Raw genomic sequence first — 48,244 nt, 5'->3', positions numbered from 1 at the left:
CGGGAATAGCTCAGTTGGTAGAGCACGACCTTGCCAAGGTCGGGGTCGCGAGTTCGAGTCTCGTTTCCCGCTCCAAACATAGAGCTACAGATTATCAAAGGTCTGTAGCTCATCGAAAAAGGGTCCCATTCGGGACCCTTTTTTCGTTTCCGTCGGCAGTGGCCGCGTTTCGGTCCGTTGCTCCTCTGTAGTGCGGGATGACGCTGCTTTCCCCTTGTCCTGTACGCTGGCGCAGATCCTGTTCGGCGCCTGCATGCTCCTGACCGTGCGCTCAGTCTTTGTGAGTAGGCGTTTGGCACAGGGTTTGCGAAGGTCTGGGCCTGATTGACCATCGACAGAGTGGTGCACCTTTAAATGAGTATCTCCGTGGCGACAACTAAGGGTAATTGGCGGGCGGTCATCGCACTGACGTTGGCGGCCTTTGTGTTCAACACCACGGAGTTCGTCCCCGTCGGGCTATTGAGCTCGATCGGCAGCAGCTTCGACCTGTCGACGGCCCGGGTCGGTCTGATGCTCACTCTCTATGCCTGGATAGTGTCCCTGACTTCGCTGCCGGTCATGTTGCTGACGCGCAACGTCGAGCGACGCAAGCTGTTGCTCGTGCTGTTCGGGATGTTTATCGCCAGTCACATCCTGTCGGGGCTGGCCACGAGTTTCGGCATGCTGTTGCTGAGCCGGGTCGGTGTGGCCTTGTCCCATGCGCTGTTCTGGTCCATTACCGCGTCCCTGGCGGTGCGTCTGGCGCCACCGGGAAAACAGGTCCAGGCCCTGGGCTTGCTGGCCACCGGTACTTCCTTGGCGATGGTGCTGGGTATTCCCCTCGGCAGGTTGCTGGGCGAGGCCATGGGCTGGCGGACCACCTTTATCGTGATTGCTGGCCTGGCTACCGCGCTGGTGTTCTGGCTGGCCAGGAGCCTGCCGTTGTTGCCCAGTCAGAACTCGGGGTCTCTCAGAAGCCTGCCGGTGCTGTTCAAGCGGTCTGCGCTGATGGCGCTCTATGTGCTGACGGCCCTGGTGGTCACCGCGCAGTTCACGGCTTATAGCTACATCGAGCCTTTCATCAAGGTGGTGGCCGGCTTGAGTGGCGATGTGGTGACCCTCATCCTGCTGCTGTTCGGTGGCGCCGGTATCTTCGGCTCGCTGTTGTTCAGCAGGTTTCACCGCTACAGCCCGCAGCGCTTTCTGCTGGTGACGGTGGCGTTGCTCATTCTGTGCCTGGCATTGCTGTTGCCGTTGAGCGGTGAAGTCTCGTATCTGGGCGGGCTCAGCCTGATCTGGGGGATGGCGATCATGGGCTTCGGGCTGGCACTGCAGTCCAGGGTCCTGGTACTCGCTCCGGACGCTACCGATGTGGCAATGGCGCTGTTTTCGGGGATCTACAATATCGGCATCGGTGGCGGCGCGCTGCTTGGCAGCTGGGTAGGGGGCCAGCTCGGGTTCGCCTATATCGGCTTGGCCGGCGGCTTGCTGGCGACCTTGGCGTTGCTGCTCTACTGCGCATCCATCTACCGCCTGACCCGGCCCAGCGTTCCGGGCGCCGACGGGGCTGAGGTCGCGACAGAGAAGTAGAGCTCTGGAGCAGGTCGCCGAGAGGCGCCAGGAAAAAAGAGGGGGCAATGATTCGGCTGAATCATTGCCCCCTCTTTTCAATCGGACAACAAGCCCTGCCTCCCTATGACGGGGGGCAGAGCTTCAGCTCTCAGAACTGCAGGCCAACCTGCGGCACCTTGGTCGCTTCACCAAAGACGCTGTTGCTGGATTGCTGGTCCGAATTGAAGTTGATGCCGGCCAGGCCACCGTAGAACTGTCCGGAGGCGTGGGAACCATCGATCTTGCCGCCTGCCGATGACAGGCGCAGCGTACCGAAGTTCATCCCCGCCAGCCCGCCCAGGCGCGCGCCGTAACCGCCGCTGACGTTACTGGTGGTTTTGGAGTTGCTGATCTCCCCTTCATTCATCCCGGCCAAGCCACCCACACTGCTATAGCGACCGCCGTTGACCGAACCTTTGGCGGAGGAGTTGGCGACCTTGCCCTGCTGTCTGCCAACCAGGCCGCCGACCTGGCTATCGTCACTGCCGTTCACCGTGGCGGATGCCGAGGCGTTGGTGATGTCGCTGTCTTGGTTGTAACCGACCAGGCCACCAACCTGGCTATTGTTGCCGCTGCTCACCGTGCCGGATGCGGAGGCGTTGATGATACGGCCATCCTGGCTGTGGCCCACCAGGCCGCCGACCTGGCTATTGTCGCCGGCGGTCACCAGGACGGCTGCCGAGGCGTTGGTGATATCGGTATTTTTGCTGTAGCCGACCAGGCCACCGCTCTGGCTAGCGTTGCCGGCGGTCACTGTGGCAGATACTGATGAGTTGGTGATACTGCTAGCCAGGCTATAGCCGACGAGGCCACCGATAAGGGCGTCATTGCCGCCGGTAACGGACAGGGAGGTGGAGGACGCGTTGGCGATGGAGGACTTTTCGTTGTAGCCGATCAGCCCGCCGATATTGGCCTTGCTATCGCCTTTCACCGTGCCGGCCACCGTTACATTATCGATACGGCTGTTCTGGTTGTAGCCAATCAGGCCACCCACATTGCTACCGTACAGACCGGACACATTGCCTTTGGCCGAACTGTTGCTGATCGAGCCATTCTGGTTCGTGCCGATCAGGCCGCCGACATTGGCATTCCTGCCGCCTTTCACCGCGCCGGAGAACAACGCGTTATCGACGCGGCCGCCCTGGTTATGGCCAATCAGGCCGCCCACATTTCTGCTGTACAGGTCGGACACGTTGTTGCTGGCAGAGCTGTTGGCAATCGAACCACCCTGATTCTTGCCTACCAGGCCGCCGATCGCTTCCGTGCCATTGCCGGTTACGTCGCCGCTGGCGTGAGAGTTGGCCAGCGAACCCTGGTTGGAGCCGACCAGGCCACCGATCCGACCAGCCCGGCTACCCGAGACATTGGTGCTGGAGCGGGAGTTGCTGATGCTGCCATCGCCAGTATTTTCGCCGACCAGGCCGCCGATGTTCAGGTTGGCGCCGGCGAGGTCGATCGTGCCGGTGCTGGAGGCATTGGCGATGACTCCGCGGTTCGAACCCACCAGTCCACCCGCGCCTCTGGAGCCAGAATTCATCTGCCCCCTGAGGGCGATATTGGCATGGCTATTGGTGATTTTTGCCACGCCACCTGCGCTGGAGACGTTTTCGCCCACCAGGCCACCCATTGCAAAGGTGTACTGGTTGCCGATCACCAGGCCGCTGGCCGAGGAGTTGGCGATGTCGCCGTTCAGGTTGAGCGCGACCAGGCCACCCAGCGAGTTCAGATGAGAGGCTCCGGTCACCCGTACGTCCTTGGCCTTGACGTTGCGGATGCTACCCATGTTCACCGCGGCCAGGGTGCCGACCTGGGTGTTGTAGTAGGTGGAATAAGCACCACTGGCTGAAATGCGTTCGAGGTTCAGGTTGCTGATCTGTCCCAGATTGGTACCGAACAGCCCGACAAAGGCGGTGCTGCTATAGAGCGACAGGTCGCTGATGGTATTGCCCAGGCCATCGAGCTTGCCGGTGAAGGAGCGACCTTCGCCAAGCGTCCTGAAGCTGCCTTGGCCGGTGATCCGGTTACCCAGTACATAGCGGCCATTCATGTTGTTTTCGATATCGCGCAACTGCTTCAGGTTCTGCACCACCTGGTAGGACTCGCCGTTGGCGCTGAAGCGGGCATCCGCACCGGAGAGGGTGACGCTCTTGTCATCCTTGAGGCTGTGGCCGTTTTTGGAGTTCAGCTCCAGGCTCGCTCCCGTTCCGGTCAGCGCGACATCGTCATTCAGGCGAATGCCTCCCTGCGCGGCATTCAGGGCCAGGGCCGCGCCGTTGCCGGTGGCGCTCAATGCCGCGTTCACCTGGATGTCGCCGCGCTCGGCGGTCAGGCCGAGCTTGTTGCCGCTGTTCCAGGACAGCGCCTTGTTGACCGACAGATTGCCCTTGCTGTTCAGTTCGACATTGGTCCGGGCCAGGTTCTGGGCCAGGGTATCGGCGTGCAGGGTAGGGCCGGTATTGCCGCCACGCATGCCGTTCTCTGCCTTGGAAACACTCACCTCGTCCGTGCTGATCTTCCAGGTGCCGGTGGTGCCCTGGTCGGCGTGCGTATCCACTTGCGCAGCCAGTTGGACCTCGACCCGGGCGCCGCGGTTTTCCACCACGCCACCGTTGCCCTGGCCGCCCAGGGCGCTGGCGTCCTGGCGTCCGGCCACCTGGACGATGCCGTTGTCGCCACCGTCCAGGACAATCTTGCCGGCCTTGTTCTGCAAGGTCTTGGCCTCGATCACGCCCTGGTTGCTCACCACGTTTTTCAGCAGGCTGCTGGCGCTGCTGGCGGTCATCAACACCTGGCCGCCGTCGGCCTTGAGCAGGCCACCGTTCTGCACCAGGGCATCCACCGCGGCACCGTTCACCTGCAGGTTGAGCAGGCCGTTGCCGTCGAAGTTGACGCTGAAGTCCTTGCCCGCGCCCAGTGCGACACTGCCCATCTGCGCCTGGATTACCCCGCTGTTGCTGACCTGGGCACCTAGCAACGCGACGCTGCCGCCCTCGTTGGCGGTGATCTGGCCGGCGTTGCTCACGGCAGAGCTGGAGTTCCCGGTAAAGCGGTAAGTGCCGTCGAGGAAATCCTTGTCACTGATGTTCTGGGTGGAGGCCACCAGGCCGCCGACGTTGACCTGGGCGGACTTGCCGAAGACCACGCCATTGGGGTTGATCAGGAACACTTTGCCGTTGGCATTGATACGGCCCTGGATATCGCTGCCATTGGTGCCGAGTACCCGGTTGAGGGCGATCGATTGGCTACCGGGCTGGTGGAAGCTGACGCTTTCGTCGCCAGCGACGCTGAACTCGTTCCAGTTGGTGATCAGTTTGTTGCTTTGTTGGTCGATGGTCATGTGTTTGCCGTCGACCGTGGTATGGAGGCCGGCGTCGCCCGCGACTATCGCCGCTCCGTTCGGCAAGGCAAAGGCCGGAGCCTGGGCCAGCAGGCCCAGCAGCGAGAAGCCGGCGGCGATCACGACCTTGAGGCGACTGGATTTGCCTCGGCGCCGGGTTCCTTCGCTGGCGACGTTCCAGCAACCAGTGGCCTGGTTCCAGATCAGTGCATAGCTTTTGTTCATGGTGCGTCCTCTATATGAATACTCTGCTGATCCCCCCAGCAGAACGGGTACAACGGATGCGGGGCAGGCGCCAAGGCGATCACGCAAAGCCGGGGCGCCATTTCCTCCATGCGGGAGGGAAGTTGTTTGTCTCAAGCCGCGCTTGATTTCATGGGCTTCCAAGCAAGGGAGACCCATGAGTTTTTTTGTCAGATGAGACCTGCTACATAACGTCTAAAAAGTGGCTATTCGACTGTTTCGAATGACTATCTGATTTTGCGGGAGAGTTGATTGCGAGCCTGTACGCGCCAGCGTTGAGGGCTGGAGTTATTTGCATGTAAATGCCTGGTTGCTCAGAGGGGTCTATTAATTAACAAAAGGAAATAAAATAAAAAACCAGAACTTTCTTAACTGGTATACGGCACTTTCCTAGTTGAAGTAAGACAGCAAGCTATTGCGCTCGTCATATTGAAGTCCTTACAGCCTGATGCCCGATGGCGTGGCAGAATCAGAAGCGCGATTCCTTGGGGAGACCGCCGCTTTCTCCGCTTTGGGAGGTATCTAAAAATCAGCGGGCCAAGGCTTTAAGCCTGCCTGGCAGGCCTTCTCGATCGTCGAGCCTGGGCAGTTCGGGTTGCGGTGCTTTTGTTCTGTGAGAGGGGTTTCTAAGTTAAAACCAGGATGTAAGCCGACAGGGTTGATACTTCATTCATGTCGGAAAATATCAGATCCATGACGGCATGAAATTTTGAATGTCAGGGCTAATAGAAATACCTTCGATCTGGAGCTTATGGATCGAAAACACTTGTTTTTAGAAAACACTGATGCGCAGACAGGTATCCAGCAATATGGGCTCTGAGGATGATTGCTTATTCTGTTCGCTCTTTTCGGCTTTCGCATAGTGAGTGAGCATTTTGTTCCTTTTAGGAATCGTCCTACTGATTACGACGCCTATCTAATGTAGTTTTCCTGCCTCCTGACTTTCTCGAACGTCACGAATACCCACACGGTTTGCCTCGTCGAGTCCATCGATGTTTTTGCATGGCACGCAACAACGGGGTTCTGTTCTTCGACGCATACCGAGGTAGAGAATTTACCGTGAAGACTCCAGTCATCGCCGGATTGATTCTGGCCAGCTTCGCCCTGTTTTTGCCTGCTTGTTCCCAGGCTGGCATCAACCTGGAAAACACCCGTGTGGTGCTTGCGGCGCCGAGCAAGGAAGCGTCCCTGGTGATCAAGAACGGCGCGACCGAGGACTTGATGTTCCAGGCCTGGATCGAGTCGGCCGACAAGAGCGAGGATGTGCCTTTCGCCATCACCCCGGTGCTCAAGCGCCTGGCTGGCGAACAGCAGCAGGTGTTGCGCATCCTCTACAGCGGCAAGGGCCTACCGACCGACAAGGAGTCGGTGTACTGGCTGAACGTACGGGAGGTTCCGCAAAAGTCCCGGGAGGAAAATACCCTGCAAATCGCCGTGCAGCAGCGCCTCAAACTGTTCTACCGGCCGGCCGGGCTACCGGGAAAGGTCGCGGAGGCCCCCCAGCAACTGAAGTGGCGCCTGCTTGCCAAAGACGGCAAACCCTATCTGGAGGTGACCAACCCGTCGGCTTTCCACCTGTCTTTTGCCGCGATCACGTTGCGGATGGGAAACAAGAGTTTTACCGCGCCGATCGATATGGTCGCGCCGGCCGCGACTTCCCGGGTCGAGATGGCGGACCTGCCGAACGGCGTCCAGGCCCACGACCTCAAGGTTGAATTCGAAGTCATTGGCGATTACGGCGGAATCCTCAAATACGACAGCGCCATCTCCGACTGAGGCCTGGTGTCTTCTGGTAGAGACGAGAACTTTCTCGCTAACTTTCTTTGCTCATCATCGATTTGTACCCAGGTACTTAATGGGGCGCGGGAAGGAACTTTACATATGGGAAAACTGATCTTCATCTTGATGTTTTTATCCAGCCTATTTGCTCGGAATGCGCTTGCGGCGAATTGCTCATTGCCCAATGGTTCTCCGCTGATAAAGGACATCATTCTCCCTGCTCAAACCCTGATCAAGGCTGCCTCCATTGGGCAGGGGATTGCTAGACATCGGGTAACGAACCTCTGGAGTGGTGGGGGAATGGTTATATGCAGCGGCTTAGAGACCATTTCTATTACGGTGGATACTGCACTGACCCCATCGGCCACTTCCGAAGGTGTATGAGACGGGCATCAAAGGTGTTGGGGTCAAATTCTGTTTGGCGCTGTCGGAAGTTAATAACGACACTTGGTGTGTCCCATATTCTTGGACGCCCGATTGGGGGAGTCCAATTCTTCCCAAGTTTATGGATGTTGTATTTGTTCGCACCGGTCGCGGCGTGGCATCAGGAAATGCGCCGATGAAATTCGGCATAACCTGGGCAAGGGGGAATGTATCCGTTCAGATCCGATCACAAGGCACTACCGAACTGGTCAACGATGTGTTTTTCGCCGGATGCGAATCGGTAGGGGCGGCGGTCAATGTACCGATGGGTAAACAGACCATCGAAAATATTGCCAAGGGTAGCGTCAGAGAGGTGCCGTTCAACTTCGATGTCCGTTGTGATGGTTTGAAACCTAATACAAAGGTTCCGGTAAAAGTCTACTTCGAAGGTAGCTCCCAGGCCGATGGCATGCTCAAGCTTTCCAAGCTGGGCCAGGCGGGTGTCGCGCCGGGGGGGCATTTCCCTGGTCAATAACAAGGGCGTCAAGTTGCCGTTCGATATTGCCAGGTCCGTCGCCCTCGATTGGAATAGAGAGGTGGCGGGGGGCTCTATTTACCGGTTCTCCGGCAGCGCCAAATACGTTCCGACAGGTGGCGAGATAAAACCGGGCAAGGGCGATGCGACCATGAGCTTCGTTCTCAACTACAACTGATCGTCATCGGTGGCGGGCACATATTCTTCTGCTCGACGACCTGTTGCCTGCCCCGATCGGATGGCTATCGCGAGCCAGTTGCTGTCCAGCCTTCCCGAGTCCATCAGAGCACAAGGGCGCGCATAGTCGAGAAAGGCTTTCGCCGCTCGATGTCACAACCGCCGGCGCCCGGCTAGAATACCGACGGATCACTCTTGATCCATCCCCCATTGCCACAGATCAAAGCGGCACTCTCCATAAGAGGGTGACGCTGTTGCTCGTGGGACAACGGCCCATTTGCGCAGGTTGCCGGGGTTCGATTCACAGGAAGGTATTCCATGATTCCAGCGTGTTGTCGGATGGTCGCTCTCTGCCTGTTACTTGTTCTGTCACCCGCCCTGGTCGCACAGGAGCCCGATATTTCCCTCGTCTCAAGGGTGGCAGTGACCAGCCGGCCATGGCTGAGTGAAGTAGACCGGCAGTGGCTGGCAAGCAGAGGCCCACTCACGATCGGAGTGGCATTGCCCGACTATCCGCCGCTGGGCATGCTTGACGTCAATCGTTTCCAGGGCATCACCGCGGATTACCTCGCCCTGTTGTTCGAGATCCCCCCCAAGGTCCGTCAATTCCCTTCCAGGCAGGCGGCGCTGGACGCGCTGCACAATGGTGAGATTGACCTGGTCGGCGGTGGCTCCGCGATGGATGCCGAGAATAACGGTCTGCTACTGACCCAGGCCTATGAACCGAACCAACCGGTGCTGGTGACAGCCGAACGCCATCCTTACGACCCACAGGCACCCGGCACCCGGCTGGGGGTGTTTGCCGGCTACCGTGTCGAGGAAAAGGTCTCCGCGGTTTATCCGTACAGCCAGGTCCTGCCATTCGCCTCGCCGCTGCGCGCGCTCGAGGCGTTGAGCCTGGGAGAGGTCGATGGGGTGATCGATGATGCGGTATCGGCCCACTATCTGATCAACATCAACTACCTGCTGGACCTGCACATCGAAAACTTCGCGCCGGTGGAAAGCCGTGGTTTCGGCTTCCTGGTGCGCGCCTCCGATACTCGCCTGCATGCCGTGATCGAACGAGGCCTTCCGACCATTCGCTCACGGCATAGCGAAAGTATTCTGCGCAATTGGAGTGCGGGGAGCAGCCTGCGCCTGACTCAGCAGCGCGTGACGCTGACGCCCGCCGAGAACCGTTGGCTGACCGCCCATCCGGAAATCCCGGTGACTGTCCATGACTCTCTCGGCGCCTTGGGACAATTGGACAACAGTGGGCAGGTGCGGGGTATCGGCCCCGACTATCTCAAGTTGCTCAGCCAGCGCAGCGGCCTGACGTTCCGCCCTGTCCGCGCGCAGAATTATGCCGAGATGAACGCGCAGATAACCGAGGGCAAGACCCTGATGACCTCGGTTACGTCTGCCGACACCGACACCGAGGCCTATATGGATATCCTTCTTCCTTATCTGAGGAGCTCGGTGGTACTGATGGCCGGACCCAAGGCAGCCCGTACCCAGGGCAGTCCTTTTCATAGCCTGAATGACCTGCAAGGCAAGCGCCTGGCCAGCGTGCCGGGTTATTTCGTCAATCAGATCATCCAGCAGAACTATCCGGATATCCGCTTACAGATCTATCCCAACTTTCTGGAGGCCATGCGCAGTGTCGACGACGGGCGTAGCGACGCGTTCATCGGCAGTGACTACACCGGTCGTTTCCTGTCCGCCCAGCGTTTCAACAACCGCTTGCGCGTAATCGGCATTCTCGACGAGTTCTCCCGACCGGTCAGCCTTGGGGTGCTGAAGGGGCAGGAAGAACTGCGCAGCATCCTGGAGAAGGCCCAGGTGGCGATCACCCCAGAGGAAGTGGCGGACATCGTGGAGCAGTGGGAGCCGCGTATTTCTACCTTGGGCAGCCATTTCTGGCGGGATCATCGCAGCAATATCCTCCGGCTTGGCGGTGTCTTCGGCTTGCTGGTCCTGTTGTCGCTGATCTGGGGTTTCTACCTGACCCGGCAGGTGCGCAAGACCCGCCAGGCCGAAGGCGAGCTGGCGCTGGCGCGGGAGAAGGCCGAAGCGGCCAACGAGGCCAAGAGCATCTTTTTGTCCACCATGAGCCATGAGATCCGTACCCCGCTGAACGCCATTATCGGCCTGCAGGAAGTGGTGCAGCAGAAGGCCGAACGGGGCGAACTGGACCTGACGTCGCTGGCCGTCGCGCAGGAGGCGGCACAGGGGCTGCTGCTGTTGCTCGGCAATGTGCTCGACCTGAACCGGATCGAGTCCGGGATGATCGACTCGGCGCCCGAGGCGGTGCAGCTCAAGGCCCAGATCGAAGCGATCGCGCCCCTGGTGGTCGGCATGGCGCGACAGAAGCAGCTGGCGTTCGAGATGCGCTTCACCGGCGACATGGAACAATGGGTGCTGATCGACCCGCTGCATTTGAAACAGGTGCTGTTCAACCTGCTGAGCAATGCCATCAAGTTCACCGAGAGGGGCCGGGTGACGCTGCATGCCTCGGGCAGCCGGGAGGCAGAACATCTGCACCTGTTGCTGGAGGTCATCGACAGCGGTATCGGCATCTCGGAGCAGGACCAGGCCAGATTGTTCCAGCCATTCTCCCAGGTCAGTTCGGCTCAGGCCGGGCAAACCTTTGGCAGTGGGCTGGGGCTGAACATCACCCGGCGGCTGGTCGAACTCATGGGCGGCACTATCGTCCTGAGCAGCGAACCGGATATAGGCTCCTGCTTCAGCGTGACCCTGCAACTGCCTCTGGCCGAGGCGCCTGCCGAAGCCGCGGCAGAAGTACCGCAGGCGAGCACGGAGCCGCTTTCGCTGAATATCCTCGTTGCTGAGGACAATGCGTTCAGCCGGCTGACGCTGGAAGAGCAATTGCTGGTTCTGGGGCATCGCGTGACGCTGGTCGAGGATGGGCAGGCGGCGTGGGAAGCCTGGCTGGCCGCCGAGTACGATGTGTTGATCACCGACAGCCAGATGCCACGCCTGGGCGGCTATGACTTGACCGTGCGCATCCGCCAGATGGAGCGCGAGAAGGGGCGCCGGCGCTGCTGGATCCTGGGGGCGACCGCCAGTGCCGAGGACGCGGAAATCCAGCGCTGCCTGGCCGCCGGGATGGATGAGGTGGTGTTCAAGCCCCTGACCCAGCAGGTGCTGAGGCAGGCCCTGGAGAATACTCTACGAGCCCCTGCGCGGGCTTGAGCACGACGAACCGGTCACCAGGACAGATCCCATCCCGGATAATCGCGGTGCTGACTGAGCGGGCCGGACGCACTCAGCGCCGGCTTTCCCAGCATCGCGCTGGCCTGTATGGCCCCCGCCTGAGTATCTCCCCGCTTCAAGTTGATATGCCGTTGCGCCGTTCACCCAGGGCGGCCATGGCAAGATAAATCCTAGAGAAATTTAAGATTCGGCTGATTTACGTCTGACCTGGGCTCCACTCACTCTTTAGCGCATTCGAGCCGCGTTCCGCCCACCACCCTGCCTACAGTCCCCAACCACGCGTGGCATTCCTCTCACAGAGAGCAGCCGTGGACAGCGAAGCCGCTCCCCTGAAACCTTCCTGCTCGATGACGGACACGTCCGCACCAACCGCAGGCCGCTGACCAAGCCTTTTAAACATTCCTTCCATCGGAGATGACCATGACCATTCTCTATCGCGACATGAATCAAGCCCAGCTCGACGCGGCGTATAACAACACCGAGGCAGTGCCGGATTTCCCCGGTATCTACGCAGACTTGCAGGCGCGTAGCGCCAGTTTCTACGCCTCTGTGGCCGGCCGGCTCGATCTGCCTTACGGCACCGGCTCCAGGCAGCGTTATGACTGGTTGCCCTGTGGCAAAGCCGACGCCCCGACGTTCATCTTCATCCATGGCGGGTATTGGCAGAATTGCAGCAAGGAAGATTTCGCCTTCATCGCCGCCGGTCCCCTGGCTGCGGGGTTCAACGTCGTCCTGGCCGAATATACGCTCGCGCCGCAAGCCTCGATGACACAGATCGTCAGCGAAATTGGCAGCCTGCTCGAGCATCTCCACGCCGACGTTGATCACCTGGGTATTGCGGGGCACAAGGTGGTCCTGAGCGGGCACTCGGCAGGAGGCCACCTGGCGATCCAGTTCCGTTCGCACCCATGGGTGACCGATGTCCTGGCGATCAGCGCATTGGTCGACCTGGAACCCATAAGCCTGTCGTGGCTCAACCAGAAACTGAGTCTCTCGGACGCGGAGATCAATGCCTATAGCCCGCTGCACCATATCGGCAAGGGCGCCCATACATGGGTGGCGGTAGGTGCCGACGAACTGTCGGAACTGGTCCGCCAGTCTGATGAATACGCCAAGCAGGCGTTGGCCCGAGGAGAGTCTGTGCAGCTGATTCACGTGCCGGGCTGCACGCACTTTTCAGTCCTGGACGAAATGGCAAAACCGCAGGGAGTCTTGCTTCAGGCCTTGTCATCCGCCAACTGATCGTGGATCGGAACTGAGCAAGCCTGTGTCGAGCCGCCAGTTGCTGGCGGCTCGCTTGAGCAAGGCGTTGGGATGCGGCTTACATCGACAGGATCAGGCGCCCGGCGAACAGAATCAGGATCACTCCCATGGTTCGCTCGAACCAGTGGCCCATGCGCATGAACAGCAAGCGCACCCGCGGGCTGGAAAAGAACAGCGCGACGATCACGAACCACAGCGCGTTCACACAACACATCCATACACCGTAGAGCGCCTGCACCTTGAGGGGCGTGGTGGCGCTGATCACCGTGGTGAAAATCGCCAGGAAGAACAGCGTGGCCTTGGGGTTGGTGGCGTTGGTCAGGAAACCGGTCATGAAGGCCTTGGGCAAGGTCTGCTGCTGCACCTGATCGTTGTTCGTGTCGCTGCCCTCGATCGATGTCTTGGGTTTGCTGCGCAACAGGCTGACGCCGAGATAAAGAATGTAGGCGCCGCCCACCACCTTGGCCACGTTCAGCAGCCATGGCGTGGTATGCATCAGCGCACCGACCCCCAGCAGGGTGTACAGCACATGCACGGAAATCCCCGCGCCGATGCCGATGGCCGTGCACAGCCCAACCACCCGGCCAAAGCGCACGCTCTGGCGGATGGTCACGGCAAAGTCAGGCCCGGGAGCCACCACGGCGAGAAAGTGGATGGTCGCCAGGGCCAGGAATTCGCCTAGATAGTTGGAAAGCATTTCAACTCCAGAAGGTCAGGGGGGACGAGCTGCCGCGATAGCCGACAAAAAAGGAAAGGCTCAGGCGCGGGTTGGCCACCCCCGGGGTGACTGCGTGCATGCGCCTTGAGTTGAACATGATGAAATCCCCGGGCTCCGGGCGGATCTCCAGCGAGGGTGTGCCGAGCAGGGCGGGCTCGATGCCGTAGCTGTCGCCGCGCATGTCGTCGAACTGGTCCGGGGAAATATCGTGATTCCACATCTGCAGGGCGCCACCCGCGTCGGGCATGTTCAGGTAGAGATTGCAGGCGAACTGCGCCTCCAGGCTGTGGGCCTGGAAGCTGTCGGGGGCGTCCTTGGCGAAAATGTCGTGATGGGCAAGGAAGCACACCCCGGGTTTCACCACCCGCGACAGGCCAACGTACATCTTGCGCCCGTACAGGTTTTCCAGGTGGGCGCCGGCTGGCCAGGACTCGTCGAGCATGCAGCGCAGGGTGTCGACGGGAGACGCATAGGGCGCGCAACGCGTGCGCAGTTCGGCGATGTTGGCGGTGGCGCGTTCGAAATAGTCTTCGATCAGCAGCGGCTGGTTTTCCGCCTCATAAAACGCCATGCCGATCCGCCCGATGCTGGGGGCGTTGATGTAGCCCTCGAAGCCGGGAGCGAGAATCTTGTCACCCAGCTGGATCGCCTGGGTGTGCGGCAGGAAATTCTTGATGCGCAGGGCGAGCACTTGTTCCTGGGCCAGTTTCTTTATGCACGTCTCATCGAGACGCTCGACGTCAAGCATCATCTGCAGATCCCTCTATCCGATAATCGTCGAACCCGCGCACGCGGGTTTCCCCTGTGTCAGGCGATGCGTCGCGTGATGTGCAAGGCGACACCGCCGATGAATCAGTCCACGTGGTAGTGAACCGAAAGCATTCCTTTCTTCTGCGAGAGGGAGGCGATAGTGACGTTGCCCAATTCCTTCAGGCGCTTCACATGGGTCCCCCCGCAGCCATAGGCGGGAAGCTCGCCGAAACCGATTTCCCGCGAGCCTTCACGCAGCGAGACCAGGCGCGGCAGGTCGGCGGCAATCCAGTGATCGATGCCACTCTGCAGGCTGTCGATGTCGAGTTCCTGCGGGCTGTCCCCGGGCTTGAAGGACACGCGGCCCTCACCAGGCCAGTGATGGGCCTTGACCGGGACCCAGCCGCGGGTTTCGCCGAAATGACCGATCAGGTGCCCGGCCGAGTGCATGCGGGTATTGAACTGGCGGCGCTGTTCATCGACCTGGACCTGGACCATGCCCGGTTGCACCGGCTGGCTGACGTAATGAATGATTCGCTCGGGTTCCTGGACCACGCGCAACACCTGGCTTTCGCCGATCCAGCCGGTGTCGCAGGGTTGGCCGCCGCCTTGGGGATGAAAGATCGTGGCACGCAGGATCACCGCGAATTCGTTGTCCTGCGGGGTGCATTCGAGCACTTCAACGTTGGCCTTGAGTTCATCATTATGAAAAAAGAGGCGAAGCGTCATATTCCGTGCCCTTATTAAAATACCTTTTTTAATTATATGGCGCGGCGGAATTGCGTGATAATCCGTTCAAACCTCAAAGGACTGTTGTGCTGTGAGCATAAATCTCCCCCTTCCGCTGCTGGGCGAAATGGCGATTTTCGTCAAGGTCGTCGAGGTCGGCAGTTTCTCCGAAGCCGCCCGCCAGTTGGGTTCGTCACCGTCGGCGGTGAGTCGCAGCATTTCCCGTCTGGAGAAGGCGCTGGCGACTCGCTTGCTGCAACGCACCACGCGCAAGTTGCGCTTGAGCGAAGGGGGCGAGGAGGTGTTCAAGCGCTGCAGCGAGATGGTCAGCGCCGCCAAGTCGGTGATGGAAATCAGCGGTCAGTTCACCCACGAGGCCGAAGGGCTGGTGCGGGTCAGCGTGCCCAAGGCCGTGGGGCGTTTTGTCGTGCATCCGTACATGCCCGAGTTTCTGCGGCGTTACCCCAAGGTCGATGTCGAGTTGTTATTGGAAGATCGCAACATCGACCTGATCGACGACAACGTGGACCTGGCCATCCGCATCACCGATCGGCCGCCGGCGGGGCTGGTCGGGCGCCAGTTGCTGACCATCGATCATATGCTGTGCGCCACGCCGCAGTACCTGGCCGAGCACGGGACGCCCAGCCATCCCCACGATCTGCTCAACCACAGTTGCATTTACCTGGGTGAAACCCCCAGCGATGCGCGCTGGAAGTTCAAGAAGGGCAGCAAGTCGGTGACGGTTGGCGTGCGTGGGCGTTATGCGGCCAATCACACCGGGGTACGGCTGGGGGCGGTGCTGGAGCATATCGGCATCGGCAGCTTGCCGTACTTCACCGCGCGGCATGCCCTGGAGCAGGGCTTGCTGGTGCAGGTTCTACCGGACTGGACGTTTCTCGCTTCCTACCATGGCGGTGCCTGGCTGTTGCATTCGCCAACCCGTTACCTGCCGCCGAAGCTGCGGGTATTCATCGATTACCTGGTGGAGTGCCTGGCCAAGGAGCCGACCTTGAGCCGGCAGGGCAAGCAGGAGGCGAAAGGCTACGAACAGCCCGAAGGCGATGGCGCGGGTTGAGCCAGCCGCTCATGGGTAGAAAAAAGGCCCGCCGGTTCAACCGTGCGGGCCTTTGTAGTGTCCGGGCCGGACTCAGTGCTTGCTGTCCTGGGCGGAGAGCGCCAGCAGCTGCTTTTCCTGGTTCCAGTCGAACGGTTCATCATTCTGCTCGGCCTCGTAGCGACGCTCTTCGAGCGCCTGGTACAGGTCGATTTCCTCGTCGGGCATGTAATGCAGGCAATCCCCAGCGAAGAACCACAGCAGGTCGCGCGGTACCAGATGGGCGACCTGTGGATAACGCTGCATCACCTGGCACAGCAGATCCTGGCCCAGGTACTGGCTTTCGATCGGGTCGATCGGCAGCGAGGCGCGCAGTTCGTCGAAGCGTTCCAGGAACAAGGCATGGCTTTCTTCGGGAACCTGCTCGGCTTCACCCACTGCGACCAGGATACTGCGCAAATGGTCGAGCAGGACGAGATGATCGGCGACGACGTTGGACATGACATGAGTCCTCAACAGCAAAACGGGCGCGGGAGTATATAGCTCCCGCGCCCGGTTTCATAATCCGCCTGACGGTCCTGCGCCTTAGCGGATTTTCCCTTCGCTCAGGGTCAGCTCTTCCTTGGCGAAGTCATCGACATCGATGACTTTGCGGCGGGCGGCTTCAGCCTCGCGCAGGGTCTGGGCTTCGACTGGCTGCAACACGCCGGCCTCCAGCGCGGCGTCGATGGCATGTTCGCCGGCCACCGGTTTGACCTGGCCACTTTTCAGCGCCTCGTGCAGTTTTTTCTGCAGCGGGTGACTGGCGTTCAACAAGTCGAAGGCGTGTTGCAGGGCGCCGACCGGGTCCTGCGCCGATTGTGGGCGGTAGCAGCCGGCCAGCAGCTCTTCCAGGGTCGGGTCGCCCTTGGCCCGGCCGATGATCGCGGCGACCTCGGCGTCCAGCTGGTCGGACGGACCTTTGTGACGGCGGCCGAACGGAAATACCACCACCCGCAGCAGGCACCCCAGCACCCGGTTCGGGAAGTTCTCGAGCAGTTCGTCCAGGGCCCGTTCCGACTGGCCGAGGCTTTCTTCCATGGCCCAGGTGAACAGCGACCGCAGATGCTCAGGCGAATCCAGGTCGTGGTAGCGCTTGAGTGCGGCAGAAGCGAGGTACATATGGCTGAGCACATCGCCGAGGCGTGCCGACAGGCGTTCGCGACGCTTCAGATCGCCGCCCAGCAGCATCATGCTCAGGTCGGCCAGCATGGCGAAGGCCGCGGCCTGGCGGTTGAGGGCGCGGAAATAACCTTGGCTGAGCTTGTCCCCCGGCGCCTGTTCGAAGTGCCCCAGGCCCAGGTTCAGCACCAGGGTGCTGGCCGCGTTGCCCACGGCAAAACCGATGTGCTTGAGCAGCAGGCCGTCGAATTCGACCAGCGTCTGATCGTGGTCTTCGCGACCGGCCAGGGCCATTTCCTTGAGCACGAACGGATGGCAGCGAATGGCGCCCTGGCCGAAGATCATCAGATTGCGCGAGAGAATGTTCGCGCCTTCCACGGTGATGAAGATCGGCGCGCCTTGCCAACTGCGGCCCAGGTAGTTGTTCGGGCCCATGATGATGGCCTTGCCGCCGTGCACGTCCATCGCGTGGCCGATGCATTCGCGACCGCGTTCGGTCAGGTGGTACTTGAGAATCGCCGACAGCACCGAAGGCTTTTCCCCCAGGTCGACCGCATTGGCCGTGAGCATGCGCGCGCTGTCCATCAGCCAGGCGTTGCCGCCGATGCGGGCCAGGGCTTCCTGGATGCCTTCGAAGGCATTGAGCGGGACGTTGAACTGCTCACGCACCTGGGCATACTGGCCGGTCACCAGGCTGGTGAACTTGGCCGCGCCAGTGCCGACGGCCGGCAGGGAAATGGAGCGGCCGACCGACAGGCAGTTCATCAGCATCATCCAGCCCTTGCCGAGCATTTCCTGGCCGCCGATAAGGAAGTCCAGGGGAATGAACACGTCCTTGCCGGAGTTCGGACCGTTCATGAAGGCAGCGCCGAGCGGCAGGTGGCGACGGCCGATTTCCACGCCGGGGGTGTCGGTCGGAATCAGCGCCAGGCTGATCCCCAGGTCTTCATCGTCACCCAGCAGATGGTCCGGGTCGTAGGCCTTGAAGGCCAGGCCGAGGAGGGTGGCGACCGGGCCCAGGGTGATGTAGCGCTTTTCCCAGTTCAGGCGCAGGCCGAGGGTTTCCTCGCCTTGCCACTGGCCTTTGCAGATCACCCCGGTATCGGGCATGGCGCCGGCGTCGGAACCGGCCAGCGGGCCGGTGAGGGCGAAACAGGGGATATCGTCGCCACGGGCCAGCCGCGGCAGGTAGTGGTTACGCTGTTCGTCGGTGCCGTAATGCAGCAGCAGCTCGGCCGGGCCGAGGGAGTTGGGGACCATCACGGTGGACGCCAGGTCGCCGCTGCGGGTCGCCAGTTTCATCGCCACCTGTGAGTGGGCATAGGCGGAGAACCCCTTGCCACCGAACTCCTTGGGGATGATCAGGGCAAAGAAACCGTGTTGCTTGATGTGCTCCCAGGCGGCGGGCGGCAGGTCCATGGACTGGCCGATCTGCCAGTCGCTGACCATGGCGCACAGCTCTTCGGTGGGGCCGTCGATGAAGGCCTGTTCCTCTTCGCTCAGTTGCGCTTTCGGGTAGGCCAGCAGCTTGTCCCAGTCCGGACGGCCGCTGAACAGTTCACCGTCCCACCAGACCGTGCCGGCATCGATGGCGTCGCGTTCGGTTTGCGACATCGGTGGCAGGACTTTCTGGAACCAACTGAACAGCGGGGCGCTGAAGTACTTGCGGCGCAGGTCGGGCAGTAGCAAGGGCGCTGCCACCGCGGCCAGCAATACCCAGAAGATCAGCAGCAGCCAGCCCGGTGCACGGCTGAAGGCGCCCATGGCCAGCAGGTAGACGGCCACCACGCCCAGAGCGGGCAGGGGCGCAATGCGGCGGTGGGCCAGGTAGGCAATACCGACCAGCAGAACCAGTATCCACAACAACAGCATATTTAATCCTCCGTGAAACCAGGGGCAAAATCACCCACAGAGCTTAGTCGGCATCCGACAAAAGGGGTGACAGGGCAGTGCGCTTGCAGCGGTAAGAAGAAGCGGACGCAGTGCGTCAGGCATCGGGTCAGCAACGTGTCGATCTTGTCAGGCTCGAAGCGGCAGCCTCTGATATTTGGCCGAAACGTCGTTATCGCTGGGAGGAGGCCGTCGTTAGACTCGGGACTTCACTCGGAGATCATCCCCATGCACGAGTACCTGAGTCCCAGCCGCTTCATCGATAGTGACCACCCTGCGGTGGTGGAGTTCGCGGAAACTCATCGTGGCGCCAGCAGCGATCCGCTGGAGCAGGCGGTGAACCTCTATTACGCGGTGCGCGAGGCCGTGCGCTACAACCCCTACACCTTCAGTCGCGACCCCGAGACCCTGTGTGGCAGCCATGCCCTGGCTACCGGCGAAAGTTACTGCGTGCCCAAGGCCACCCTGCTTGCCGGCTGCGCGCGGCATTGCGGGATCGCCGCGCGGATCGGCCTGGCGGACGTGCGCAATCACTTGTCGACCCCGCGTTTGCTGGAGTTGCTGCGCAGTGATGTGTTTGCCATGCACGGCTATACCGAGCTGTACCTGCAAGGACGCTGGGTCAAGGCCACGCCGGCGTTCAACCGGAAACTCTGCGAGATGTACGATGTAGCGCCACTGGAATTCGATGGCCGTCATGACAGCGTGTTCCACCCGTTCAATCGCCAGGGCGAGCAGATGATGGAATACGTGCTGGACCACGGACAATTCGCCGACGTCCCCGAGACCTTCTTCTTCAAACACCTGGAGAAGTGTTATCCGCATCTGTTCGCCGAGCAGATGCCGTTGCTGCTGGGCGACATGCAGAGTGATTTGAGTCAGGTCTGATCCGGCGTAGACTGCCTCGGCATTCATCACTGAGGAGCGGTCATGCTGAAGATCTGGGGTCGGAAAAACTCGTCGAATGTCAGGAAAGCATTGTGGTGCGCCGAAGAGCTCGGGCTGACCTACGAGGCGGTGGATGCCGGTGGTGCCTTCGGTGTGGTGGATACCCCGGAATATCGGGCGATGAATCCCAATGGGCGGATTCCGCTGATCGAGGACGACGGCTTTGTGCTGTGGGAGTCCAACACCATCGTGCGTTATCTCGCTGCGCGCCATGCCGCCGGCACGGCCTGGTACCCGAGCGATGTACAGGCGCGGGCTTCGGCCGAGAAGTGGATGGACTGGACCACCTCGACCTTCGCCGAACCCTTCCGGCACCTGTTCTGGGGTGTGCTGCGCACGCCGGCACAGCAGCAGGACTGGGACAAGATCAATGCCGCGCTGAACAGCTGCGGCGAACTGCTGGCTGTGGTCGACCAGGCCCTGGCCGAACATCCCTACCTGTCCGGCGAGGAAATCGGCATCGGTGATATCCCTCTGGGCAGTTTCATTTATGCCTGGTTCGAAATGCCCATCGAGCGCCCGCAGTTGTCTAATCTGCAAGCCTGGTACGCCCGCCTGCAACAGCGTCCGGCCTACCGCAAGGCGGTGATGACTGCGTTGACTTAATACTGACTATCAATACGGGTGACTGTACTTGTGCGGCGTCGGCAAGCACCATTGGGTGTATCCGGCGCCGTTGCAATGCAGGCGGTCCGCCCTTACCTATAATGTTCTCCCTTCTTGGTGCGTAAATCCGATATGAGTTCCGCTCTGTCCATCCGGCAGCTAACCAAAACCTACGGCAACGGTTTCCAGGCCCTGAGTGGTATCGATCTGGATGTCGCCGAAGGTGACTTCTTCGCCTTGCTCGGCCCTAACGGTGCCGGCAAATCCACCACCATCGGCATCCTCTCGACCCTGGTCAACAAGACCAGCGGCACGGTGAATGTCTTCGGCCATGACCTGGATCGCGAGCCCGCCGCGCTCAAGCGCTGCATCGGCGTGGTGCCACAGGAATTCAACTTCAACCAGTTCGAGAAAACCTTCGATATCGTGGTGACCCAGGCCGGTTACTACGGTATCCCGACCAAGGTCGCCAAGGAGCGGGCCGAGCAGTACCTGACCCAGCTCGGCTTGTGGGACAAGCGCGATGTGCCGTCGCGCTCGCTGTCCGGCGGCATGAAGCGCCGCCTGATGATTGCCCGCGCCCTGGTGCACGAACCGCGCCTGTTGATCCTCGACGAACCGACTGCCGGCGTGGACATCGAGCTGCGCCGTTCGATGTGGACCTTCCTTACCGAGCTGAACCAGAAAGGCATCACCATCATCCTCACCACCCATTACCTGGAGGAGGCTGAGCAGCTGTGCCGCAATATCGGCATCATCGACCACGGCACCATCGTCGAGAACACCAGCATGCGCCAGCTGCTGAGCCAGCTGCATGTGGAAACCTTCCTGCTCGACCTGAAGACCGACCTGAAGGTGGCGCCGCAACTGATCGGTTATCCAAGCAAGCTGCTGGACAGCCACACCCTGGAAGTCCAGGTCGACAAAGCCGTGGGCATCACCGCGCTGTTCAGCCAGTTGGCCCAGCAGAACATCGAAGTGCTGAGCCTGCGTAACAAAACCAATCGCCTTGAGGAGCTGTTCGTGTCCCTGGTGGAGAAAAACCTGTCGAAGGTGGCGGTATGAGTTCCGAGCTACGGCCCAACCTTGTCGCGCTGAACACTATCGTCTATCGCGAAGTCCGGCGTTTTACCCGGATCTGGCCGCAGACCCTGCTGCCGCCGGCGATCACCATGGTTCTGTACTTCGTGATCTTCGGTAACCTGATCGGTCGGCAGATCGGCGACATGGGTGGTTTCACCTACATGGAGTACATCGTGCCGGGCCTGATCATGATGTCGGTGATCACCAACTCCTACGGCAACGTGGTCTCGAGTTTCTTCGGCAGCAAGTTCCAGCGCTCCATCGAGGAGTTGATGGTGTCGCCGGTGTCGCCGCACACCATCCTTATCGGCTACACCCTGGGCGGTGTCCTGCGGGGGTTGGCGGTGGGGGTGATCGTGACCCTGCTGTCGTTGTTCTTCACCCACCTGCAGGTGCATCACCTGGGCATCACCTTGCTGGTGGTGGTCCTCACCGCGACGATCTTTTCCCTGTTGGGCTTTATCAACGCGGTGTTCGCGCGCAACTTCGACGATATCTCGATCATCCCGACCTTCGTGCTGACCCCGCTGACCTACCTGGGCGGGGTGTTCTACTCCATCACCCTGCTGCCACCGTTCTGGCAGACGGTGTCGCTGGCCAACCCGGTGCTGCATATGGTCAACGCCTTCCGTTTCGGCATCCTCGGGGTTTCCGACATCCAGATCAGCGTGGCCATTACCTTCATGCTGGTGGCGACCGTGGTCCTGTACTTCGGTTGTGCCCGCCTGCTGGTCAGTGGTCGCGGCATGCGCCAGTAAGCCCGCGCAGAAACGACAACGGCCTCCCTCGGGAGGCCGTTTGCGTTTCTACAGTCGGCTCTGCTTGCGGCGGCGCCATTGCCGGCTGACCCACCAGCGCCAGTACAGCATGGTCAGGCAATAGGCGAGGGCGCCCAGCACCAGGCCAGCCACCAGCGAGCCCAGCAGGAAGGGTTGCCAGAGGGTCGAGAGTTCGCCGCTGATCCATTCCCAGGTCAGCTCGTCGGGCAGGGTCCGGGCGGGTACGTTCATCAACCAGGCACCGATCTGATAGGTGCAGAAGAACACCGGCGGCATGGTGATCGGATTGGTCAGCCAGACCAGGCTCACGGCAATCGGCATGTTGCCGCGCACGGAAATGGCCAGCACGGCTGCCAGCAGCATTTGCGCCGGGATCGGCATAAAGGCCGCGAACAGGCCGACCGCCATGGCGCGCGCCACGGAGTGCCGGTTGAGGTGCCAGAGGTTGGGGTCATGCAGCAACGTGCCAAGAAAGCGTAAGGACTTGTGTTCCCTGATGCTGGTCGGATCTGGCATGTAACGTTTGAATAGGCGCCGGGGCATAAGGCTTCTCGGTCAGTTCAAGCGGCAAGTATGCCCGGATTCTAGAAGGCGCCCATTCAGACTTTGTGACAAATGATAAAGCCGGCGCCCGGTCCGCTGAGCTAAGCCAAGGAGTGACAACACTCAAAAACTGCTCAAGGACGGGCTTATGCGCACAGGGATGCTGGCGTTGGCGGCGGGGCTTTTGTGCCTGCGCTTTTTGCCGGCGCTACCAGCGATCGGATGGCTGGCGGTGCTACCGGTAGTGGCCTTGATGCTGTTGCCGTTTCGCACCTATCCATTGGCCCTTTTTCTGTTGGGCCTGGCGTGGGCCTGCATCAGCGCGCAATCGGCGCTGGATGATCGTTTGGCGGAACCGCTCGACGGGCAGACTCGCTGGCTCGAAGGTCGAGTGGTGGGGCTGCCGCAGCAGGCCGAGGGGCTGGTGCGTTTCGAGCTGGAAGACGGGCGGGCGCGGCGCGGCCGGATCCCGCAACGCCTGCGCCTGGCCTGGTATGGCGGGCCGCCGGTGCACAGCGGCGAACGCTGGCGCCTGGCGGTGAAGCTCAAGCGACCTGCCGGCCTGGTCAATCTGCAAGCCTTCGATCATGAGGCCTGGTTGCTGGCCCAGCGCATCGGCGCCACGGGCACGGTCAAGGATGGGCAACTGCTGGTTGCCGCGGAGGGCGGCTGGCGCGCGCGCATTCGCCAGCGCTTGCTGCAAGTCGATGCCCACGGGCGCGCCGGCGGCCTGGCGGCCCTGGTACTGGGCGACGGCTCCGGGTTGAGCCAGGAAGACTGGCGTGTCTTGCAAGACACCGGGACCGTGCACCTGATGGTGATTTCCGGGCAGCACATCAGCTTGCTGGCCGCAGTGATGTACGCCCTGGTGGCGGGGCTGGCCCGCTACGGCCTGTGGCCCGGACGCTGGCCCTGGCTGCCCTGGGCCTGCGGGCTGGCATTCGCCTCGGCCCTGGGGTACGGGTTGCTGGCGGGGTTCGATGTGCCGGTGCGCCGTGCCTGTGTGATGGTGGCCCTGGTGCTGATCTGGCGCCTGCGCTTTCGCCACCTGGGTGCCTGGTGGCCGTTCTTGCTGGCATTGAATGCGGTGCTGTTGTTCGAGCCGCTGGCCAGCCTGCAGCCAGGCTTCTGGCTGTCCTTTACCGCGGTGGCGGTGCTGATCCTGATCTTTGGCGGGCGCCTGGGGGGCTGGCGCTGGTGGCAGTCCTGGACCCGTATTCAATGGTTGATCGCCATCGGCCTGTGCCCGGTGCTGCTGGCGCTGGGGTTGCCCATCAGTCTCAGCGGGCCGCTGGCCAATTTGCTGGCGGAACCCTGGATCAGCCTGCTGGTGCTGCCGCCGGCATTGCTCGGCACCTTGTTCCTGGCGGTGCCTTACCTGGGCGAAGGTTTGCTCTGGCTGGCCGGTGGCTTGCTGGACCTGCTGTTCCGCGGCCTGACCCTGCTGGCTGCCCAGTGGCCGGCGTGGGTAGCGCCGGCCATACCGCTCTGGGCCTGGAGCATCAGCGCGCTGGGAGCCTTGCTGCTGTTGCTGCCTGCGGGCGTGCCGCTGCGTCCCTTGGGCTGGCCGATGCTGCTGTTGGTGGTGTTCCCGCCGAAAAACACGCTGCCATATGGCGAGGCGGAAGTCTGGCAGCTGGATGTCGGGCAGGGCCTGGCGGTGCTGGTACGGACTCGCGAGCACGCGATGCTGTATGACGCCGGTCCGCGTTTTGGCGATTCCGACCTGGGCGCGCGGGTGGTGCTGCCGTCCTTGCGCAAGCTGGGCGTCGCGCGCCTCGACCTGATGCTGCTCAGCCACGCCGATGCCGATCATGCCGGTGGCGCCGACGCCATTCAGCGCGGCTTGCCGGTGGCCAGGCTGGTCAGCGGCGATCCCGAGGGTTTGCCGGCATATTTACCGGCAGAGCCTTGCGCCAGCGGCGAGCAGTGGCAATGGGACGGGGTGCGTTTTTCCCTGTGGCAATGGGCGGGTGCGCAGAACGGTAACCAGAAGTCCTGCGTGATGCAGGTCGAGGCCCAGGGCGAGCGTTTGCTGCTGACGGGGGATATCGATGCCCTGGCCGAACGCGCCTTGCTGGATACCCCGCTGGCCGTCGAGACCCACTGGTTGCAGGCGCCGCACCACGGCAGTCGCAGCTCGTCGTCCGCGGCCCTGCTCAAGGCCCTTGCACCTTCGGTGGTGCTGATCTCCCGTGGGCACGGCAATGGGTTTGGGCATCCGCACCCGCAGGTCGTCGAACGTTATCGCCAGCAAGGGAGCGCCATTTACGACAGTGCGGAGCAGGGAGCGCTGCGGCTGATGCTGGGCACTTACACCGAACCGACGAGCCTGCGGGCGCAGCGACGCTTTTGGCGCAAATGGCCACTATCTCCTTAAATAACCGAGAGTTATTAAAGCCTGAAGGCATGCGACATCAGGTTCTTCGGTGCATTCGGCCCCTATGTTAGAGTGGCGCACTTTTTCGAGGGGACTGTCACTGTGTGGGAATTGGTCAAATCCGGCGGCTGGATGATGTTGCCGATCATTCTGAGTTCCATTGTCGCGGTCGGCATCATTGCCGAGCGTCTGTGGACCCTGCGGGCCAGCCGCGTCACCCCGCCTCATCTGCTGGGCCAGGTGTGGCGCTGGATCAAGGACAAACAGCTGAACAAGGACAAGCTCAAGGAACTGCGCGCCCATTCGCCCCTGGGCGAGATCCTGGCTGCCGGTCTGGCCAACTCCAAGCATGGCCGCGAGGTCATGAAAGAGTGCATCGAGGAAGCCGCCGCCCGGGTCATCCACGAACTGGAGCGCTACCTCAATGCCCTCGGCACCATCGCCGCCATGGCCCCGCTGCTGGGCTTGCTGGGTACGGTGCTGGGCATGATCGATATTTTCAGCTCGTTCATGGGCTCGGGGATGACCACCAATGCCGCGGTGCTGGCCGGTGGTATTTCCAAGGCGTTGATCACCACCGCGTCCGGCCTGATGGTCGGTATTCCGGCAGTGTTCTTCCACCGTTTCCTGCAACGCCGGGTCGATGAGCTGGTGGTTGGCATGGAGCAGGAAGCCATCAAACTGGTCGAAGTGGTGCAGGGTGACCGCGACGTCGATCTGGCCGAGGGCAAAGCGTGAAATTCCGCCGCAAGCCACGGGAAACCATCGATATCAACCTCGCGTCGTTGATCGACGTGGTGTTTATCCTGCTGCTGTTTTTCGTCGTGACCACCACCTTTACCCGGGAAACCCAGTTGCGCGTCGAGTTGCCGGAGGCCGTCAGCGGCTCGCCGGCCGAAGACCAGCAGACCAAACAACTGGATATCGCCATCAGCGCCGACGGGGTGTTTTCGGTGAACAACCAGGTGCTGCCCAAGAGCGACCTGGCCAGCCTGATCGAAGCCTTGCAGAAGGAGTCGGCGGGCGACACCAACCTGCCGCTGTCCATCAGTGCCGACGGCAAGGCCCAGCACCAGGCCGTCATTACCGCGATGGACGCCGCCGGCAAGCTCGGTTTCAGCCATCTGCGCATGACCACCGTCGAGGCGGCGCCAGCACCCTGATGGCCATGTCCGATCGCTTGCTCGCTGCCTGGTACAACGGCCATCCCGCGCTGAAACTGCTGCAGCCCCTGGAGTGGCTCTATCGCCGGGTGGTGGTGCGCAAGCGCGAACGCTTCCTGGCCGGTGAGGGCAATGTTTACCAGCCGCCGGTGCCGCTGGTGGTGGTCGGCAATATCACCGTGGGCGGTACCGGCAAGACGCCGCTGATCCTGTGGTTGATCGAGCATTGCCAGCGCAGCGGGCTGCGGGTCGGCGTGGTCAGCCGTGGTTACGGCGCCAAGCCGCCGCAGTGGCCATGGCGGGTCGCCGCCGAGCAGAGCGCCGCAGTCGCCGGCGACGAGCCTTTACTGATCGTCCAGCGCAGCGGCGTGCCGCTGATGATCGACCCCGATCGCAGTCGCGCCGTGCGGGCCCTGCTGGCCGCAGAACCGCTGGACCTGATTCTCTCCGACGACGGCATGCAGCATTACCGCATGGCCCGCGACCTCGAACTGGTGCTGATCGACGCCGCGCGCGGGCTGGGCAATCGGCGTTGCCTGCCGGCCGGGCCGCTGCGCGAGCCGGTCGAGCGCCTGCAAAGCGTCGACGCAGTGCTCTACAACGGCGCCAGCGACGATCGCGAGGACGGCTTCGCCTTTCGCCTGGTGCCCACCGCCCTGGTCAATCTGCAAAGCGGCGAGCGCCGCGGGCTTGAGCACTTCGCGCCGGGGCAGGCATTGCATGCGGTAGCCGGTATCGGCAATCCGCAACGTTTCTTCACTACCCTTGAAACGCTACACTGGCAGCCTGTCCCGCATGCTTTCGCCGACCACGCCGAATACAGCGCGCAGGCGCTGAGTTTCACTCCGTCGTTACCGCTGGTCATGACTGAAAAGGATGCGGTGAAGTGCCGTGCCTTCGCGGCTCCCGACTGGTGGTACCTGGCGGTGGATGCTGTGCCATCCCCGGCCTTCGTGGCCTGGTTCGATACGCAGCTGATGCGCCTGTTGCCCGCTCGTCTTCTGCCTTAACGCTTCTATCCAGGGAATTCTCATGGACACCAAATTGCTCGATATCCTCGCTTGCCCGATCTGCAAGGGACCGCTCAAGCTCAGCGCCGACAAGACCGAGCTGATCAGCAAGGGCGCCGGCCTGGCCTATCCGATTCGTGATGGCATCCCGGTCATGCTGGAAAGCGAAGCCCGCACCCTCAGCACCGACGAGCGCCTGGATAAATGACCACAGCCTTTACCGTTGTCATTCCAGCCCGATTCGCCTCCACCCGCCTGCCGGGTAAACCGCTGCAGATGATCGCCGGCAAGCCGATGATCCAGCACGTCTGGGAACAGGCCTGCAAGAGCGCCGCCCAGCGTGTGGTGGTAGCGACTGACGACGCGCGAATCGTCGAAGCCTGCCAGGGCTTCGGCGCCGAAGCGGTGTTGACCCGCGAGGACCACAACTCCGGGACCGATCGCCTGGCGGAAGTCGCCAGCCAGCTGGGCCTGGCCGCGGACGCCATCGTGGTCAATGTCCAGGGCGACGAGCCGTTGATCCCGCCGGCGGTGATCGACCAGGTGGCCGCCAACCTGGCCGCCCACACCGAAGCGAGCATGGCCACCCTGGCCGAGCCGATCGAAGACGTCGAGACCCTGTTCAACCCGAACGTGGTCAAGGTGGTCAGCGACATCAATGGTCTGGCGCTGACCTTCAGCCGCGCCACCTTGCCGTGGGCGCGCGACGCCTTTGCGAAGAATCGCGACCTGCTACCGGAAGGCGTGCCTTATCGCCGCCATATCGGCATCTATGCCTACCGCGCCGGCTTCCTGCATGACTTCGTCAGCTGGGGGCCGTGCTGGCTGGAGAACACCGAGTCGCTGGAGCAGTTGCGGGCCTTGTGGCACGGCGTGCGTATCCATGTCGCCGATGCCCTGGAAGCGCCGCCTGGTGGTGTCGATACCGCCGAAGACCTTGAGCGCGTTCGTCGCCTGCTGGAGGCCTGATGCGGGTTTTGTTTGTCTGCCTGGGCAATATCTGCCGCTCGCCGACGGCGGAGGGCGTACTGCGCCACAAGTTACGTGAAGCGGGGCTGGCCGACCGGGTCGAAGTCGCGTCCGCGGGGACCGGCGAATGGCACATCGGCAAGGCGCCGGACAAGCGCAGCCAGCGCGCGGCGCTGTTGCGCGGCTACGACCTGTCGGCCCAGCGCGCGCAGCAAGTCAGCAGCGCGGACTTTGCTCGCTACGACCTGATCCTGGCCATGGACGAGAGCAACCTGCGCAACCTCAAGGCGCTGCAGCCGGCCCAGGGCAAGGCCGAGCTGGACCTGTTCCTGCGCCGCTACGAGGCGGCGGTGGACGAGGTACCGGATCCTTACTACGACGGTGAGCAAGGTTTCGAGCAGGTGCTGGACCTGATCGAGTACGCCAGCGACCGGCTGGTGATCGAGCTGAAGGGGCGGCTATGAGCTTGCATCTGCAGTCCCAGGTTTCCCTCAAGCCTTTCAACACCTTCGGCGTCGATGTGCGCGCGCAGCTGTTCGCCGAGGCCCACAGCGACGCCGACGTGCGTGAGGCGCTGGCCTGTTCGGCGCAGTATCGACTGCCGCTACTGGTGATTGGCGGCGGCAGCAACCTGCTGCTGACCGCGGATATTCCAGCGCTGGTCTTGCGCATGAGTACCCGCGGTATTCGTCTGCTGAGCGACGATGGCCAGCAGGTAGTAGTCGAAGCCGAAGCGGGTGAAACCTGGCATCCCTTCGTGCAGTGGACCTTGCAACAGGGCTTGTCCGGCCTGGAAAACCTCAGCCTGATTCCGGGGACTGTGGGCGCCGCACCGATGCAGAACATCGGTGCCTACGGAGTCGAGATCAAGGATGTGTTCGCCGGCCTCACCGCACTGGATCGGCAGAGCGGTGAGTTGCGCGATTTCAGCCTGGAAGAATGTCAGTTCGCCTACCGCGACAGCCTGTTCAAGCAAGAGGCCGGCCGCTGGCTGATTCTGCGGGTGCGTTTTGCCCTGGCCCGCAGCGAGCATCTGCATCTGGAATATGGCCCGGTGCGCCAGCGCTTGAGCGAGCAGGGCATCGAGCAGCCGACGGCCAGCGATGTCAGTCGCGCCATTTGCAGCATCCGCAGCGAAAAACTGCCGGACCCGGCGGTACTGGGCAATGCCGGCAGTTTCTTCAAGAACCCGGTGGTGTCCGCTGCGCTGGCGGCCGAGATCAGGCAGCGGCATGCGGGGCTGGTAGGTTATCCACAGGCGGACGGGCAGGTGAAGCTGGCCGCTGGCTGGTTGATCGAACAGGCGGGCTGGAAGGGCTTCCGCGATGGCGATGCCGGGGTGCATCGTTTGCAGTCGCTGGTGCTGGTCAACTATGGCGGTGCCACGGGCTTGCAGTTGTTAAGCCTGGCACGAAGGATCCAGCAGGATATTGCCGAGCGCTTCCATGTTCAGCTGGAGATGGAGCCCAATCTCTATTGAGCCTGTTGAGCTAAGCTCAAGACGCGCCAGCAAAGCCTTGCACGGGTTCACACCCTGCAAGGCTTTTTTGTTAATTGCGGCTTAACTTAGCCTGCTAACAATGCAACTATTTGTACCCCCAAAGGCCCGGTGAAGACTCCCCGTCTTCATAAGAGAGCCCATTAGCCTGAGTCGATCTGCTCCTGCAAGTCGTTGTACTCAACGGCAGATTGCTCGACCCCATAAACGGAAAATATGCGGGCGTGCCCATGATTACCCTGAAACTCAACGGTCAAGATCACCCACTGGATGTCACCGAGGACATGCCGCTGCTCTGGGCTATCCGCGACGTGGCGGGCTACAACGGCACCAAGTTCGGTTGCGGCATGGGCCTGTGCGGCGCATGCACCATCCATATCGACGGCTCCCCGGCGCGCAGTTGCATCACGCCGATCGGCTCGGTGGTCGGGCAGAATGTCAGCACCATCGACAACCTGCACAGCGACCCGGTCGGCAAAGTCGTGCAGCAGGCCTGGCTGGACAGCGCGGTGGCCCAGTGCGGCTACTGCCAGGGCGGGCAGATCATGTCGGCCACTGCCTTGCTCAAGGTCAACCCCAACCCCAGCGACGAACAGATCGAGGCCGCCATGGTTGGCAACATCTGCCGCTGTGGCACCTACAACCGGATCAAGACGGCGATCCGCCAGGCCTCCACCCACCTGAAGGAGGCCAAGGCATGAGCCAGCTGCCGAATGATTTTGCCCTGAGCAACCTCAGCCGCCGCGGTTTTCTCAAAGGCGTCGGAGCTACCGGCGCACTGGTACTGGCGGCCAGCTGGGGCTGGCAGGACGCTTTCGCCGAAGAGAAGAAGTTCGGTGCCGACGGCATGCCCAACGGTTGGGTCGATGACCCCAAGGTGTACGTGAGCATCGCCGCCGATGGCAGTGTGACCGTGCTCTGCAACCGTTCGGAAATGGGCCAGGGCGTGCGTACCAGCCTGAGCATGGTGGTCGCTGACGAACTGGAGGCCGACTGGGCCTTGGTGAAGGTCAGGCAGGCGCCGGGCGACGAGGCGCTGTTCGGTAACCAGGACACCGACGGTTCGCGCAGCATGCGCCATTGGTACGAGCCGATGCGGCGCTGCGGTGCGGCGGCGCGGACCATGCTCGAGCAGGCGGCGGCCGAGCAGTGGAAAGTCCCGCTGGCCGAGTGCCGGGCGCAGTTGCATAAAGTGGTCCACCAGCCGAGCGGCCGTGAACTGGGCTATGGTGCCCTGGCCGCCGCGGCGAGCGCCCTGGCGGTGCCGGCCCGCGACAGCCTGCGTCTGAAGCAACCCAGCGAATTCCGCTACATCGGCAAGGAGGGCACCCGCGCCATCGACGGTGCGGACATCGTCAATGGTCAGGCGGTCTACGGCGCCGACGTGCATTTCGACGGCATGCTCTTCGCGACGGTTGCGCGCCCACGGGTCTATGGCGGCAAGGTCAAATCCTTCGATGGCAGCGCGGCGCTGAAGGTGCCGGGCGTGATCAAGGTGGTGCAGATCGACAGTCGCCCGCTGCCTTCCGAGTTTCAGCCGCTGGGTGGTGTGGCGGTGATCGCCAGCAATACCTGGGCGGCGATCAAGGGCCGCGATGCGTTGAAGATCGAGTGGGACGATGGCGTCAACGCCGGCTACGACTCGATTGCCTACCGCAAGGAACTGGAAGCCGCGGCGCTCAAGCCCGGCAAGGTAGTACGCAGCACCGGCAATATCGACGACGCCATGGGCAGCGCCGACAGCAGCCTGGAGGCCTCCTACTACCTGCCGCACCTGGCGCAGGCGCCGATGGAACCGATGGTCGCCGTGGCGCGCTTCAAGGACGGCCAGTGCGAAGCCTGGGCTCCGAGCCAGGCGCCACAGGTGACCCGCGAACGTATTGCCGAGCGCCTGGGCATTCCCTTCGACAAGGTGACGGTCAACATCACCTTGCTCGGCGGTGGCTTCGGGCGTAAATCCAAGCCCGACTTCATTCTCGAGGCGGCGATTCTCGCCAAGGAAGTGCCGGGCAAGGCCGTGCGGGTGCAATGGACCCGCGAAGACGACATTCACAACTCCTACTTCCACACCGTGTCGGCGGAATACCTCAAGGCCAGCCTGAACAAGGACGGCATGCCGTCCGGCTGGCTGCACCGCACCGTGGCGCCGAGCATCACCGCGCTGTTCGCCCCGGGCATGAACCATGAGGCCGCCTTCGAACTGGGCATGGGCTTTACCAACCTGGCCTATGCGATTCCCAACGTGCGCCTGGAAAACCCCGAGGCCGCTGCGCATACCCGGGTTGGCTGGTATCGCTCGGTGTCGAACATCCCCCACGGTTTCGCCATCCAGAGCTTTGTCGACGAACTGGCCCATAAGGCGGGCCAGGACCCGTTGAAGTACCAGCTCAAACTGCTCGGGCCGGATCGCCGGATCGATCCACGGACCTTGAGCGAAGAGTGGAACTACGGTGAGTCGCCGGAGCGTTACCCGATCGACACCGCCCGTATGCGTGGCGTGCTGGAGACCGCGGCCAAGGCGGCGGGCTGGGGCCGCAGCCTGCCCAAGGGCCGCGGCCTGGGGCTGGCGGTGCATTACAGCTTCGTCACTTACGTGGCGGCGGTGATCGAGGTCGAGGTCAAGGATGATGGCACCTTGATCGTGCACAAGGCCGATATCGCCGTGGACTGCGGTCCGCAGATCAATCCCGAGCGTATCCGCTCGCAGTTCGAGGGCGCCTGTGTGATGGGCCTGGGCAATGCGGTGGTGGGCGAGATCAGCTTCAAGGACGGCAAGGTCCAGCAGGACAACTTCCATATGTATGAAGTAGCGCGCATGTCCCTGGCGCCGAAGGAAGTCGCCGTGCACCTGGTGACGCCACCAGGCGATGTGCCGCTGGGCGGTGTCGGTGAGCCGGGCGTGCCGCCGATCGCGCCGGCCCTGTGTAACGCGATCTTTGCCGCCACCGGCAAGCGCATTCGCAACCTGCCAGTGCGTTACCAACTGCAGGGCTGGCAACAGGCGGGCAAGGCCTGATGGACAGCGTTGATCTGAATGTCCTGCGCAGCGTGCTGGAATGGCGTCGCGCGGGGCAGCGCGTGACCTTGTACAGCGTGGTCCAGACCTGGGGTAGCGCGCCGCGGCCACCGGGGGCCATGCTGGCTTTGCGCGAAGACGGCATGGTGATCGGCTCGGTCTCGGGCGGTTGCATCGAGGACGACCTGATCGCCCGTTTGCACGATGGCCGCCTGCCTCTGGACGGGCCGCCGGTGCAACTGGTGACCTATGGCGTGAGCCGCGAGGAGGCCGCGCGTTTTGGCCTGCCGTGCGGCGGCACCTTGCGCCTGACCGAGGAGCGGGTTGGCGATCCGGGCTGGGTCGCGGAACTGCTGGCTCGTTGCGAGGCGCATGAAATCGTCGCCCGGGAGTTGAACCTGAGCAGCGGTGAAGTGCTGCTAAAGCCGGCCAGCAAGACCGACGTGCTGAGCTTCGATGACACCACCCTGCGGGCGATCTATGGCCCGCGCTGGCGGCTGTTGCTGATCGGCGCCGGGCAGTTGTCGCGGTATGTGGCAGAAATGGCGCGGCTGCTGGACTTCGAAGTACTGATCTGCGATCCGCGCAAGGAGTTTGTCTACGGCTGGGAAGAGCAGCACGGGCGTTTTGTGCCGGGAATGCCGGACGATGCGGTGCTGAATATCGAGACCGACGAGCGTACAGCCATTGTCGCGCTGACCCATGACCCCCGGCTGGATGACATGGCGCTGTTGACCGCGCTCAATTCCCGGGCGTTTTACGTCGGGGCGCTGGGCTCTCGGGTCAACAGTCAGAAGCGTCGGGAGAATCTGACCCAGCTGGGGCTGGAGCCGCAGGCCATCGAACGCCTGCACGGGCCCATCGGCCTGCATATCGGCAGCCATACACCGGCGGAGATTGCCCTGTCGGTGATGTCGGAGATCGTCGCCATCAAGAACGGCATCGACCTGTTGCAGAAAAAGCCGCCTCAAGTCACTGCGCAGGTGAGCGCGTGAGCGAGTCGCTGTGCGCGGTCATCCTGGCCGCGGGGCAGGGCAGCCGTTATCGGCAGGCGGCGGGGGGCGGGCAAGACAAGTTGCTGGCTCCATGCCTGGGACGAGACGCGGTGATCAGGCCGGTAGTCGAGCAGGTCCTGAGGAGTTTGCCCGAACTGCTGACCCGTAGAGTCCTGGTGACAACGCCGGACCGTACCGAGGTGATTGCCTTGGCTGAAGCCTATGGCTGCCAGGTGGTGCTTCTGGATTCGCCGGGCATGGGCGACAGCCTCGCGGCCGCCGTCGCAGCCTGTGCCGATGCCAGTGGCTGGCTGGTGGTGCTGGGGGACATGCCCTTTATCCTGCCGTCGAGTATCGAGAGCGTGCTGCAAGGGCTGAGCGAGCAAATGATCCGGGTGCCTGTTTATAAGGGGACCTATGGTCACCCGGTGGCTTTTGGCGCGGCCTTTGGGCAGGCGTTGCAGGGCCTGACCGGGGATCGAGGAGCCAGGCCGCTGTTTGCCGTGGGGCAGGTCGTCGAGGTGGAACTGACGGATGCAGGCGTGTTGTGGGATGTGGATACGCCGCAGGCGTTGGTTTTTAGCGGTTGAGATCGCTGGGCTCGCTTTCGCGGCGAAGATGTTGATCGAAGAATTGCAGGCATGAAAAAGCCCCGCCTGGGTGACCAGGCGGGGCTTTTTATCGGGCTAGGAATCAGACGAGGGGTTTAGGCTCGTGCTCTTCTTCCTGGGCCTTGGGCTTGTGCTCTACCACTTCTTCGACGGAGCGCGGGGCTTCGTCGGCGGCAGGCGCAGGTTGCTCGATGGCCAGTTCGGCAGCAGGAGCTACCTCGACCGCCTCGGCAACCACCGGCGCAGGCTCGGCGGCCACTACGGCTTCTACCGGAGCTTCAGCGGCAGCCAGTTCGGCTTCCTTCTGCAGACGCTCGGCTTCGCGCTTGCGACGACGCACTTCACGCGGGTCGTTTGGCGCGCGACCGGTGCTGGTCAGGGCGCTGGCCGGGGCGGCCTCGACAACCGGTGCAGCCACTTCGGCGGCAGGTGTCTCGACCGGCGCTGCCGGTGCGGCAGCCACAGGCTCGGCAACTACAGGTTCAGCAGCCACGACTGCTTCAGCCACAACTTCTGCGACTGGCGCAGGCGCTTCGGCAACGATCGCCTCGGCGGCACGCTCGAAGGTACGAGGCGCTTCCTGGGCTGGCTCTGCCGCTGGTGCTTCGGCGACTGGCGCTTCGACCACTGGCTCGGCAACGACTGCAGGTTGTTCTGCAACAATTGCAGGTTGCGCAGCCTGTTCTTCGTGCTGTTCTTCACGAACCTGGGCGACTTCAACAGCAGGTGCTGCTGGAATCTCTACCGCAGTGGTGGCCTCGACGACCGGTGCTTCGACAGTCGGTGCGGCTTCCTGGGTGGCAGCAGTGGCACGTTCGGCCTGCTCGTGAGCCTGGGCTTCGGCCGGGGCGCTGATCACGGTGCTGGCAACGGCAGCGGTTACCGCCAGGCCTGCGGCCAGATCGGCGCTGCTTGGCTCTTCGCTGTTTTCTTCCGAACCTTCGATCACATTGCCGTTGGCGTCACGCTGACGCTCACGACGGTTGCTGCGACGACGCTGGCCACGGGAGCGGCGGCGCGGACGATCGCCCTCGGCGTTCTCCTGACCGTCTTCCTGCAGTTGCTCTTCGTTCGGCAGCAGCTCTTCTTCAGCTACGGCAGCGGCCTGTTCGGCGCGAGGTTGGCGCTCTTCACGCGGTGGGCGCGGTTGACGCTCTTCGCGTGGCTGACGAGCCGGACGCTCTTCGGCGGCAGCGGCAGCGGCAGGAGCAGCGTCCAGCGGTTCGCGCAGTTCACGCACGCGTTCTTCGCGTTCGCCGCGTGGCTTGCGGTCTTCACGTGGTGGGCGTGGTTGACGCTCTTCCCGTGGCGGACGTGGCGCGCGCTCTTCGCGAGCGGTGGCCTGGACTTCCTCGCGAGCCTCGCGGACTTCGCGTGGCTGACGCTCTTCGCGGGCTTCGCGCGGTGCGCGCTCTTCACGAGGGGCGCGTTCTTCGCGTGGCTTGCGCTCTTCGTCGCGGCGACCGTTGCGATTGCGGCTCTGCTGACGACCGTTGCGGCGTTCTTCGTTGCGCGCAGGACGCTCGGTGGCCGGCTTTTCAACCACGACCGGAGCGGCTGGCTCTTCCTTGGTGGCGAACAGGCTGACCAGGGATTTCACCAGGCCTTTGAACAGGCTTGGCTCGGCAACGGCGGCCGGAGCGGCAACCGGGGCGGCGGCCACTTCGGTTGGAACCGGTGCGTTGGCGCGGGCTGGAGCGGTCTTGACGGCGGCTTCCTGGCGAACCAGGGTGCGGGTCGCGGCGGCTGGCTGGACTTCTTCGGCTTCGGCAGCGGCAGCGGCGATTTCGTAGCTGGACTGGTTGATGCCGGCTTCCGGGCTGTCATCACGCAGACGCTGGACTTCGAAGTGCGGCGTTTCGAGATGGTCGTTCGGCAGAATGACGATACGAGCACGGGTGCGCAGTTCGATCTTGGTGATCGAGTTGCGTTTTTCGTTGAGCAGGAAGGCCGCGACCGGAATCGGCACTTGGGCGCGAACTTCGGCGGTGCGGTCTTTCAGGGCTTCTTCTTCGATCAGGCGCAGGATCGCCAGCGACAGCGATTCGACGTCGCGGATGATGCCGGTGCCGTTGCAGCGTGGGCAGACGATGCCGCTGCTTTCGCCGAGGGATGGACGCAGGCGCTGGCGGGACATTTCCAGCAGGCCGAAGCGCGAGATACGACCGACCTGGACGCGAGCGCGGTCGGCTTCCAGGCATTCACGGACTTTCTCTTCCACGGCGCGCTGGTTCTTGGCCGGGGTCATGTCGATGAAGTCGATGACGATCAGGCCGCCGATGTCACGCAGGCGCAGCTGGCGAGCGATTTCTTCCGCTGCTTCCAGGTTGGTCTGCAGGGCGGTTTCCTCGATGTCGCTGCCTTTGGTGGCGCGCGCCGAGTTGATGTCGATGGACACCAGGGCTTCGGTCGGATCGATAACGATGGAGCCGCCGGAAGGCAGTTCGACGACGCGCTGGAAGGCGGTTTCGATCTGGCTTTCGATCTGGAAACGGTTGAACAGCGGAACGCTGTCTTCGTACAGCTTGATCTTGCTGGCGTACTGCGGCATCACCTGGCGGATGAAGGTCAGGGCTTCGTCCTGGGCTTCAACGCTGTCGATCAGCACTTCGCCGATGTCCTGGCGCAGGTAGTCGCGGATGGCGCGGATGATCACGTTGCTTTCCTGGTAGATCAGGAAAGGCGCTGCGCGGTCCAGCGAGGCTTCTTTGATGGCGGTCCAGAGTTGCAGCAGGTAGTCGAGGTCCCACTGCATTTCTTCGCTGCTGCGGCCCAGGCCGGCAGTGCGGACGATCAGGCCCATGTCGGCAGGGGCGACCAGGCCGTTCAAGGCTTCGCGCAGTTCGTTGCGCTCTTCGCCTTCGATGCGACGGGAGATGCCACCGGCACGCGGGTTGTTCGGCATCAGCACCAGGTAACGACCGGCCAGGCTGATGAAGGTGGTCAGGGCTGCGCCCTTGTTGCCACGTTCTTCTTTTTCGACCTGAACGATGACTTCCTGGCCTTCGCTCAGGACGTCCTTGATATTGACGCGGCCTTCGGGAGCTTTCTTGAAGTATTCGCGGGAGATTTCTTTGAGGGGCAGGAAGCCGTGGCGCTCAGAGCCGAAATCGACAAAGGCAGCCTCGAGGCTTGGTTCGATGCGAGTGATACGGCCTTTATAGATGTTGGCCTTCTTCTGCTCGCGTGCACCGGATTCGATGTCCAGGTCGTAGAGGCGTTGGCCATCTACCAGTGCAACACGCAACTCTTCGGGTTGAGTTGCGTTAATCAGCATTCTTTTCATGTAGTACCGTCGGTTTCCGGGCTGCCGGAAACGGCGTTCGGCACACACGACTTCTCACGGTCGGTGTCAGGTGCGTCAGGAGCGGTTGGCCGCTCCAGTGTCTAGCGAAATCCGACCAGTTGGGGCGAACTCGCGACTCACGCGTCCTGCTTGCTGGGGTGACAAAAGGCACCTCTTAAGCAAAAGCTCAATCAGGAGGAGGAATCAACCGGCGACTGTGGACGAGATGAAGCGTCTTGATAAAGCCTAATGCTACACAGTCCGACGGTTGTGCATCTCCACCCTACACGTATCCCTGATAATTCGGGTGCTGCCGCGCGCAGAATCCGCAGCGGGTTGGCATTTACCGTGAGCTCCGAAAGGGGAGCTCACGCATCATGGCTAATTTAGGCGGTGTTTCCGAAGCGCTCGCTCGGGTTCGTTCGTAGCTGACTGCACTTTGTGAACTGGCCGTGAATATTTGCTCGAAAGGCGAGTGGAAACTCTGCTTTTCGGCGTGCTTCAGGCCTCATGTCACCTGCGCTTGTTACAACTGCAAAACTCCACCGTTCGTAGCGAAAGCCCCGTAGGACGGCCTCGCATCCTGGTGAATTGCGTTGGTCAGGGCCGGCTGTTGGCCGTTGGTCCGCTGTCCAGGCCGCTTTTGGCGGCGTTCGCGACTATAGCAGTAATCATTAAGTGCTTCAATTCCATAAAAAATTGTTATCATTTGCGCCATGACGACTACTGCCCCCTCGACCCCAGGCGTTCAACTGCTTGAGGTCTCGCCGGAATATGCCGGCCAACGCATCGACAATTTCCTCCTCGCTCGGCTCAAAGGCGTGCCCAAGACCTTGATTTACCGCATTTTGCGCAAAGGCGAAGTGCGGGTGAACAAGGGCCGGATCAAGCCCGAATACAAGCTGCAGGCGGGCGATATCGTGCGCGTGCCGCCGGTGCGCGTGCCGGAGCGTGACGAACCCGTGCCCGTGGCGCAGGGTTTGTTGCAGCGCCTGGAGGCTTCGATTGTCTATGAAGACAAAGCCCTGATCGTGATCAACAAGCCCGCCGGCATCGCTGTGCATGGTGGCAGCGGTCTGAATTTCGGGGTGATCGAAGCCTTTCGTCAGTTGCGCCCGGACGCCAAGGAGTTGGAGCTGGTCCATCGCCTCGACCGCGATACTTCTGGCTTGCTGATGATCGCCAAGAAACGCAGCATGCTGCGTCATTTGCATGAAGCCTTGCGCGGCGATGGTGTCGACAAGCGCTACATGGCGCTGGTGCGCGGCAACTGGGCGACCTCGATCAAGCAGGTCCGTGCGCCGCTGCTCAAGAGCAACCTGCGTTCCGGCGAGCGCATGGTCGAAGTGAACGAAGAGGGTAAGGAGGCCTTGACCGTGTTCAAGGTGCTGCGCCGCTTCGGTGACTTTGCCACCATGGTCGAAGCCAAACCGGTGACCGGTCGTACTCACCAGATCCGTGTGCATACCCTGCATGCAGGGCATTGCATTGCCGGCGACAGCAAGTATGGCGATGACGATTTCACCAAGGAAATCCGTGACCTGGGCGGTAAGCGCCTGTTTCTGCATGCCTACATGCTGACCGTGCCGTTGCCCGATGGCGGCGAGCTGAAATTGCAGGCGCCGGTGGATGAAATGTGGGCCAAGACCGTGGAGCGCCTGAGTGCACCCTGATTACAAGCTGCTGATCTTTGATTGGGACGGCACCCTGGCAGACTCCATTGGTCGGATAGTCGAGGCCATGCATGTGGCCTCCGATCGCTCGGGGTTTGCCCGGTGCGACGATTTTGCGGTCAAGGGCATTATCGGCCTGGGATTGCCAGAGGCGATCCGCACGCTGTATCCGCACATCAGCGATGCCGAGCTGGTAGATTTTCGCCAGCATTATGCCGATCACTACATCGCTCTCGAGGCCGAGCCTTCTCCGTTGTTTGCCGGGGTGGTGCAGTCTCTCGAAGCTTTCCGGGGCGAGGGATATCATCTGGCGGTAGCGACCGGTAAGGCGCGGCGTGGCCTGGATCGGGTGTTGAAGGCGCATGGCTGGGAAGATTATTTCGACATCACCCGCGCTGCCGACGAAACCGCGAGCAAGCCTCATCCGCTGATGCTCGAGCAGATCCTGGCGCATTGCGAGGTGCGCCCCGAGCAGGCGTTGATGGTCGGGGATTCCTCTTTCGACCTGCTGATGGCGCGTAACGCGGGCATGGCATCGGTTGCGGTCGGTTATGGTGCGCAATCGCTGGAAGTCTTGCAGGCTTACGAGCCGCGCCTGTCTATCGATAGTTTTCCTCAATTGCATGCCTGGCTCGGCCAGCGGGGCAATTGAGTCTTTTGGGGTAAAAGCATGAGCGACGAATGGAAGGCGCCGAGTAAATCAGCTGCCGACAGTGCTGACGACAAGAGCTGGAAACTGCTGGAAAAGACCCTGCTGGCCGGTGTGCAAGAGCAGCGGCGTTCGCGGCGCTGGGGGATTTTCTTCAAGCTCCTGACCTTTGTTTATCTGCTTGTGGCCCTGGCGCTGTTTACGCCGTTGATGGATATGGAAAAAACCGCCACCCGCGGGGCCGGTTACACGGCGTTGATCGAGGTGGCGGGCGTGATCGCGGACAAGGAGTCAGCGAGCGCCGACAACATCGTGACCGGCTTGCGTGCGGCTTTCGAGGACTCGAAGGTCAAAGGCATTGTGCTGCGTATCAACAGTCCTGGCGGTAGCCCGGTGCAGTCGGGTTATGTCTATGACGAAATCCGTCGCCTGCGTGGCTTGCATCCGGATATCAAGGTGTATGCAGTGATTTCCGACCTGGGGGCTTCCGGCGCCTACTACATTGCCAGCGCTGCCGATCAGATTTATGCCGACAAGGCGAGCCTGGTCGGTTCCATTGGGGTTACGGCGGCCGGTTATGGTTTCGTCGGCACCATGGAGAAGCTGGGTGTGGAGCGTCGTACCTACACCTCGGGTGAGCACAAGTCGTTCCTGGATCCGTTCCAGCCGCAGAAGCCCGAGGAAACCCAGTTCTGGCAGGGGGTGCTGGATACCACTCATCGCCAGTTCATCGCCAGCGTCAAGCAGGGGCGTGGCGAGCGTCTCAAGGATAAGGATCATCCGGAGCTGTTCTCCGGCCTGGTCTGGTCCGGCGAGCAGGCGCTGCAACTGGGCTTGATCGATGGGCTGGGGAGTGCCAGCTCGGTTGCCCGGGATGTGGTCGGCGAGAAGGAGTTGGTGGATTTCACCGTGCAGGAGTCGCCTTTCGATCGCTTCTCGAAAAAGCTGGGTGCCAGTGTTGCCGAGCATCTGGCCATGTGGATGGGCTTTCAGGGGCCGACACTGCGTTGATTGCGCTGTTTTAAAAAAAAGCCGGCCCTATGGCCGGCTTTTTTAGTGTGGGTGGTCAGGGGATTTCCACGCTTTCGGCGAGCAGCATGTCTACCAGGCGGATCAGCGGCAGGCCGATCAGGCTGCTGGCGTCGCTGCCCTCGGTGCTGCGGAACAGGCTGATGCCCAGGCCCTCGGCCTTGAAGCTGCCGGCACAGTCATAAGGCTGTTCGGCGTGCAGGTAGCGTTCGATGCGGGCAGGGCTCAGCTCGCGCATATGCACGGTGAAGGGTATGCAGTCGACCTGGCAGTGGCCGCTCTTGCTGTTGAGCAGGGCCAGGCCGGTGAGAAAGGTCACGCTGGCGCCGCTGGCGGCGAGCAATTGCTCGCGCGCCTTTTCGAAAGTGTGGGGCTTGCCTATGATGCGCTCGCCGAGCACCGCGACCTGGTCCGAGCCAATGATCAAGTGTCCTGGGTGGGTGGCGGCCAGTGCTCGGGCTTTCTCTTCGGCGAGGCGCTTGACCAGGTCGCTGGCGGATTCCCCGGGGCGGTGGCTTTCGTCGATATCCGGTGAGCTGCAGGTGAATGGCAGGCGCAGGCGGGTGAGCAATTCGCGCCGGTAGGCCGAGCTTGAGGCAAGTAATAAAGGCAGCATGCGCATCTCCTGAGGCTGGCCGCGAATTCTAGCGGGGCTTGCAAGTGACGGACAGGGCTGAATTTCCTTTGACATGGCCGGGGGCATCCCTATAATGCTGCGCCTATGTTGAATGACCCGATTCCACCTCACGTTGACCCGCGCAAATTGGCTGACCGTGGCACCACCCTTCAAGGTGAACTGCTGCTGGCCGATTTGAAGAGACTCTGCGACCCGCTTTCCGACGATGTCGGTACGGTGCAGGCTAAATTCGTTTTTGAACGAGATGAACGTAAATCTGTGGTGATCCACAGCTTTATCGACACTGAAGTCAAAATGGTTTGCCAGCGTTGTCTTGAGCTGGTCACCCTGCCGATCCACAGCGAATGCAGTTACGCTGTGGTGAAGGAGGGTGCGAATACCCAGTCGTTGCCGAAAGGTTATGACGTGCTGGAACTGGGCGAAGATCCTTTGGATCTGCAGGCTTTGATCGAGGAGGAGCTTTTGCTCGCCTTGCCCATCGTGCCTGCTCATCATCCGGAAGAATGCCAGCAGCCGGCGGGTCTCGATGAGCCCGAACCGAGCGAGGACGAGGTAACGCGGTCCAACCCGTTCAGTGTATTGGCGCAGTTAAAGCGTGACCCAAACGTTTAGGAGTTAATCAATTATGGCTGTTCAGCAGAACAAAAAATCCCGCTCTGCCCGTGACATGCGTCGTTCGCACGACGCTCTCGAGGCTAGCACCCTGTCCGTAGAAAAGACCACTGGTGAAGTTCACCTGCGTCACCACGTATCGCCAGAAGGCGTATACCGTGGTCGTAAAGTGATCGACAAGGGCGCTGACGAGTAATCCTTGTCCGCTCAAGTCATCGCGATTGACGCAATGGGCGGGGACTTCGGTCCCCGCAGCATTGTTCAGGCCAGCCTTGCTTGCCTGTCTGCCACCCCCTCGCTGCACCTGGCCCTTGTCGGTCAACCTTTCCTTCTAGAAGAACTGATTTCCGGTCATTCGGCTGTGGATCGCGCGCGCCTGACGGTTGTGCCCGCCGCAGAAGTCATTGGCATGGATGAAAAACCTTCCCAGGCTCTGCGTGGCAAGCCGGACTCCTCCATGCGGGTGGCGTTGGAGCTGCTGCGTGATGGCAAGGCCCAGGCCTGTGTCAGCGCCGGCAATACCGGTGCGCTGATGGCGTTGTCGCGTTATGTGTTGAAAACCCTTCCGGGCATCGATCGTCCGGCGATGGTGGCGGCTATTCCAACCCAGCGCGGCTATTGCCAACTGCTGGATCTGGGGGCAAACGTCGATTGCAGCGCCGAGCACCTGTTCCAGTTCGCGGTCATGGGGTCGGTGGCGGCCGAGACGCTGGGGGTCGTTCGTCCGCGAGTGGCGTTGCTCAATATCGGTACTGAAGACATCAAGGGCAATCAGCAGGTCAAGCTGGCAGCTAGCCTGCTGCAGAATGCCCGGGGTTTGAATTACATCGGCTTTGTCGAGGGCGACGGGTTGTATCGCGGCGAGGCGGACGTGGTGGTGTGCGACGGTTTTGTCGGCAACATCCTGCTCAAGTCCAGCGAGGGGCTGGCGACCATGATTGCCGCGCGTATCGAATCCCTGTTCAAGCAAAGTGCGGTTTCCCGTGTGGTCGGTGCTCTGGCGCTGCCGCTGATGCGGCGTCTGCAGGCCGATCTGGCGCCGGCGCGACACAATGGCGCGAGTTTTCTCGGCTTGCAGGGAATAGTCGTGAAAAGCCACGGTTCGGCAGGGGTTCAGGGTTTCCAGAGTGCGATTCAACGGGCGTTGATCGAGATCCAGGAAAACCTCCCGGAGCGCCTGCATGGGCGGCTCGAAGATCTGTTGCTTTAGGCGTTTGCACTCGGAAATGCTTAAATGTGACCGCTCAGTTCAATTGGCCATCCAACTGTCAGTTTCTTGCGTCCACCACGGTGGGGCGTCAATTCTCCGACGACAAGATCATTAGGGGCTTGTTACATGTCTGCATCCCTCGCATTCGTCTTTCCTGGACAGGGCTCGCAGTCCCTCGGCATGTTGGCCGAGTTGGGCGCGCAGTACCCGTTGATCCTCGAAACCTTCAAAGAAGCTTCCGATGCTCTGGGCTACGATCTCTGGGCCTTGACCCAAGAGGGTCCCGAGGAGCTGCTCAATCAAACCGACAAGACCCAGCCGGCCATTCTGACTGCCTCTATCGCCCTGTGGCGTCTGTGGCTGGCGGAAGGCGGGGCGCGTCCGGCGTTCGTTGCCGGCCATAGCCTGGGTGAATACAGCGCGCTGGTTGCCGCTGGCAGCCTGACTCTGGGCGAAGCCGTGAAGCTGGTAGAGCGTCGCGGTCAGTTGATGCAAGAAGCCGTTCCTGCAGGGCAGGGCGGCATGGCGGCGATTCTCGGCCTGGAAGATGCCGATGTGCTGGCCGCTTGTGCCGAAGCCGCACAAGGCGAAGTGGTCAGCGCGGTCAATTTCAACTCCCCGGGCCAGGTGGTGATCGCCGGCGCCAAGGCCGCTGTCGAGCGCGCCATCGAGGGTTGCAAGGCACGTGGCGCCAAGCGCGCCATGCCATTGCCCGTCAGCGTGCCATCACACTGCGAGCTGATGCGTCCGGCTGCCGAGCGTTTCGCCGAGTCGATTGCCGCCATCAACTGGCAGGCGCCACAGATTCCGTTGGTGCAGAACGTCAGCGCCGATGTGGCGCCGGATCTCGAAACCCTCAAGCGCGACCTGCTGGAGCAGTTGTACAAGCCGGTGCGTTGGGTGGAGTCGGTGCAGACCCTGGCCGCCAAGGGCGCCACCCAGTTGGTCGAGTGCGGTCCGGGCAAGGTCCTGGCGGGTCTCAACAAGCGCTGCGCCGAAGGCGTATCGACCTCTAACCTGAACACCCCAGATGCCTTCGCTGCCGCTTGCGCAGCGGTGGTCTGAATTAGGAGAAGCCTGCATGAGTCTGCAAGGTAAAGTTGCATTGGTTACCGGCGCCAGCCGCGGTATTGGCCAGGCCATCGCGCTTGAGCTGGGTCGCCTGGGCGCGATCGTTGTGGGTACCGCAACTTCCGCTTCGGGGGCCGAGGGTATTGCTGCCACCTTGAAGGAAAACGGCATTCAGGGCGCAGGCCTTGAACTCAATGTCACCAGCGACGAGTCCGTTGCTGCCGTACTGGCCAGCATTCAGGAGCAGTTCGGCGCACCGGCGATCCTGGTGAACAACGCCGGTATTACCCGTGACAACCTGATGATGCGCATGAAAGACGACGAGTGGTACGACGTGATCGATACCAACCTGAACAGTCTGTATCGCCTGTCCAAGGGCGTTCTGCGCGGCATGACCAAGGCTCGCTGGGGTCGAATCATCAGTATTGGTTCGGTGGTGGGTGCCATGGGCAACGCTGGCCAAGTAAACTACGCCACCGCCAAGGCGGGCCTGGAAGGTTTCAGTCGTGCTCTGGCGCGTGAGGTTGGCTCGCGGTCGATTACCGTGAACTCGGTGACTCCGGGTTTCATCGATACCGACATGACCCGCGACTTGCCTGAAGCGCAGCGTGAAGCGCTGCAAACACAAATTCCGCTGGGTCGTCTGGGGCAGGCTCAAGAGATCGCGCAAGTGGTCGCTTTTCTTGCATCCGACGGTGCGGCATACGTGACCGGGGCTACAATCCCGGTGAACGGCGGGATGTACATGTGAGTTAAATGTGACGGATTGCTTCAAAAAAATGTCATACGAGCTGTCTAAAATCCGTTATAAAGCTGCAATCAATTTATAGGCAGGTGGCCAAAGGGTTTGAGGAGTGAAGCTTTCAGTTGAAAAGCTGAAAAGCCTTTCTATACACTTACCCACTGGCCAGCTGCCTGAATTTGTCCATTAGGAGTGAAAACAAGGTATGAGCACCATCGAAGAGCGCGTCAAGAAAATCGTTGCTGAGCAACTGGGCGTTAAAGAAGAAGAAGTTGTTAACACCGCTTCCTTCGTTGAAGACCTGGGTGCCGACTCCCTTGACACCGTTGAGCTGGTGATGGCTCTGGAAGAGGAATTCGAGACCGAAATCCCTGACGAAGAAGCTGAAAAGATCACTACCGTTCAAGCAGCTATCGACTACGTTACCAGCCACCAGGCTTAATCGTATTTAGTCGTCTTTTGCTGTCATGGAAAAACCGCACTGCCGTTACGGCGTGCGGTTTTTTCTTTAGGCCTGATGCAAAGTGTCGTCATTAGAAAAAAGGAGAGTGCTGTGTCGCGTAGACGCGTCGTAGTCACCGGTATGGGTATGTTGTCGCCACTGGGTACGGATGTTCCGAGCAGTTGGCAGGGCATTCTGGCTGGCCGCAGTGGCATTGGTCTGATCGAACACACCGACCTTTCTGCCTATTCCACCCGTTTTGGCGGCTCGGTAAAGGGCTTCAATGTCGAGGAATACCTGTCGGTCAAAGAGGCCCGCAAGCTCGACCTGTTCATTCAATACGGCTTGGCGGCCGGTTTTCAGGCAGTGCGTAATGCCGGCCTGGAAGTGACCGATGCCAACCGCGAGCGAATCGGCGTTGCCATGGGGTCGGGTATTGGCGGTTTGACCAATATCGAAGAAACCAGCCGCACGCTGCATGATTCCGGCCCGCGTCGAATTTCTCCGTTCTTCGTGCCTGGCTCGATCATCAATATGATTTCCGGATTCCTGTCCATCCATCTGGGTGCCCAGGGGCCGAACTACGCCATTTCCACGGCCTGTACCACAGGTACCCACTGCATTGGCATGGCGGCCCGCAATATTGCCTTCGGCGAAGCCGACGTGATGATCGCCGGTGGCGCTGAAATGGCCGCCTGCGGTCTGGGCATGGGCGGCTTTGGCGCATCCCGTGCGCTGTCGACCCGCAATGACGAGCCAACCCGTGCCAGCCGTCCTTGGGACAAGGGCCGTGATGGCTTCGTGCTGTCCGACGGTGCCGGCGCGCTGGTGCTCGAAGAGCTGGAGCATGCCAAGGCCCGTGGCGCGACCATCTATGCAGAACTGATCGGTTTTGGCATGAGCGGCGACGCTTACCACATGACTTCGCCACCCGCCGATGGCGCCGGTGCGGCGCGTTGCATCGCCAATGCGCTGCGTGATGCCAAGCTGAACGTCGAGCAGGTGCAGTACATCAACGCCCACGGTACCTCGACCCCTGCCGGTGACCTGGCGGAAGCCGAGGCGATCAAGAGCGTGTTCGGCGATCACGCCTACAAGCTGGCGATCAGCTCCACCAAGTCCATGACCGGCCATCTGCTGGGTGCCGCGGGTGCCATTGAGGCCATCTTCAGCGTGCTGGCGATCAACAGCCAGGCAGCGCCACCGACCATCAACCTCGATGAGCCGGATGAAGGTTGCGACCTGGATTTCGTGCCACACACCGCACGCAACATGGACATCGACGTGGTGCTGTCCAACTCCTTCGGGTTCGGCGGTACCAACGGCTCCCTGGTGTTCCGCCGGTTCGCCGGCTGATGGACAGCTGGGTCGACGGTCAGCCGGCTGACGTTCTGTCGCTCAAGGACCGCGGCCTGGCTTATGGCGATGGCCTGTTCGAGACCATCGCGGTAAGGGCAGGCCAGCCCTTGTTGCTGGAGCGACACCTGCTGCGCCTGGCCGAGGGCTGTTCGCGCCTGGCCATCGCTGCCGATCAGGCGTTGATCCGCAGCGAGCTCACCGCCTACGCCTCGCTGCTGGGGGAGGGCGTGCTCAAGCTGATCCTCACCCGGGGTGACAGCCAGCGCGGTTATGCCGCCGACCCGCGAGCGCAGCCGCGGCGAATCCTCCAGGGCAATGCGCCGGCCGCTTATCCGGCGACGCATGCCGAGCAGGGGGTTCGACTGTTCCCTTGCACCACCCGCCTGTCCGAGCAGCCCTTGCTCGCCGGCCTCAAACACCTCAACCGACTGGAGCAGGTTCTTGCCCGTTCCGAGTGGCAGGACAGCGAGCATGCCGAAGGCTTGATGCTCGACGTTTCCGGGCGGGTGATCGAGGGCGTGTTCAGCAATCTGTTCCTGGCGCGCGACGGTGCCTTATTCACGGCCGATCTGAGCCGTTGCGGGGTCGCCGGAGTGATGCGCGCTGAAATATTGTTTCAGGCCGCGTCGTTGGCTATTCCCACGGAAATCGCCGACATCAGTCTCGAACAGTTGCAACAGGCCGACGAAGTCTTTGTCTGCAACAGTGTCTATGGCATTTGGCCGGTGCTTGCCTGTGGCGCGCTGCGCTGGTCGGCCGGACCGCTCACCCGTAAACTGCAACGCATTGCCCGCACGCTACTGGATGCCTGATTTGTGAGACGTAAACTATTGCTTCTGCTGGAGACCGGACTGGTTCTGGCAGGTCTGGCGCTGGGCGCCTCGGCCTGGAAGTTGAACTCGGCGCTGGAGCAGCCTCTCAACCTGACCCAAGAGCAATTGCTCGACGTGCCGGCTGGCTCGACGCCAGGCGGTACCTTCAACCGTATGGAAGCCAATGGCGTTCTCAAGGACGCGTTCTGGCTGCGCCTGTACTGGCGCTTCAACATGGAAGGACAGCCACTGCACAGCGGCGAATACCGCATGACCCCAGGGATGACCGCGCATGGCCTGATCGGGGTCTGGCAGC

General features: G+C 61.8%; 44 protein-coding genes (1 of these 44 cut by a window edge). 35 read left to right on the top strand and 9 right to left on the bottom strand.

Annotation, left to right across the window (positions count from 1 at the left end; all coding sequences use genetic code 11):
- Positions 1 to 354 precede the first annotated feature (354 nt).
- On the top strand, positions 355 to 1,569 hold the full coding sequence (locus AC07PQ_RS23990) for a sugar transporter (protein WP_493185312.1): 1,215 nt from the start codon (positions 355 to 357) through the stop codon (positions 1,567 to 1,569).
- 130 nt (positions 1,570 to 1,699) lie between these two features.
- Here the strand turns inward: AC07PQ_RS23990 and AC07PQ_RS23985 are convergent, their stop codons facing one another.
- On the bottom strand, positions 1,700 to 5,152 hold the full coding sequence (locus AC07PQ_RS23985; RefSeq protein WP_493185311.1) for a GLUG motif-containing protein: 3,453 nt from the start codon (positions 5,150 to 5,152) through the stop codon (positions 1,700 to 1,702).
- A gap of 1,077 nt (positions 5,153 to 6,229) precedes the next feature.
- Between AC07PQ_RS23985 and AC07PQ_RS23980 the strand changes: the two genes are divergently transcribed.
- The 5 genes from AC07PQ_RS23980 (at position 6,230) to AC07PQ_RS23960 (ending at position 12,482) form a co-directional block, all read left to right on the top strand.
- On the top strand, positions 6,230 to 6,946 hold the full coding sequence (locus AC07PQ_RS23980; protein WP_493185310.1) for a fimbrial biogenesis chaperone: 717 nt from the start codon (positions 6,230 to 6,232) through the stop codon (positions 6,944 to 6,946).
- Positions 6,947 to 7,051: 105 nt separating this feature from the next.
- Positions 7,052 to 7,333, top strand: a complete 282-nt coding sequence (locus AC07PQ_RS23975) for a hypothetical protein (RefSeq protein ID WP_037035993.1) — start codon at positions 7,052 to 7,054, stop codon at positions 7,331 to 7,333.
- Between the two features lie 175 nt (positions 7,334 to 7,508).
- The gene (locus tag AC07PQ_RS23970; RefSeq protein WP_007931626.1) at positions 7,509 to 7,847 is read left to right on the top strand and encodes a hypothetical protein; all 339 of its coding nucleotides are present in this window, start codon (positions 7,509 to 7,511) and stop codon (positions 7,845 to 7,847) included.
- Positions 7,848 to 8,342: 495 nt separating this feature from the next.
- Positions 8,343 to 11,219, top strand: a complete 2,877-nt coding sequence (locus tag AC07PQ_RS23965) for an ATP-binding protein (RefSeq protein ID WP_493185309.1) — start codon at positions 8,343 to 8,345, stop codon at positions 11,217 to 11,219.
- 441 nt (positions 11,220 to 11,660) lie between these two features.
- Positions 11,661 to 12,482: an alpha/beta hydrolase gene (locus AC07PQ_RS23960; protein ID WP_493185308.1), complete on the top strand. Its 822-nt coding sequence runs from the start codon at positions 11,661 to 11,663 to the stop codon at positions 12,480 to 12,482.
- Between the two features lie 79 nt (positions 12,483 to 12,561).
- Here the strand turns inward: AC07PQ_RS23960 and AC07PQ_RS23955 are convergent, their stop codons facing one another.
- The 3 genes from AC07PQ_RS23955 to AC07PQ_RS23945 all read right to left on the bottom strand — a co-directional run bounded on the left by AC07PQ_RS23955 (position 12,562) and on the right by AC07PQ_RS23945 (position 14,700).
- Complete coding sequence (locus AC07PQ_RS23955) at positions 12,562 to 13,200, bottom strand: LysE family translocator (protein WP_493185307.1); 639 nt, start codon at positions 13,198 to 13,200, stop codon at positions 12,562 to 12,564.
- A gap of 1 nt (position 13,201) precedes the next feature.
- Entirely contained in the window at positions 13,202 to 13,972 is a 771-nt protein-coding gene (locus AC07PQ_RS23950) for a 2OG-Fe(II) oxygenase (RefSeq protein WP_007931636.1), read from the bottom strand.
- Between the two features lie 101 nt (positions 13,973 to 14,073).
- On the bottom strand, positions 14,074 to 14,700 hold the full coding sequence (locus AC07PQ_RS23945; RefSeq protein ID WP_493185306.1) for an alanyl-tRNA editing protein: 627 nt from the start codon (positions 14,698 to 14,700) through the stop codon (positions 14,074 to 14,076).
- 91 nt (positions 14,701 to 14,791) lie between these two features.
- Between AC07PQ_RS23945 and AC07PQ_RS23940 the strand changes: the two genes are divergently transcribed.
- Entirely contained in the window at positions 14,792 to 15,775 is a 984-nt protein-coding gene (locus tag AC07PQ_RS23940) for a LysR family transcriptional regulator (protein ID WP_009042832.1), read from the top strand.
- Between the two features lie 72 nt (positions 15,776 to 15,847).
- Here the strand turns inward: AC07PQ_RS23940 and AC07PQ_RS23935 are convergent, their stop codons facing one another.
- Positions 15,848 to 16,255 (bottom strand): PA2817 family protein, encoded by a 408-nt coding sequence (locus tag AC07PQ_RS23935; protein WP_007931642.1) that lies wholly within the window; start codon positions 16,253 to 16,255, stop codon positions 15,848 to 15,850.
- Positions 16,256 to 16,339: 84 nt separating this feature from the next.
- A complete protein-coding gene (locus AC07PQ_RS23930; RefSeq protein ID WP_493185305.1) occupies positions 16,340 to 18,787 on the bottom strand; it encodes an acyl-CoA dehydrogenase in 2,448 nt (815 codons plus the stop codon).
- 246 nt (positions 18,788 to 19,033) lie between these two features.
- Between AC07PQ_RS23930 and AC07PQ_RS23925 the strand changes: the two genes are divergently transcribed.
- From AC07PQ_RS23925 to AC07PQ_RS23910, 4 genes are all read left to right on the top strand, one after another.
- The gene (locus AC07PQ_RS23925) at positions 19,034 to 19,693 is read left to right on the top strand and encodes a transglutaminase-like domain-containing protein (protein WP_274305982.1); all 660 of its coding nucleotides are present in this window, start codon (positions 19,034 to 19,036) and stop codon (positions 19,691 to 19,693) included.
- A gap of 42 nt (positions 19,694 to 19,735) precedes the next feature.
- On the top strand, positions 19,736 to 20,359 hold the full coding sequence (locus AC07PQ_RS23920; RefSeq protein ID WP_009042835.1) for a glutathione S-transferase family protein: 624 nt from the start codon (positions 19,736 to 19,738) through the stop codon (positions 20,357 to 20,359).
- A gap of 132 nt (positions 20,360 to 20,491) precedes the next feature.
- Entirely contained in the window at positions 20,492 to 21,424 is a 933-nt protein-coding gene (locus AC07PQ_RS23915) for an ABC transporter ATP-binding protein (RefSeq protein ID WP_007931649.1), read from the top strand.
- Complete coding sequence (locus AC07PQ_RS23910; protein WP_007931651.1) at positions 21,421 to 22,200, top strand: ABC transporter permease; 780 nt, start codon at positions 21,421 to 21,423, stop codon at positions 22,198 to 22,200. The genes AC07PQ_RS23915 and AC07PQ_RS23910 overlap by 4 nt, the downstream gene beginning before the upstream one ends.
- A 48-nt stretch (positions 22,201 to 22,248) precedes the next feature.
- Here AC07PQ_RS23910 and AC07PQ_RS23905 read toward each other — a convergent pair whose 3' ends face one another.
- Positions 22,249 to 22,764, bottom strand: coding sequence for a DUF2062 domain-containing protein (locus tag AC07PQ_RS23905; protein WP_007931653.1), 516 nt, complete (start codon positions 22,762 to 22,764; stop codon positions 22,249 to 22,251).
- Between the two features lie 148 nt (positions 22,765 to 22,912).
- Between AC07PQ_RS23905 and AC07PQ_RS23900 the strand changes: the two genes are divergently transcribed.
- The 12 genes from AC07PQ_RS23900 (at position 22,913) to AC07PQ_RS23845 (ending at position 34,385) form a co-directional block, all read left to right on the top strand.
- Positions 22,913 to 25,144, top strand: coding sequence for a DNA internalization-related competence protein ComEC/Rec2 (locus AC07PQ_RS23900; protein WP_493185304.1), 2,232 nt, complete (start codon positions 22,913 to 22,915; stop codon positions 25,142 to 25,144).
- A 102-nt stretch (positions 25,145 to 25,246) separates the two neighbouring features.
- Entirely contained in the window at positions 25,247 to 25,882 is a 636-nt protein-coding gene (locus AC07PQ_RS23895) for a MotA/TolQ/ExbB proton channel family protein (protein ID WP_173679740.1), read from the top strand.
- Positions 25,879 to 26,307, top strand: a complete 429-nt coding sequence (locus AC07PQ_RS23890; protein ID WP_007931660.1) for an ExbD/TolR family protein — start codon at positions 25,879 to 25,881, stop codon at positions 26,305 to 26,307. Before AC07PQ_RS23895 ends, AC07PQ_RS23890 begins: the two co-directional genes overlap by 4 nt.
- Positions 26,307 to 27,317: a tetraacyldisaccharide 4'-kinase gene (gene lpxK / locus AC07PQ_RS23885; RefSeq protein ID WP_101337221.1), complete on the top strand. Its 1,011-nt coding sequence runs from the start codon at positions 26,307 to 26,309 to the stop codon at positions 27,315 to 27,317. The genes AC07PQ_RS23890 and lpxK overlap by 1 nt, the downstream gene beginning before the upstream one ends.
- Positions 27,318 to 27,339: 22 nt before the next feature.
- The gene (locus tag AC07PQ_RS23880) at positions 27,340 to 27,525 is read left to right on the top strand and encodes a Trm112 family protein (RefSeq protein ID WP_007931663.1); all 186 of its coding nucleotides are present in this window, start codon (positions 27,340 to 27,342) and stop codon (positions 27,523 to 27,525) included.
- Positions 27,522 to 28,286 carry a 3-deoxy-manno-octulosonate cytidylyltransferase gene (gene kdsB, locus AC07PQ_RS23875; protein ID WP_007931665.1) on the top strand — a complete coding sequence of 255 codons (765 nt, stop codon included), beginning with the start codon at positions 27,522 to 27,524 and terminating at the stop codon, positions 28,284 to 28,286. Before AC07PQ_RS23880 ends, kdsB begins: the two co-directional genes overlap by 4 nt.
- Positions 28,286 to 28,750 (top strand): low molecular weight protein-tyrosine-phosphatase, encoded by a 465-nt coding sequence (locus tag AC07PQ_RS23870; protein ID WP_007931667.1) that lies wholly within the window; start codon positions 28,286 to 28,288, stop codon positions 28,748 to 28,750. The genes kdsB and AC07PQ_RS23870 overlap by 1 nt, the downstream gene beginning before the upstream one ends.
- Complete coding sequence (gene murB, locus AC07PQ_RS23865; RefSeq protein WP_493185303.1) at positions 28,747 to 29,766, top strand: UDP-N-acetylmuramate dehydrogenase; 1,020 nt, start codon at positions 28,747 to 28,749, stop codon at positions 29,764 to 29,766. Before AC07PQ_RS23870 ends, murB begins: the two co-directional genes overlap by 4 nt.
- Before the next feature lie 248 nt (positions 29,767 to 30,014).
- Positions 30,015 to 30,485 (top strand): (2Fe-2S)-binding protein, encoded by a 471-nt coding sequence (locus AC07PQ_RS23860; protein ID WP_007931672.1) that lies wholly within the window; start codon positions 30,015 to 30,017, stop codon positions 30,483 to 30,485.
- The gene (locus AC07PQ_RS23855) at positions 30,482 to 32,800 is read left to right on the top strand and encodes a xanthine dehydrogenase family protein molybdopterin-binding subunit (RefSeq protein ID WP_492571664.1); all 2,319 of its coding nucleotides are present in this window, start codon (positions 30,482 to 30,484) and stop codon (positions 32,798 to 32,800) included. Before AC07PQ_RS23860 ends, AC07PQ_RS23855 begins: the two co-directional genes overlap by 4 nt.
- Entirely contained in the window at positions 32,800 to 33,795 is a 996-nt protein-coding gene (locus AC07PQ_RS23850) for an XdhC family protein (RefSeq protein WP_007931676.1), read from the top strand. The genes AC07PQ_RS23855 and AC07PQ_RS23850 overlap by 1 nt, the downstream gene beginning before the upstream one ends.
- On the top strand, positions 33,792 to 34,385 hold the full coding sequence (locus AC07PQ_RS23845) for a nucleotidyltransferase family protein (protein ID WP_492571663.1): 594 nt from the start codon (positions 33,792 to 33,794) through the stop codon (positions 34,383 to 34,385). Before AC07PQ_RS23850 ends, AC07PQ_RS23845 begins: the two co-directional genes overlap by 4 nt.
- Before the next feature lie 103 nt (positions 34,386 to 34,488).
- Here AC07PQ_RS23845 and rne read toward each other — a convergent pair whose 3' ends face one another.
- Positions 34,489 to 37,692, bottom strand: a complete 3,204-nt coding sequence (gene rne / locus AC07PQ_RS23840; RefSeq protein WP_493185302.1) for a ribonuclease E — start codon at positions 37,690 to 37,692, stop codon at positions 34,489 to 34,491.
- Between the two features lie 716 nt (positions 37,693 to 38,408).
- Here rne and rluC point away from each other — a divergent pair.
- Genes rluC through sppA form a run of 3 tightly spaced genes read left to right on the top strand, consistent with a single transcriptional unit; the run spans position 38,409 to position 41,025 of the window.
- Positions 38,409 to 39,365 carry a 23S rRNA pseudouridine(955/2504/2580) synthase RluC gene (gene rluC, locus AC07PQ_RS23835; protein ID WP_007928042.1) on the top strand — a complete coding sequence of 319 codons (957 nt, stop codon included), beginning with the start codon at positions 38,409 to 38,411 and terminating at the stop codon, positions 39,363 to 39,365.
- Positions 39,355 to 40,017: an HAD-IA family hydrolase gene (locus tag AC07PQ_RS23830; RefSeq protein ID WP_007928046.1), complete on the top strand. Its 663-nt coding sequence runs from the start codon at positions 39,355 to 39,357 to the stop codon at positions 40,015 to 40,017. The genes rluC and AC07PQ_RS23830 overlap by 11 nt, the downstream gene beginning before the upstream one ends.
- 18 nt (positions 40,018 to 40,035) lie before the next feature.
- The gene (sppA, locus tag AC07PQ_RS23825) at positions 40,036 to 41,025 is read left to right on the top strand and encodes a signal peptide peptidase SppA (protein ID WP_007928048.1); all 990 of its coding nucleotides are present in this window, start codon (positions 40,036 to 40,038) and stop codon (positions 41,023 to 41,025) included.
- A 55-nt stretch (positions 41,026 to 41,080) separates the two neighbouring features.
- Here sppA and AC07PQ_RS23820 read toward each other — a convergent pair whose 3' ends face one another.
- Positions 41,081 to 41,659 carry a Maf family protein gene (locus AC07PQ_RS23820; RefSeq protein ID WP_493185301.1) on the bottom strand — a complete coding sequence of 193 codons (579 nt, stop codon included), beginning with the start codon at positions 41,657 to 41,659 and terminating at the stop codon, positions 41,081 to 41,083.
- A 105-nt stretch (positions 41,660 to 41,764) separates the two neighbouring features.
- Here AC07PQ_RS23820 and AC07PQ_RS23815 point away from each other — a divergent pair, with 105 nt between their 5' ends.
- The 9 genes from AC07PQ_RS23815 to mltG all read left to right on the top strand — a co-directional run.
- The gene (locus AC07PQ_RS23815; RefSeq protein WP_007928051.1) at positions 41,765 to 42,292 is read left to right on the top strand and encodes a YceD family protein; all 528 of its coding nucleotides are present in this window, start codon (positions 41,765 to 41,767) and stop codon (positions 42,290 to 42,292) included.
- Between the two features lie 13 nt (positions 42,293 to 42,305).
- The gene (rpmF, locus tag AC07PQ_RS23810) at positions 42,306 to 42,488 is read left to right on the top strand and encodes a 50S ribosomal protein L32 (protein WP_003179396.1); all 183 of its coding nucleotides are present in this window, start codon (positions 42,306 to 42,308) and stop codon (positions 42,486 to 42,488) included.
- Positions 42,489 to 42,491: 3 nt separating this feature from the next.
- Positions 42,492 to 43,502, top strand: coding sequence for a phosphate acyltransferase PlsX (plsX, locus tag AC07PQ_RS23805; protein WP_150049778.1), 1,011 nt, complete (start codon positions 42,492 to 42,494; stop codon positions 43,500 to 43,502).
- Between the two features lie 126 nt (positions 43,503 to 43,628).
- Entirely contained in the window at positions 43,629 to 44,567 is a 939-nt protein-coding gene (gene fabD / locus AC07PQ_RS23800; protein WP_492571659.1) for an ACP S-malonyltransferase, read from the top strand.
- A gap of 16 nt (positions 44,568 to 44,583) precedes the next feature.
- Positions 44,584 to 45,324 carry a 3-oxoacyl-ACP reductase FabG gene (fabG, locus tag AC07PQ_RS23795; protein ID WP_007928054.1) on the top strand — a complete coding sequence of 247 codons (741 nt, stop codon included), beginning with the start codon at positions 44,584 to 44,586 and terminating at the stop codon, positions 45,322 to 45,324.
- Between the two features lie 196 nt (positions 45,325 to 45,520).
- A complete protein-coding gene (acpP, locus tag AC07PQ_RS23790) occupies positions 45,521 to 45,757 on the top strand; it encodes an acyl carrier protein (protein ID WP_003175607.1) in 237 nt (78 codons plus the stop codon).
- A 111-nt stretch (positions 45,758 to 45,868) separates the two neighbouring features.
- Positions 45,869 to 47,113 carry a beta-ketoacyl-ACP synthase II gene (gene fabF / locus AC07PQ_RS23785; protein ID WP_007928055.1) on the top strand — a complete coding sequence of 415 codons (1,245 nt, stop codon included), beginning with the start codon at positions 45,869 to 45,871 and terminating at the stop codon, positions 47,111 to 47,113.
- Positions 47,113 to 47,928 carry an aminodeoxychorismate lyase gene (gene pabC, locus AC07PQ_RS23780; protein WP_493185300.1) on the top strand — a complete coding sequence of 272 codons (816 nt, stop codon included), beginning with the start codon at positions 47,113 to 47,115 and terminating at the stop codon, positions 47,926 to 47,928. Before fabF ends, pabC begins: the two co-directional genes overlap by 1 nt.
- 3 nt (positions 47,929 to 47,931) lie before the next feature.
- Positions 47,932 to 48,244, top strand: partial view of an endolytic transglycosylase MltG gene (gene mltG / locus AC07PQ_RS23775; protein WP_493185299.1) — the beginning only. It continues 908 nt past the right edge of the window; only the first 313 of its 1,221 coding nucleotides appear in the window; its start codon is at positions 47,932 to 47,934; its stop codon lies off the right edge, out of view.

This window comes from Pseudomonas sp. GW821-FHT09E12, from assembly GCF_059416085.1.
This window is presented reverse-complemented; position numbering and strand designations above follow the sequence as displayed.

Excerpts from the sequence above, each read along its gene's own strand:
- AC07PQ_RS23990 (WP_493185312.1), top strand. The coding sequence starts at position 355 with ATGAGTATCTCCGTGGCGACAACTAAGGGTAATTGGCGGGCGGTCATC.
- AC07PQ_RS23985 (WP_493185311.1), bottom strand. The coding sequence starts at position 5,152 with ATGAACAAAAGCTATGCACTGATCTGGAACCAGGCCACTGGTTGCTGG.
- AC07PQ_RS23975 (WP_037035993.1), top strand. The coding sequence starts at position 7,052 with ATGGGAAAACTGATCTTCATCTTGATGTTTTTATCCAGCCTATTTGCT.
- AC07PQ_RS23970 (WP_007931626.1), top strand. The coding sequence starts at position 7,509 with ATGAAATTCGGCATAACCTGGGCAAGGGGGAATGTATCCGTTCAGATC.
- AC07PQ_RS23965 (WP_493185309.1), top strand. The coding sequence starts at position 8,343 with ATGATTCCAGCGTGTTGTCGGATGGTCGCTCTCTGCCTGTTACTTGTT.
- AC07PQ_RS23960 (WP_493185308.1), top strand. The coding sequence starts at position 11,661 with ATGACCATTCTCTATCGCGACATGAATCAAGCCCAGCTCGACGCGGCG.
- AC07PQ_RS23955 (WP_493185307.1), bottom strand. The coding sequence starts at position 13,200 with ATGCTTTCCAACTATCTAGGCGAATTCCTGGCCCTGGCGACCATCCAC.
- AC07PQ_RS23950 (WP_007931636.1), bottom strand. The coding sequence starts at position 13,972 with ATGATGCTTGACGTCGAGCGTCTCGATGAGACGTGCATAAAGAAACTG.
- AC07PQ_RS23945 (WP_493185306.1), bottom strand. The coding sequence starts at position 14,700 with ATGACGCTTCGCCTCTTTTTTCATAATGATGAACTCAAGGCCAACGTT.
- AC07PQ_RS23935 (WP_007931642.1), bottom strand. The coding sequence starts at position 16,255 with ATGTCCAACGTCGTCGCCGATCATCTCGTCCTGCTCGACCATTTGCGC.
- AC07PQ_RS23930 (WP_493185305.1), bottom strand. The coding sequence starts at position 18,787 with ATGCTGTTGTTGTGGATACTGGTTCTGCTGGTCGGTATTGCCTACCTG.
- AC07PQ_RS23925 (WP_274305982.1), top strand. The coding sequence starts at position 19,034 with ATGCACGAGTACCTGAGTCCCAGCCGCTTCATCGATAGTGACCACCCT.
- AC07PQ_RS23920 (WP_009042835.1), top strand. The coding sequence starts at position 19,736 with ATGCTGAAGATCTGGGGTCGGAAAAACTCGTCGAATGTCAGGAAAGCA.
- AC07PQ_RS23915 (WP_007931649.1), top strand. The coding sequence starts at position 20,492 with ATGAGTTCCGCTCTGTCCATCCGGCAGCTAACCAAAACCTACGGCAAC.
- AC07PQ_RS23910 (WP_007931651.1), top strand. The coding sequence starts at position 21,421 with ATGAGTTCCGAGCTACGGCCCAACCTTGTCGCGCTGAACACTATCGTC.
- AC07PQ_RS23905 (WP_007931653.1), bottom strand. The coding sequence starts at position 22,764 with ATGCCCCGGCGCCTATTCAAACGTTACATGCCAGATCCGACCAGCATC.
- AC07PQ_RS23900 (WP_493185304.1), top strand. The coding sequence starts at position 22,913 with ATGCGCACAGGGATGCTGGCGTTGGCGGCGGGGCTTTTGTGCCTGCGC.
- lpxK (WP_101337221.1), top strand. The coding sequence starts at position 26,307 with ATGGCCATGTCCGATCGCTTGCTCGCTGCCTGGTACAACGGCCATCCC.
- AC07PQ_RS23880 (WP_007931663.1), top strand. The coding sequence starts at position 27,340 with ATGGACACCAAATTGCTCGATATCCTCGCTTGCCCGATCTGCAAGGGA.
- kdsB (WP_007931665.1), top strand. The coding sequence starts at position 27,522 with ATGACCACAGCCTTTACCGTTGTCATTCCAGCCCGATTCGCCTCCACC.
- AC07PQ_RS23870 (WP_007931667.1), top strand. The coding sequence starts at position 28,286 with ATGCGGGTTTTGTTTGTCTGCCTGGGCAATATCTGCCGCTCGCCGACG.
- murB (WP_493185303.1), top strand. The coding sequence starts at position 28,747 with ATGAGCTTGCATCTGCAGTCCCAGGTTTCCCTCAAGCCTTTCAACACC.
- AC07PQ_RS23860 (WP_007931672.1), top strand. The coding sequence starts at position 30,015 with ATGATTACCCTGAAACTCAACGGTCAAGATCACCCACTGGATGTCACC.
- AC07PQ_RS23855 (WP_492571664.1), top strand. The coding sequence starts at position 30,482 with ATGAGCCAGCTGCCGAATGATTTTGCCCTGAGCAACCTCAGCCGCCGC.
- AC07PQ_RS23850 (WP_007931676.1), top strand. The coding sequence starts at position 32,800 with ATGGACAGCGTTGATCTGAATGTCCTGCGCAGCGTGCTGGAATGGCGT.
- rne (WP_493185302.1), bottom strand. The coding sequence starts at position 37,692 with ATGAAAAGAATGCTGATTAACGCAACTCAACCCGAAGAGTTGCGTGTT.
- rluC (WP_007928042.1), top strand. The coding sequence starts at position 38,409 with ATGACGACTACTGCCCCCTCGACCCCAGGCGTTCAACTGCTTGAGGTC.
- sppA (WP_007928048.1), top strand. The coding sequence starts at position 40,036 with ATGAGCGACGAATGGAAGGCGCCGAGTAAATCAGCTGCCGACAGTGCT.
- AC07PQ_RS23820 (WP_493185301.1), bottom strand. The coding sequence starts at position 41,659 with ATGCTGCCTTTATTACTTGCCTCAAGCTCGGCCTACCGGCGCGAATTG.
- AC07PQ_RS23815 (WP_007928051.1), top strand. The coding sequence starts at position 41,765 with ATGTTGAATGACCCGATTCCACCTCACGTTGACCCGCGCAAATTGGCT.
- rpmF (WP_003179396.1), top strand. The coding sequence starts at position 42,306 with ATGGCTGTTCAGCAGAACAAAAAATCCCGCTCTGCCCGTGACATGCGT.
- fabD (WP_492571659.1), top strand. The coding sequence starts at position 43,629 with ATGTCTGCATCCCTCGCATTCGTCTTTCCTGGACAGGGCTCGCAGTCC.
- fabG (WP_007928054.1), top strand. The coding sequence starts at position 44,584 with ATGAGTCTGCAAGGTAAAGTTGCATTGGTTACCGGCGCCAGCCGCGGT.
- acpP (WP_003175607.1), top strand. The coding sequence starts at position 45,521 with ATGAGCACCATCGAAGAGCGCGTCAAGAAAATCGTTGCTGAGCAACTG.
- pabC (WP_493185300.1), top strand. The coding sequence starts at position 47,113 with ATGGACAGCTGGGTCGACGGTCAGCCGGCTGACGTTCTGTCGCTCAAG.